At 68.3% G+C, this 48,986-nt stretch carries 42 protein-coding genes and 2 pseudogenes (1 of these 44 cut by a window edge); 25 read left to right on the top strand and 19 right to left on the bottom strand.

The features are described 5' to 3' along the window. Positions 1 to 766, top strand: the 3' portion of a protein-coding gene (locus tag AC07Y4_RS11050) for a short-chain fatty acyl-CoA regulator family protein (protein ID WP_487850332.1). It extends 662 nt beyond the left edge of the window; only the last 766 of its 1,428 coding nucleotides appear in the window; its start codon lies off the left edge, out of view; it ends in the stop codon at positions 764 to 766. A gap of 12 nt (positions 767 to 778) precedes the next feature. Here the strand turns inward: AC07Y4_RS11050 and AC07Y4_RS11055 are convergent, their stop codons facing one another. The 4 genes from AC07Y4_RS11055 to AC07Y4_RS11070 form a co-directional block, all read right to left on the bottom strand. Continuing rightward, on the bottom strand, positions 779 to 2,236 hold the full coding sequence (locus AC07Y4_RS11055; protein ID WP_487850333.1) for an efflux transporter outer membrane subunit: 1,458 nt from the start codon (positions 2,234 to 2,236) through the stop codon (positions 779 to 781). Then, positions 2,236 to 5,400, bottom strand: coding sequence for an efflux RND transporter permease subunit (locus AC07Y4_RS11060; protein WP_487850334.1), 3,165 nt, complete (start codon positions 5,398 to 5,400; stop codon positions 2,236 to 2,238). Before AC07Y4_RS11060 ends, AC07Y4_RS11055 begins: the two co-directional genes overlap by 1 nt. A 9-nt stretch (positions 5,401 to 5,409) precedes the next feature. Beyond that, positions 5,410 to 6,645, bottom strand: a complete 1,236-nt coding sequence (locus AC07Y4_RS11065; RefSeq protein ID WP_487850335.1) for an efflux RND transporter periplasmic adaptor subunit — start codon at positions 6,643 to 6,645, stop codon at positions 5,410 to 5,412. Positions 6,646 to 6,851: 206 nt separating this feature from the next. Beyond that, a complete protein-coding gene (locus AC07Y4_RS11070) occupies positions 6,852 to 7,802 on the bottom strand; it encodes a LysR substrate-binding domain-containing protein (RefSeq protein ID WP_487850336.1) in 951 nt (316 codons plus the stop codon). Positions 7,803 to 7,984: 182 nt separating this feature from the next. Here AC07Y4_RS11070 and AC07Y4_RS11075 point away from each other — a divergent pair, with 182 nt between their 5' ends. Then, a complete protein-coding gene (locus tag AC07Y4_RS11075; protein WP_495274523.1) occupies positions 7,985 to 9,349 on the top strand; it encodes an amidohydrolase in 1,365 nt (454 codons plus the stop codon). Here AC07Y4_RS11075 and AC07Y4_RS11080 read toward each other — a convergent pair. Beyond that, on the bottom strand, positions 9,325 to 10,266 hold the full coding sequence (locus tag AC07Y4_RS11080) for a LysR family transcriptional regulator (RefSeq protein WP_487850338.1): 942 nt from the start codon (positions 10,264 to 10,266) through the stop codon (positions 9,325 to 9,327). The genes AC07Y4_RS11075 and AC07Y4_RS11080 overlap by 25 nt on opposite strands. A gap of 144 nt (positions 10,267 to 10,410) precedes the next feature. Between AC07Y4_RS11080 and AC07Y4_RS11085 the strand changes: the two genes are divergently transcribed. Then, positions 10,411 to 11,613 carry an MFS transporter gene (locus AC07Y4_RS11085; RefSeq protein WP_495274524.1) on the top strand — a complete coding sequence of 401 codons (1,203 nt, stop codon included), beginning with the start codon at positions 10,411 to 10,413 and terminating at the stop codon, positions 11,611 to 11,613. Positions 11,614 to 11,714: 101 nt separating this feature from the next. On the opposite strand, the gene AC07Y4_RS11090 is transcribed toward AC07Y4_RS11085, so the two are convergent. Further along, entirely contained in the window at positions 11,715 to 12,116 is a 402-nt protein-coding gene (locus tag AC07Y4_RS11090; protein ID WP_062482043.1) for a phage holin family protein, read from the bottom strand. 192 nt (positions 12,117 to 12,308) lie between these two features. Between AC07Y4_RS11090 and AC07Y4_RS11095 the strand changes: the two are divergent. From AC07Y4_RS11095 to shkS, 3 genes and pseudogenes are all read left to right on the top strand, one after another. Further along, positions 12,309 to 13,283: pseudogene (locus AC07Y4_RS11095) on the top strand (sensor histidine kinase); the annotation flags it as partial. 37 nt (positions 13,284 to 13,320) lie between these two features. After that, positions 13,321 to 14,498 (top strand): IS3 family transposase gene (locus tag AC07Y4_RS11100; protein ID WP_495274525.1). Its coding sequence is split into 2 segments (ribosomal slippage): positions 13,321 to 13,606 and positions 13,606 to 14,498, totalling 1,179 coding nucleotides; the frame shifts between segments, so codons are not numbered across the junction. A gap of 14 nt (positions 14,499 to 14,512) precedes the next feature. Continuing rightward, a pseudogene (shkS, locus tag AC07Y4_RS11105) lies at positions 14,513 to 14,998 on the top strand (surface-behavior sensor histidine kinase ShkS); the annotation flags it as partial. A 148-nt stretch (positions 14,999 to 15,146) separates the two neighbouring features. Here the strand turns inward: shkS and AC07Y4_RS11110 are convergent. From AC07Y4_RS11110 to AC07Y4_RS11145, 8 genes are all read right to left on the bottom strand, one after another. After that, a complete protein-coding gene (locus AC07Y4_RS11110) occupies positions 15,147 to 15,749 on the bottom strand; it encodes a LuxR C-terminal-related transcriptional regulator (protein WP_056578680.1) in 603 nt (200 codons plus the stop codon). Between the two features lie 76 nt (positions 15,750 to 15,825). Next, positions 15,826 to 17,157, bottom strand: a complete 1,332-nt coding sequence (locus tag AC07Y4_RS11115) for a tryptophan--tRNA ligase (protein ID WP_487850340.1) — start codon at positions 17,155 to 17,157, stop codon at positions 15,826 to 15,828. 10 nt (positions 17,158 to 17,167) lie between these two features. Next, on the bottom strand, positions 17,168 to 17,839 hold the full coding sequence (locus AC07Y4_RS11120; protein WP_487850341.1) for a site-2 protease family protein: 672 nt from the start codon (positions 17,837 to 17,839) through the stop codon (positions 17,168 to 17,170). 43 nt (positions 17,840 to 17,882) lie between these two features. Then, on the bottom strand, positions 17,883 to 18,518 hold the full coding sequence (locus tag AC07Y4_RS11125) for an L-threonylcarbamoyladenylate synthase (protein ID WP_095744107.1): 636 nt from the start codon (positions 18,516 to 18,518) through the stop codon (positions 17,883 to 17,885). A 16-nt stretch (positions 18,519 to 18,534) separates the two neighbouring features. Further along, positions 18,535 to 19,512, bottom strand: a complete 978-nt coding sequence (locus tag AC07Y4_RS11130) for a DMT family transporter (RefSeq protein WP_307694629.1) — start codon at positions 19,510 to 19,512, stop codon at positions 18,535 to 18,537. Continuing rightward, positions 19,509 to 20,366, bottom strand: a complete 858-nt coding sequence (locus AC07Y4_RS11135; RefSeq protein ID WP_159278052.1) for a 3',5'-nucleoside bisphosphate phosphatase — start codon at positions 20,364 to 20,366, stop codon at positions 19,509 to 19,511. Before AC07Y4_RS11135 ends, AC07Y4_RS11130 begins: the two co-directional genes overlap by 4 nt. Positions 20,367 to 20,486: 120 nt before the next feature. Beyond that, positions 20,487 to 22,061: a GMC family oxidoreductase gene (locus AC07Y4_RS11140; protein ID WP_487850342.1), complete on the bottom strand. Its 1,575-nt coding sequence runs from the start codon at positions 22,059 to 22,061 to the stop codon at positions 20,487 to 20,489. Positions 22,062 to 22,068: 7 nt separating this feature from the next. Continuing rightward, complete coding sequence (locus AC07Y4_RS11145) at positions 22,069 to 23,055, bottom strand: Bug family tripartite tricarboxylate transporter substrate binding protein (protein ID WP_487850343.1); 987 nt, start codon at positions 23,053 to 23,055, stop codon at positions 22,069 to 22,071. Positions 23,056 to 23,162: 107 nt separating this feature from the next. Between AC07Y4_RS11145 and AC07Y4_RS11150 the strand changes: the two genes are divergently transcribed. Continuing rightward, positions 23,163 to 24,104: a LysR family transcriptional regulator gene (locus tag AC07Y4_RS11150; RefSeq protein ID WP_487850344.1), complete on the top strand. Its 942-nt coding sequence runs from the start codon at positions 23,163 to 23,165 to the stop codon at positions 24,102 to 24,104. A 13-nt stretch (positions 24,105 to 24,117) separates the two neighbouring features. On the opposite strand, the gene AC07Y4_RS11155 is transcribed toward AC07Y4_RS11150, so the two are convergent. Then, positions 24,118 to 25,152, bottom strand: coding sequence for a transporter (locus tag AC07Y4_RS11155; protein ID WP_487850345.1), 1,035 nt, complete (start codon positions 25,150 to 25,152; stop codon positions 24,118 to 24,120). A gap of 194 nt (positions 25,153 to 25,346) precedes the next feature. Between AC07Y4_RS11155 and ppk2 the strand changes: the two genes are divergently transcribed. The 14 genes from ppk2 (at position 25,347) to AC07Y4_RS11225 (ending at position 41,241) form a co-directional block, all read left to right on the top strand. Then, the gene (gene ppk2 / locus AC07Y4_RS11160) at positions 25,347 to 26,273 is read left to right on the top strand and encodes a polyphosphate kinase 2 (RefSeq protein ID WP_390345904.1); all 927 of its coding nucleotides are present in this window, start codon (positions 25,347 to 25,349) and stop codon (positions 26,271 to 26,273) included. A gap of 49 nt (positions 26,274 to 26,322) precedes the next feature. Continuing rightward, a complete protein-coding gene (locus tag AC07Y4_RS11165; RefSeq protein ID WP_070061595.1) occupies positions 26,323 to 27,357 on the top strand; it encodes an extracellular catalytic domain type 1 short-chain-length polyhydroxyalkanoate depolymerase in 1,035 nt (344 codons plus the stop codon). 72 nt (positions 27,358 to 27,429) lie between these two features. Beyond that, positions 27,430 to 28,866: an MFS transporter gene (locus AC07Y4_RS11170; RefSeq protein WP_487850346.1), complete on the top strand. Its 1,437-nt coding sequence runs from the start codon at positions 27,430 to 27,432 to the stop codon at positions 28,864 to 28,866. Positions 28,867 to 28,910: 44 nt separating this feature from the next. Beyond that, positions 28,911 to 29,234: a nucleotide pyrophosphohydrolase gene (locus AC07Y4_RS11175; RefSeq protein ID WP_487850347.1), complete on the top strand. Its 324-nt coding sequence runs from the start codon at positions 28,911 to 28,913 to the stop codon at positions 29,232 to 29,234. Positions 29,235 to 29,351: 117 nt separating this feature from the next. Then, complete coding sequence (gene urtA / locus AC07Y4_RS11180; RefSeq protein ID WP_013543023.1) at positions 29,352 to 30,620, top strand: urea ABC transporter substrate-binding protein; 1,269 nt, start codon at positions 29,352 to 29,354, stop codon at positions 30,618 to 30,620. Positions 30,621 to 30,782: 162 nt separating this feature from the next. Continuing rightward, positions 30,783 to 32,330, top strand: a complete 1,548-nt coding sequence (urtB, locus tag AC07Y4_RS11185; protein ID WP_487850383.1) for an urea ABC transporter permease subunit UrtB — start codon at positions 30,783 to 30,785, stop codon at positions 32,328 to 32,330. Further along, positions 32,327 to 33,559 (top strand): urea ABC transporter permease subunit UrtC, encoded by a 1,233-nt coding sequence (urtC, locus tag AC07Y4_RS11190; protein WP_487850348.1) that lies wholly within the window; start codon positions 32,327 to 32,329, stop codon positions 33,557 to 33,559. Before urtB ends, urtC begins: the two co-directional genes overlap by 4 nt. Continuing rightward, positions 33,556 to 34,434 carry an urea ABC transporter ATP-binding protein UrtD gene (gene urtD, locus AC07Y4_RS11195; RefSeq protein ID WP_139702780.1) on the top strand — a complete coding sequence of 293 codons (879 nt, stop codon included), beginning with the start codon at positions 33,556 to 33,558 and terminating at the stop codon, positions 34,432 to 34,434. The genes urtC and urtD overlap by 4 nt, the downstream gene beginning before the upstream one ends. Before the next feature lie 263 nt (positions 34,435 to 34,697). After that, positions 34,698 to 35,390 carry an urea ABC transporter ATP-binding subunit UrtE gene (gene urtE / locus AC07Y4_RS11200; RefSeq protein WP_062472198.1) on the top strand — a complete coding sequence of 231 codons (693 nt, stop codon included), beginning with the start codon at positions 34,698 to 34,700 and terminating at the stop codon, positions 35,388 to 35,390. Positions 35,391 to 35,499: 109 nt separating this feature from the next. Next, a complete protein-coding gene (locus AC07Y4_RS11205) occupies positions 35,500 to 36,756 on the top strand; it encodes an MFS transporter (protein ID WP_390345893.1) in 1,257 nt (418 codons plus the stop codon). A 73-nt stretch (positions 36,757 to 36,829) separates the two neighbouring features. Beyond that, complete coding sequence (locus AC07Y4_RS11210) at positions 36,830 to 37,507, top strand: hypothetical protein (RefSeq protein ID WP_487850349.1); 678 nt, start codon at positions 36,830 to 36,832, stop codon at positions 37,505 to 37,507. Further along, positions 37,504 to 39,054, top strand: a complete 1,551-nt coding sequence (locus AC07Y4_RS11215; RefSeq protein ID WP_487850350.1) for an alkaline phosphatase D family protein — start codon at positions 37,504 to 37,506, stop codon at positions 39,052 to 39,054. The genes AC07Y4_RS11210 and AC07Y4_RS11215 overlap by 4 nt, the downstream gene beginning before the upstream one ends. An 89-nt stretch (positions 39,055 to 39,143) precedes the next feature. Further along, positions 39,144 to 40,154: an aldo/keto reductase gene (locus AC07Y4_RS11220; RefSeq protein ID WP_369631804.1), complete on the top strand. Its 1,011-nt coding sequence runs from the start codon at positions 39,144 to 39,146 to the stop codon at positions 40,152 to 40,154. Between the two features lie 148 nt (positions 40,155 to 40,302). Continuing rightward, the gene (locus AC07Y4_RS11225; protein WP_139702769.1) at positions 40,303 to 41,241 is read left to right on the top strand and encodes a VTT domain-containing protein; all 939 of its coding nucleotides are present in this window, start codon (positions 40,303 to 40,305) and stop codon (positions 41,239 to 41,241) included. 10 nt (positions 41,242 to 41,251) lie between these two features. Here AC07Y4_RS11225 and AC07Y4_RS11230 read toward each other — a convergent pair whose 3' ends face one another. Then, positions 41,252 to 41,671: a hypothetical protein gene (locus tag AC07Y4_RS11230; protein ID WP_487850351.1), complete on the bottom strand. Its 420-nt coding sequence runs from the start codon at positions 41,669 to 41,671 to the stop codon at positions 41,252 to 41,254. Further along, positions 41,668 to 42,441 carry a LysM peptidoglycan-binding domain-containing protein gene (locus tag AC07Y4_RS11235; RefSeq protein WP_487850352.1) on the bottom strand — a complete coding sequence of 258 codons (774 nt, stop codon included), beginning with the start codon at positions 42,439 to 42,441 and terminating at the stop codon, positions 41,668 to 41,670. Before AC07Y4_RS11235 ends, AC07Y4_RS11230 begins: the two co-directional genes overlap by 4 nt. A 147-nt stretch (positions 42,442 to 42,588) precedes the next feature. On the opposite strand from AC07Y4_RS11235, the gene AC07Y4_RS11240 reads away from it, so the two are divergent. The 3 genes from AC07Y4_RS11240 to AC07Y4_RS11250 all read left to right on the top strand — a co-directional run bounded on the left by AC07Y4_RS11240 (position 42,589) and on the right by AC07Y4_RS11250 (position 46,290). Further along, positions 42,589 to 43,953: a cache domain-containing protein gene (locus AC07Y4_RS11240; protein ID WP_095744124.1), complete on the top strand. Its 1,365-nt coding sequence runs from the start codon at positions 42,589 to 42,591 to the stop codon at positions 43,951 to 43,953. A 5-nt stretch (positions 43,954 to 43,958) separates the two neighbouring features. Then, positions 43,959 to 44,636 (top strand): response regulator transcription factor, encoded by a 678-nt coding sequence (locus AC07Y4_RS11245; protein ID WP_487850353.1) that lies wholly within the window; start codon positions 43,959 to 43,961, stop codon positions 44,634 to 44,636. A gap of 1,393 nt (positions 44,637 to 46,029) precedes the next feature. Beyond that, positions 46,030 to 46,290 carry a DUF1488 family protein gene (locus tag AC07Y4_RS11250; RefSeq protein ID WP_095745915.1) on the top strand — a complete coding sequence of 87 codons (261 nt, stop codon included), beginning with the start codon at positions 46,030 to 46,032 and terminating at the stop codon, positions 46,288 to 46,290. A 19-nt stretch (positions 46,291 to 46,309) separates the two neighbouring features. Here AC07Y4_RS11250 and AC07Y4_RS11255 read toward each other — a convergent pair whose 3' ends face one another. Both AC07Y4_RS11255 and AC07Y4_RS11260 read right to left on the bottom strand, forming a co-directional pair. After that, positions 46,310 to 47,119 (bottom strand): Crp/Fnr family transcriptional regulator, encoded by an 810-nt coding sequence (locus tag AC07Y4_RS11255; protein WP_487850354.1) that lies wholly within the window; start codon positions 47,117 to 47,119, stop codon positions 46,310 to 46,312. 12 nt (positions 47,120 to 47,131) lie between these two features. Further along, positions 47,132 to 47,872 (bottom strand): Crp/Fnr family transcriptional regulator, encoded by a 741-nt coding sequence (locus AC07Y4_RS11260; protein ID WP_369632749.1) that lies wholly within the window; start codon positions 47,870 to 47,872, stop codon positions 47,132 to 47,134. Positions 47,873 to 48,458: 586 nt separating this feature from the next. Between AC07Y4_RS11260 and AC07Y4_RS11265 the strand changes: the two genes are divergently transcribed. Next, positions 48,459 to 48,671 carry a hypothetical protein gene (locus tag AC07Y4_RS11265; protein ID WP_062472154.1) on the top strand — a complete coding sequence of 71 codons (213 nt, stop codon included), beginning with the start codon at positions 48,459 to 48,461 and terminating at the stop codon, positions 48,669 to 48,671. Positions 48,672 to 48,986 lie beyond the last annotated feature (315 nt).

Raw genomic sequence — 48,986 nt, forward strand, 5'->3', positions numbered from 1 at the left:
GGCCGGCCTGGAGCCGGGCCAGCAGGCCTTCCAGCTGGCCACGCAGCTCGCGCTGCTGGAGCAGGCCGCGCTCATCGAGTCGCTGGTCGTGCAGGCCGATTTCGGCGACGCCCCGGCCCACGCGCTCGCGCGCATCGGGCTGGCCAACTACTTCGCGGCCGCCGTGCTGCTGCCCTACGGTCCGTTCCTGCAGGCGGCCGAGGCGCTGCGCTACGACATCGACCTGCTCGCGCGCCAGTTCGGCGTGGGCTTCGAAACCGTGTGCCACCGCCTGAGCAGCATGCAGCGCCCGGGCGCGTCGGGCGTGCCCTTCTTCTTCATCCGCGTGGACCGGGCCGGCAACATCTCCAAGCGGCAGTCGGCCACGCACTTCCACTTCTCGAAGACCGGCGGCACCTGTCCGCTGTGGAACGTGTACGAGGCCTTCGCGCAGCCCGGGCGCGTGCTGCCGCAGCTGGCGCGCATGCCCGACGGCCGCGCCTACCTGTGGATCGCGCGCACCGTGTCGCACGGCCAGCGCGGCTTCGGCTCGCCGAGCAAGACCTTCTCGATCGGCCTGGGCTGCGACATCCGCCACGCCCCGCGCCTGGTCTACGCCAAGGGCCTCGACCTGAAGGACCCCGACGTGCCCACGCCCATCGGCATGGGCTGCAAGGTGTGCGAGCGGGTGGCCTGCCCGCAGCGGGCGTTTCCGTTCATCGGGCGGCCGCTGGATGTGAACGAGAACGAAAGCAGGTTCACGCCGTATGCGGTGGCCGGTGCGTAGGGCGGTGGTGCGTCAGTCGCCTTGCGCAGGCTGCTGCGTGCCGGACGCCTCGCTCCACCCACCCCCCAGCGCCTTGTAGATCGCCAGCCGGTTCGTCTGCTCCGTGAGCTGCAAACCGATCAGCGTCTGCTGCGCCGCATAGTCGCTGCGCTGCGCGTCCAGCACGTCGAGGTAGTTGGCGGCGCCGCTCTTGAAGAGCGACTGCGAGAGTTCGAAGCTGCGCGAGGTCGCGGCGCGCAGCGAGCGCTGCGCGTCCAGGCGTTCGGCCAGCGTGCGGCGCTCGGCCAGCGCGTCGGCCACTTCGCGGAAAGCGGTCTGCACGGCCTTCTCGTAGGTGGCGATCTGGATCTTCTGCTGCGCCTGCGCCACCTGCAGGTTGGCGCGGTTGGCGCCGCCGTCGAAGATCGGCACGCTGATCGACGGCGCGAAGCTCCAGGCCTTGCTGCCGCTCGCGAACAGGCCCGAGAGCGTGCTGCTCGCGGTGCCGGCCGAGGCGGTGAGCGCGATGCGCGGGAAGAAAGCCGCGCGCGCCGCGCCGATGTCGGCATTGCTCGCGCGCAGTGCGTGCTCGGCGGCGCGCACGTCGGGCCGCTGCTGCAGCACGCTCGACGACAGGCCGGCCGGCGGCACGAGCAGTTGCGCGACGTCGGCGGTCGTGGCGGCGGTCGGCAGCAGCTCGGGCGGCGGCGTGGCGCCGACCAGCAGCGCGAGCGCGTTGCGGTCCTGCTCGACCTGGCTGTCGAAGGCCGCGGCGTCGGCGCGCGCGGCATCGACGGTGCTCTGCGCCTGCGCCAGCGCCAGGCCCGACTGCGCGCCGAGCGCATGGCTGCGCTGCACCAGCTCGAAGGACTTGCGCTGGCTCTCGAGCGTGCCGCGCGCCAGCTGCAGGCGCTGCTCGTCGGCGGCCAGTTGCAGCCACGCCGTGGCGACGGAGGCCACGAGGCTGATCTGCGTGCTGCGCTGCGTCTCCTCGGTCTGGAAGTAGCCCTGCAGCGCCGATTCGCCGAGGTTGCGCACGCGCCCGAACAGGTCGAGCTCGTAGGCCGTCATGCCGAGGTTGGCGCTGTACTGCGAGGCGATGCGCGACTCGCCGCTGGTCGACAGGCTGCCCGGCGTGCGCGAGCGCGTGCCGGCTGCGCCGGCGTTGACGGTGGGGAACAGGTCGGCCCGCGCGATGCCGTACTGGGCACGCGCACGCTCGATGTTGAGCGCCGCCACGCGCAGGTCGCGGTTGTTGGCGAGCGCGAGTTCGATCACGCCTTGCAGCTGCTTGTCGACGAAGAAGTCGCGCCAGCCGATGTCCAGGGGTGTGGTCGTCGTGACGCCGGCCGAGGGCAGGTTCGATGGCACGGGCGAGGCGGGCTTTTCGTACGCGGGCGCGAGGTTGACGCAGCCGGCGAGCACGGTCGAGGCCAGGGCGGCGCAGGCCAGTGCGCGCAGGGGAAGGCGGGGCAGGAGAGTGCGCGTCATCATTGCGCTCCCTGTTCCGCGGGCAAGGCATCCGGCGGTGTGTCGGCCGGCTTGCGGCGGGCTTCCAGCCAGCCGCGGATCATCGCGAAGAACAGCGGCACGAAGAAGATGCCCAGCGCCGTGCCGACCACCATGCCGCCCAGCACCGCGGTGCCGATCGACTGGCGGCCGCCCGCACCTGCACCCGTGCCGATGGCCAGCGGCAGCACGCCGAAGCCGAAGGCCAGCGAGGTCATGAGGATGGGGCGCAGCCGCAGCCGCACGGCCTCCAGCGTGGCCTCGATCACGCCCTTGCCCTGCTCCTGCAGCTGCTTGGCGAACTCGACGATCAGGATCGCATTCTTCGACGACAGCCCCACCGTGGTCAGCAGGCCGACCTGGAAGTACACGTCGTTGCTCAGGCCGCGCAGGCTGGTGAACAGCAGCGCGCCCACGATGCCCAGCGGCACCACCAGGATCACCGAGAACGGCACCGACCAGCTTTCGTACAGGGCCGCAAGGCACAGGAACACGAACAGGATCGAGATGGCATACAGCACCGGCGCCTGCGCGCCCGACAGGCGCTCCTGGAACGAGGCGCCGGTCCATTCGTAGCCGATGCCGGCGGGCATCTGCTTCATGACTTCGTCGACGGCGGCCATGGCGTCCCCCGAGCTCACGCCGGGCGCGGCATCGCCGACGAACTCGTAGCTGGGGCTGCCGTTGTAGCGCTGCAGCTGCGGCGAGCCGTACGTCCAGCGCGAGCTGGAGAAGGCCGGGAACGGCACCATCTGGCCCAGGCTGTTGCGCACGCTCCAGCGGTCGATGTCGGTGGGCAGCATGCGGAAGGCCGTGTCGCCCTGCATGTACACGCGCTTGACGCGGCCGTTGTCCAGGAAGTCGTTGATGTAGGTGCCGCCCATCGCGCTCGACAAGGTGCTGTCGATGTCGGACGTGGCCAGGCTGGCCGCGCCGGCGCGCGCGTCGTCGATGTCCACCGCGAACTGCGGCGTGTCGTCCAGGTTGTTGCTGCGCACGTTCGCCACCTCGGGGCGCTTGGAGAGCAGGTCGATGAGCTGGTCGCGCGCCTTCACCAGCGCGTCGTGGCCCAGCCCGTTGATGTCCTTCAGGTGGAAGTTGAAGCCCGCGTTGGCGCCGAGCCCGCGCACCGCCGGCGGCAGCAGCACGAAGATGCGCGCGTCGCGGATGGTCGAGAGCTCCTTGTTGGCGCGCCGCGCGAGTTCGGCGGCCGACTGGCCGGCGCCTTCGCGCTCGGCCCAGTCTTTCAGCTTCACGAAGGCGCGCGCCGAACTCTGGTCGCCGTTCTGCCCGGTGATGACGTTCACGCTCACCACCTCGGGTTGCTTCGTGAAGTAGTCCTGCATCTGCGTGACCACCGGCTGCAGGCGCGCGTCGGACGCGCCCGGCGGCAGCGTCACCTGCACCTGCAGGAAGGCCTGGTCTTCATCGGGCAGGAAGGAGGTGGGCAGGCGCATGAACAGCAGCGCCATCACGGCCGCGATCAGCAGGTACACCACGAGGCTGCGCTTGCCGCGCCGCACGATGCCGCCGACGATGCCCTGGTAGCGGTCGGCGCCCTGATCGAAGCGGCGGTTGAAGCCCGCGAAGAAGCGGTCGACCGCGCCCAGCACGCCCTTGCGCGGGGCCGCGTGGCCGCCCTTGGCGACAGGCTTGAGCAGCGTGGCGCACAGCGCCGGCGTGAGCGTGAGCGCCACGAACACCGACAGCGCCATGGCCGAGACGATGGTGATCGAGAACTGGCGGTAGATCACGCCGGTCGAGCCGCCGAAGAAGGCCATGGGGATGAACACGGCCGACAGCACCAGCGCGATGCCCACGAGCGCGGGCGTGATCTCGGCCATCGACTTGCGCGTGGCCTCCTTGGGCGAGAGCCCTTCCTCGTGCATCACGCGCTCGACGTTCTCCACCACCACGATGGCGTCGTCCACCAAGAGGCCGATGGCCAGCACCATGCCGAACATGGTGAGCGTGTTGATCGAGTAGCCCGCCACGGAGAGCACACCGAAGGTGCCCAGCAGCACCACCGGCACGGCAATGGCCGGGATCAGCGTGGCGCGGAAGTTCTGCAGAAAGATGTACATCACCAGCACGACCAGCACCATGGCCTCGGCCAGTGCCTTCACCACCTCGTCGATCGACGCGCTCACGAAGGGCGTGGTGTCGTAGCTCACGAAGGTCTGCATCTGGTTCGGAAAGAGCGGCTGCAGCTCGGCCACCTTGGCCTTCACGGCTTCGGCCACCTGCACCGCGTTGGCGCCGTCGGCCAGCACGATGCCCATGCCGGCGCCCGGACGCCCGCCCAGCACCGAGCGCACCGTGAGGTTCTCGGCGCCCAGCTCGACACGCGCCACGTCGCGCAGGCGCACCACGGCGCCGTCGGGCGTGGCGCGCAGTACCACGTTCTCGAACTCCTCGACCGTCTTCAGCTTGCTGCGCGCCGTGATGGTGGCGTTGAGCTGCTGCTGCGCACCGGCCGGCAGCGCGCCGAGCTGGCCGGCCGAGACCTGCGCGTTCTGCGCGGTGATGGCGTTGCCCACGTCGGAGGGCATGAGCGCGTACTTGCGCAGCTTGTCGGGGTCCAGCCACAGGCGCATGGCGTAGCCGGTGCCCAGCGTCTGCACCTCGCCCACGCCGTCGACGCGGCTGATGACGTCGACCAGGTTGCTGCTGATGTAGTCGCCCACGTCCACCGCCGAGGCGCTGCCGTCGCCGGAGAACATCGAGACGATCAGCAGGAAGTCGTTGCCGCCCTTGGTGACGGTGACGCCGCGGCTTTGCACCTGCTGCGGCAGGCGCGACATGGCCTGCTGCAGCTTGTTCTGCACCTGCATCTGGGCCACGTCGATGTTGGTGCCCGCGTTGAAGGTGAGCGACAGGCGCGCCACGCCCGACGAGTTGCTGGTCGACTGCATGTACAGCAGGTTGTCCAGCCCCTTCATCTGCTGCTCGATGACCTGGGTGACGGAGTCTTCGACCGTCTTGGCCGAGGCGCCGGTGTAGGTGGCGTTGATGGACACGCGCGGCGGCGCGATGTCGGGGTACTGCTCCAGCGGCAGCGTGCGGATGGCCATCAGGCCGGCGAGCATGACGACGATGGAAAGCACCCACGCGAAGATGGGGCGGTCGATGAAGAACTGGGCCATGGCGGGGCCTCAGCGCGCGACGGTGGCGGACGCGGCCGACGTGGTGTCAGGCGTGGCGCTCGCGACGGAGGTGCCGGCCGGCTTCGCGCCCAGGTCGACCGTGCGCACCTTGTCGCCCACCTTCACGCGCTGCGAGCCTTCCATGAGCACGCGGTCGCCCGCGGCCAGGCCGTCGATGACTTGCCAGCGCGTGCCGATGGCACGGCCGATGCGGATGGGCCGCTTCTGGACCTTGTCCTCGGCATCGATCACCAGCGTGGAAGCGCTGCCGTCGGGCGCGCGTGTGACGGCCTGCTGCGGCACCAGCAGCGCGGCGTCGTTCACGCCTTCCTGCAGCACGGCGCGCACGTACATGCCGGGCATCAGCAGCTTGTCGGGGTTGGGCACCACGGCGCGCAGCGTGACGCTGCCGGTGCCGGCATCGACCGTCACGCCGCTGAAGGTGAGGCGGCCCGCGTGCGGGTAGGGGCTGCCGTCTTCCAGCAGCAGCTGGATGCGCGCCTCGGCGTCGCTGGCGCGCTGCAGCCGGCCGCTGGCCAGCTCGCGCTTCAGGCGCAGCAGCTCGCTGCTCGACTGCGTGACGTGCACGTGGATCGGGTCGAGCTGCTGCACGGTGGTCATGGCCGCCGCCTGGTTGGCTGTGACCAGCGCGCCCGGCGTGACGGTGGACAGCTCGGCCCAGCCGGTGATCGGCGAGGTGATGCGCGTGTAGCCCAGCTGGATGCGCGCGGTCTGCTCGGCGGCGCGGGCCACGCCGAGGTCGGCCTCGGCCTGCTGCTCGGCGGCCTGGGTCTCGTCGAACACCTGGCGGCTGATGGCGTCGATCTTCACCAGCTCGGCATTGCGCTTGGCCACGGTGCGGGCCGTGGCCAAGGCCGACTCGGCCTTGCGCACGCTGGCCTGCGCGCTGGCGTGGGCCGCCTGCAGCGAGGCGGGGTCGAGCTGGTAGAGCACCTGGCCGGCCTTGACCTGCGAGCCTTCGGTGAAGAGGCGCTCCTTGAGGATGCCGCCGACCTGCGGGCGGATCTCGGCGATCACCGGGGCCGCGGTGCGACCGGGCAGTTCGGTGCTCAGGGCCAGCACCTCGGACTTGAGCGTGACGATGCCGACTTCTTTCGCGGGGGCGTTGGCCGCCTTGGCTGCGCCGGGAGCCTCCACATTGGTGCGCGAGCACCCCGCGAGGGCGGCGGCGATGCACAGGGCCGTGAGGAGCGGGGCGGAGCGGGAGGCAAAGTGGACGGGCATGGACAGGCAGAAGTAACGAAAGCCAAAGATGGAGCGGGCTCGCGCCGTCGAGTTCAATGCCGCGGCACGGGGGCGGCGAACTTTACAGAGCGGAAACCGTGCCATGTCCCGAGGGGACGGGCGGGTGGCGTCGAGTGTGCGGCCCCACAGTTAAGCGGGTGTGAAGAGGGGCATTGCCCGCATGAAAAAACCGCCTGAAGCGCTCTCTATGGCTTCTTCTTCGCCTGCGCGACCAGGAAATCGACCAGCAGCGGCAGCGGGCCGACCTCGTTGTCGGTGCGGTAGAGGATGCCCAGCGGCGCGATGGGCGCGTTCATGCGCAGCGGCAGCTCGGCCACGGCCGAGCGGTCGAGCTGGTCGAGCACGGTGCGCGGCACCGGCACCACCACGTCGGGCTGCGAGAGCAGGGCGCGCACCAGCTGCGGCGTGAGCACCTGGATGGCATGCGGCCGCGGCACGATCCGCTCGGCGGCCCAGGCCGCTTCCATCACCTGGCGCACCGCGAAGTGCGCGGGCGGCAGCACCCAGCGCGAATCGGCGAGGTCGCGCAGCCGCAGGCGCTTGCGCTGCACAGCCGGGTGGCCGATGCCGGCGATGACCACCACCTCGTCGCTGCGCAGCGGCACGAAGCGGTGGGCATCGGGCACGCGCGCCGGCTGGCGCAGCAGCACGGCGTCGAAGGCGCCCGCGCGCAGGCCGATCGTGAGCCGCTCGATGTTGCCTTCCTCGATGAACAGGCGCAGCTTGGGGTGCTTCGCATGCAGCAGGTTCAGCGCGGGCTGCAGCACGCTGGCGATGGCTGCCTCGATGGCGCCGATGCGCAGCGCGCGCGTCTCCTGCGCGGCCAGCGCCGCGAGGCCGTCGCTGGCCACCTGCATGGCGTCGATCACCATGCGCGCGTGCAGTGCCAGCAGGCGCCCGGCCTCGGTGATGCGCATGCCGCGCGCGTGGCGCTCGAACAGCGGCGTGTCGAGCAGGCCCTCGACCTCCTGCAGCATCTGCGTGGCCGCCGGCTGGCTGATGTGGATCGCCTCGGCCGCGCGGCGCAGGTGCGAGTGCGCGGCCAGCGCGTCGATGAGCTTCAGGTGGCGCAGGCGCAGGCGCGCGAGCAGCCGCTCGTGCAGCACGGAGGAGGGCGTAGGTGTGTCGGCGGCCATCGATAGGCAATCATTATCAGTCGATGCAAAAGCGATTGGACGCCAATCGGTGGCCTTCCTACGCTCACGGGGTCGGGCGGCAGACAAGGGCGCATCGGCTGCCGGCCCGACGGGGCCGTGCAGACGAAGGGCTCCCGCCCGGCGGGTCCTTCCCTTCCTTGCTTTTCTCACAACACCTCACCATGTCCCACCGATTCCGTCCGGCCACGCGCCTGTGCCTGCCCATCGTCCTTGCCGTCTCGTCCCTGTGCGCCTCGGCGCAAGAGGCGCCTGCTGCGGCCACGCCGCCCGCACCGGCCGCCGCCGTGCCGCTGTACCCGCTGATCGCCGAGCGCTCCAAGGCCATCGAGCAGAAGGTGATCGACTGGCGTCGCGACATCCACCAGCACCCCGAGCTGGGCAACCAGGAAAAGCGCACCGCCGCGCTGGTCGCGGCCCACCTGAAGGCGCTGGGCTACGAGGTGCGTGAAGGCGTGGCCGTCACCGGCGTGGTCGCCACGCTGCGCGGCGGCAAGCCCGGCCCGGTGGTGGCGCTGCGCGCCGACATGGACGCGCTGCCCGTGAAGGAACAGGTCGACGTGCCCTTCGCCTCCAAGGCGCGTGCCCAGTGGGGCTTCGCCACGGTCGACGTGATGCATGCCTGCGGGCACGACGGCCACGTGGCGATCCTCATGGGCGTGGCCGAGGTGCTGGCCTCGATGAAGGCGCAGCTGCCCGGCACCGTGAAGCTGATCTTCCAGCCGGCCGAAGAAAAACTGCCCAATGCCGAGATCGGCGGCGCGCGCCGCATGCTGGCCGAAGGCGCCTTCGACGCGCCCAAGCCCGACGCGGTGTTCGGCCTGCACCTGGTCTCGGCCCTGAACACCGGGCAGATCGGCTACAAGCCCGGCCCCATCACCGCGAGCTCGGACACCTTCAAGGTCAGCGTGAAGGGCCGCCAGACGCACGGCTCGCAGCCCTGGAGCGGGGTCGACCCGATCGTACTGGGCTCGCAGATCGTGCTGGGCTTCCAGACCATCGCGAGCCGCCAGGTCAACGTGACCAAGGAGCCCTCAGTGTTGAGCGTGGGCACCTTCAACGCAGGCACGCGCTACAACATCATTCCCGACTCGGTGGAGATGAGCGGCACGCTGCGCACCTACGACGACGAGATGCGCCAGTTCATCATCAAGCGCATGGGCGAGACCGCCTCGCACATCGCGCAAAGCGGCGGCGGCACGGCCGAGGTCCGCGTCGAAGCCGACGGCTACGCCCCGACCGTGAACGACCCGGCCCTGACCGCGAAGATGGTGCCCAGCCTGCAGCGCGTGCCCGGCGCCACGCCGATCGTGATCCCGAAGGGCACGGGCGGCGAAGACTTCTCGTTCTTCGCGCAGAAGGCGCCCGGCCTGTTCGTGATGATCGGCGCCACGCCGCCCGGCCGCGACGCGAACAAGGCCGAGCCCAACCACTCGCCGCGCTTCTTCGTCGACGAGGCCAGCCTGCTGGTGGGCGTGCGCACGCTGACGCAGCTCACGGTGGACTACATGGCAGGCGCGCAGCGCTGACCTGAGCGAATCGGCTGCTCCAGCGCACCCGAAAGCGGAAACAGGTGCTGCGCGATGAAGTCCACGAACACACGGATCCTGGGCGACAGCTGCCGGCTCGACGGCCACAGCACGTGGAAGATCATGTGTTCGCGGTTGTGGTCGTCCAGCACCGTGACCAGGCGGCCCTGTTCCAGTTGCTGGCGCACGGCGATCTCCGGCACGCAGGCAATGCCCAGTCCCTGCTCGGCAAAGCAGACCTGCGGATCGAGCGTGTTGGTCACCATGCTGGCCGGCAGGTCGATGGCGGGCGCGCCGGCCGCAAGGCCCAGCGGCCACACGTCCAGCTTGCCGGTGCTGGGAAAGCGATAGAGCAGGCAGGCGTGGCTTGCCAGGTCTTGCGGTTCGCGCGGCACGCCGGCCCGGCGAAAGTAGGCCGGCGCACCGACGATCACCTTACGGCACGAGCCGATGCGGCGCGCCATCAACCGTGAATCGCTGGGCTCGCCGGTGCGGATGACCGCGTCGAAGCCTTCCTCGATGACGTCCACCAGCCGGTCGGCGTAGTCGATGTCCAGTTCGATGTCGGGGTAGAGCCGCTTGAACGCCGCCAGCTTGGGCATGAACAGCGTGCCCACCGACGGCAGGCTGATGCGCAGCTTGCCGCGGGGTGCGCTCTGTGTCTGCAGCAGTTCCGCTTCGGCCGATTCCACCTCGCAAAGGATGCGCCGGCAGCGCTCCAGGAACAGCGCGCCTTCCGGCGTCAGGTGGACGGTGCGCGTGGAGCGATGGAACAGCCGCACGCCCAGCCGTTCTTCGAGCCGCACGATGGCCTTGCTGACGGCCGAGGCCGAGATGCCCAACTGCTGCCCCGCGGCCGTGAAGCTGCGCGTTTCGCCGGCGCGAACGAAGACGTTCAGCGAACCCAAGTTTTCCATGGAGCGACTTTGATTGATGACTGGAGAGTCATATGTATTTGAAACTTTAGCCCATTTTTCATTGATGCATTCCCGCCCACACTGCGGTGAACGCCAACGCGGGCCACCCGGCCAACGCGGGCACAGACGATGGAAAACAACTGAATGACCACCACAACCGCCACCGGGGGCGAGCGCGCTGAACGACTGCCCGTGGCCGCCTTGCTGGCCTTGTCGATGACCGGCTTCCTGGCACTGCTGACGGAGACGATGCCGGCCGGCATGCTCTTGCGCATCAGCCAGGACCTGGGCGTGTCGGAAGCGCTCGCGGGCCAGTTCGTGACCCTCTATGCCATCGGCTCGCTGGTTGCGGCCATTCCGCTGACGGCGGCCACGCTGGGCTGGCGGCGCCGGCCGTTGCTGATCGCGGCGCTGGTCGCCGTGCTGGCCTTCAACACGCTCACGGCGCTGACGTCGAGCTATGCAGTCGCGCTGGTTGCGCGTTTCATGGCCGGCATGGCGGGCGGCCTGATCTGGGGAATGCTGGCGGGCTATGCGCGGCGCATGGTGCCCGAGCACCTCAAGGGGCGCGCGCTGGCAGTGGCCGGGCTGGGGGCACCGCTGGCGTTGTCGCTGGGCGTCCCGCTGGGGACGTTGATGGGCGCCACGCTGGGCTGGCGCACTGCGTTCGGCGGCATGTCGCTGCTCACGCTGGCGGTGATGGCCTGGGTCTTCCTGCAGGTGCCCGACTATCCGGGGCAGACGGCCGAAAAGCGCGCGCCGGTGCGCCGGATCTTCGTCACGCCCGGCGTGCGACCGGTGTTGGCCGTGCTTGCGCTGTGGGTGCTGGCGCACAGCATTCTCTACACCTACGTGATGCCGTTCCTGGCGCCGGCGGGCCTGTCCGATCGGGTCGATGCGGTGCTGCTGGTCTTCGGCGTGGCATCGCTGGCCGGCATCTGGATCAGCGGGCTGCTCATCGACCGCATGCTGCGCTCGCTGGTGCTGCTCGCCCTCGCGGGCTTTGCGCTGGCGTCGCTGGCCCTGGGCGTCGCCGGCACGCAGCCAGTGGTGGTCTATGTCGCGGTGGCCGCGTGGGGGCTGACCTTCGGCGGCTCCGGGGCCTTGCTGCAGACCGCGTCGGCCGAAGCAACCGGCCCCGGCGCGGACGTGGCGCAATCCATCCTCGTCACGGTGTGGAACATCGCCATTGCGGGCGGCGGCATCGTCGGTGGCGTGTTGCTGGAGACATCGGGCGTCGGCGCTTTCCCATGGGCATTGCTGGCGCTGTTGCTTCCCGGCCTTCTGATTGCCTGGGCATCGCGTGCGCACGGTTTTCCCGCGAAGCCGCACCGGTCGTCCCACTGATTCCGAAGAGCGCGCGGCATTTCGCGCGCAACCGCCTCAGGCGCTTTCGCGCTGCTCGATGTGGAACGGGATCATCACCGTCTCCGCCGGCGGGGGCTCGCTCAGAGCCAGTTGCCGCCCTGCGGCATCTGGATCTGCTCGGCCGGGTCGCCGCCCGTCACGAACGAGCCGATGACGATGCTCAGCAGCGAGACGAAGATGCTCGCGAACAGCGCGGTCCAGAAGCCCGACACCTTGAAGCCCTTCACCAGCGCCGCCACCAGCAGGATCATCAGCGCGTTGATGACCAGCAGGAACAGGCCGAAGGTCAGCAGCGTCAGCGGCAGGGTCAGGAAGATCAGCAGCGGCTTGACGATGGCGTTGGCCAGCCCGAGCAGCAGCGCCGACACGATCAGCGCCGAGGTGCTGTCGAACTTGAGTCCCTTGAAGAGATGGCTGGCGACCCACAGCGAGATGCCGGTGATGGCCCAGTGGACGAGGAAAGGGGTGATGTTGTTCAGCATGGCGTGCGGTATGTGTCGGCAGCCCGCATGGTAAACGGGGCGTCGCGGCGGACCGCTGCGCGGGGCGGGCGGATTTTCTGCGGTTACTTCCCGAAACCATGGCCGACAGGCCGTTAAGATCGCGAACTTCCGGCGCCGGCGCCTGTCTCCATCTTTCTCTGGTTTGGCCGAATCCACCACGGTCATGCATCCATGGCGAATGCGTCGATCGCAAGCGTGACACCCGCTCCGGCGTCGGCCGACGAGGCCGAGTCGTGGGTGCGCGGAGAACTCATCCGCAGCCTGATGCGCTCGGCGCGCGGCTCCTACCTCGTCTCGGCGGCGCTCATGCCCGCCATGGTCGGCCTGAGCTGGGGCCACGTGCCCCGCTGGGAGCTGCTGACCTGGCTGGCCGCCGGCATCATCGCCACCGCCTGCCGGGCCTGGGGCGCGCGCGTGTACGCCGTGCGCTATGCGGGGCGCAGCGCGGTCGCGCAGCAGCAGTTCACCGACCGCTACGGCTTCGTGTGGAGCACCAGCGCGGTGGTCTGGGGCTGCTCGGTGCTGCTGTTCTTCGAGCGCACGCCGCAGGTCAACCAGTTCATGAGCTGGCTCATCGTGGCCGGCGTGGGCACCTTCCCGCTCAACGGGCTGGCGCTGCACCCGCCGCTGCTCAAGCGCTACGTCAACACGCTGTTCATCACCATGCTGGGCGCGGTGCTGGTGCGCCTCGTGGCCGTCACCATGCAGCACCCGCATTTCCAGTACGGCTACCTCATGCCGCTGCTGCCGGCGCTGCACTGGTTCCTGCTGCTGCGCGCCGGCCGCAACATCCACGAGACCGCGCGCAACAGCCTGGAGCTGCTGTTCCACAACCACATCCTGATCAAGTCGCTCACGCAGCAGCGGCAGGCGGCCGTGTCGGCCGTGGCCATGAAGAACCGCTTCCTGGCCAGCGCCGCGCACGACATGCGCCAGCCCGTGCTGGCGCTGTCGCTGTACGCCGACTGGCTGCGCAACGAGCCCGAGCTGGTGCTCGAACTGGCCCCGAAGATCGTGCGCGCCACCCACGCGGTGAATGCGCTGTTCGACTCCATGTTCGACCTCGCGCGCATCGACGCGGGCCAGGTGCGCCTGCACATCGAGCGCGTCGACGTGGCCGTGACCCTGCCTCGATTTCACGTACAGCAAGAAGTTGATACCTTCTGGAGTACGGAGAAACGAAATGAGAGATGGCAAGGTGCCCAAGCGGCAATACACGGACGAGTTCAAGATCGAAGCGATCAGGCTGTCCGATTCGGTGGGTGGCCATGAGGCCGCACGAAGGCTGGGAATCCCCTCGGCGACGTTGAGCAACTGGTCACGCAAGCGCAGGCCAGTGGACTTGGTGCCTTCGCCTGAGACCCCTGCGCAGCCGTTGCGTCGGCCGGTGAGCGAACTGGAAGCCGAGAACAGCCGCCTTCGCAAGGAGCTCGCCGATGCGAAGCTGGATGTGGAAATACTTCGAAAAGCGACGGCGTACTTTGCCAAGGTGTCGCGATGAAGTACGCCTGGATCGAGCATCATCGCGACGAGTACACGGTCAGCCGGCTGTGCCGGGTGTTGTTGGTGTCCCGCACGGGGTACTGTCAGTGGCGCGTGCGGCCGCCCAGCGCACGGGCGCTGGCGAACGAGGCCTTGGATGCGCAGGTGGCGACAATCCATCGTGACAGCCGAAGAAGCTACGGACGGCCTCGTATCACGCAGCAGCTTCGCCAGCAGGGCCAGTGCGTGAGCGCCGAGCGTGTTCGTCGAAGTCTCAGGCGCCAGGGCCTGCGGCCGGTCTATAGGCGCGCCTATGTGGTGACCACCGATTCCGTGCATCGGTTGCCGGTGGTCGCCAACATTCTGGATCGGCGCTTCGACGGCTGGCAGCCCAATCGTGCATGGGTGGCCGACATAACCTATGTCGCCACGGGCGAAGGTTGGCTGTATCTGGCCGCGGTGATGGATCTGGCGAGCCGCCGCATCGTGGGTTGGTCGATGTCCGAGACGATCGATGCGAAGCTGGTGTGCGCGGCCTTGAGATCGGCCTACTGGCAACGCAAGCCCGGTGTCGGGCTGCTCGTTCACACGGACAGGGGCAGTCAATACGCCAGCCACGAGTACCGCCGGCTGGCGGCGGACTTCGGGATCACGATGTCGATGAGCAGGAAGGGCAACGCCTGGGACAACGCGGCGATGGAAAGCTTCTTCAAAACCTTGAAGGTCGAGCGCATCTACCAGGTACGCTATGACACTCGGGACCAGGCTCGCCTGGACATCGTGGACTGGATCGAGGGCTTCTATAACCGCGTGCGAATTCATTCGGCAAACGGATACCTCGCCCCGGTCACAAGAGAGCGCAGCCTCTTGGCTGCATGACTTGATGTACGTGGAAACGAGGCAGGGTCACCGAGCTGCTGCACGACCTGGAGCTGCAGTACCGCCCCGTGGCCGAGAGCCGGGGCCTGGACTTCCGGGTGCACGTGACCGAGGGCTCGTTCCTCACCGACCCGATCCGCGTGCGCCGCATGATCGGCAACCTGCTCGCCAATGCCATCAAGTACACGACCGAAGGCGGCGTGCTGCTGGCCGCGCGCCAGACCCGCGAGGGCATGCGCGTGGAGGTGTGGGACACCGGCATCGGCATCGCGCCCGAGCACCTGCGCGACGTGTTCCTGGAGTTCTACAAGGTCGCCGACCACGCCGGCACCTCCGACGGCTTCGGCCTCGGCCTGGCCATCGTGGCGCGGCTGTCGCACGTGCTCGGCCACCCAGTCAGCGTGCGCTCGCGCCTGGGCAGCGGCAGCGTGTTCCGCGTGGCGCTGCACGACGCCGACGAGGCGGTGGCGCAGGCGCGGGTGAGTGCGTCGGGCGGCTGAGCACGAGAGCGACGCGCCCATAAAAAAACCGCGCTGTTGCGCGGTTTTTTCCTTCCAGTAACACCGAGGAACCGGCTCTGCCGGGCCTCAGGTGTTGCCCCCTGCAAGGGGGTTGGCGTAGCGACACGAAGTGCGCGAAGCCTGGGGGTTAGCCAGACAACAGCCCATTCGTTCTTGCATAGTGCAGGGCCTGCGTACGGCTCTTCACGCCCAGACGGCGGAACAGGCGCCACAGGTGCACCTTCACCGTGTGTTCGCTGATCTCCAGGTCGGTGGCGATGTCGCGGTTGCTCATGCCCTTGTCGAGCATGGCGATCAGCTGGGTCTGGCGCTTGGAGAGCTTGCCGCTGTTGGCGGCCGGCATCTCCTCGGTGTCGTCTTCCGACCCGGCCATCAGCAGGCCGCGCAGGGCGGCTGCCAGCTCGTTGGAGCTGGCCGACTTCTCGATGTAGGTATCAGCGCCAGCCTCGATGCAGGCGTCTTCCATGTCGGCGGCCGGGGCTGCCGAATACACGGCGATCGGCACGTTCGGATAGACCTGCTTGACCGCGATCACGCCCGAGACGCCATTGGTGTCCGGCAGCTTCAGGTCCAGGCAGAAAAGAGTGGGCGCGCCACGCTGCTGGACCGAACTGGCGAGCTTGTCGAGCCGCTCGAGCTCGACGATGTTCTCGGCGGGGCGCAGGCGACGCAGGACCATCACGATCGCGTCGCGCATCAGGGGGTGGTCGTCGATGACATAAATGCTCATGTTTTCTTCCTTTGTGATCGCACCGTCTTCTCTCTTGTCACACCCGCCGGCGGATGGCCCGCGGGTTGTTGCCGGATCAATGTCCCTGGGTGGTGGACGTTGCCTCCGCCAGTGCCTCCAGCGCCTCGGTGGCGGCGCGAGCCTGTTGCGCGTCGACCGGTTCGAGCTGCGCGGCCAGTGCCGTGAGCGCCGCGCCGCGCCGCGCCTGCAAGTCGGCGATGGTACGGCCCGCTTCCTGCGGTGACGCGAATCCACGGCTTTGCAAAAGGGTTTCGCCGCGCGCATCGAGCAGCTTGAAATAGAACAGGCCGTCGGCCTTCTCGCGGTATTGCTTGAAGCTGGGCTTCGCCACCTTGGCAGCCTTGGCACCGGCGCCGTCGCGGCCCGCCGCGAGGTTGCGCAGGCCGACTGCATGGCGCAGCGAGGTCATGAAGGGGCGCGACAGCTTGCGCGCCTTCTCGGCGCCCAGCAGCAGGATGCGCTCGATCTCGGCCGGGTCGTTCATGAGCGCCTCGTAGCGCGCGCGCAGCGGCGCCACTTCGCGGTCGATGCGCTCGAACAGCACCTGCTTGGCGTCGCCCCAGGCAATGCCGTCGGCGTACGCCTTGCGCAGCGCTTCGGTTTCCTCGGCGCTGGCAAAGGCCTGGTAGATCTGGAACAGGGCCGAGCCTTCGGTGTCCTTGGGCTCGCCGGGCGCGCGCGAGTCGGTGACGATGCTGGCGATCTGCTTTTGCAGCTGTGCGCGCGGCGCGAACAGCGGGATCGTGTTGTTGTAGCTCTTGCTCATCTTGCGGCCATCGAGGCCGGGCAAGGTGGCGACCGCATCGTCGATCTCGGCGTCGGGTAGCGTGAAGTGCTCGCCGTACTGGTGGTTGAAGCGCTGCGCCATGTCGCGCGCCATCTCGATGTGCTGCACCTGGTCGCGGCCCACGGGCACCTTGTGGGCGTTGAACATCAGGATGTCGGCGCCCATCAGCACGGGGTACATGAACAGGCCGGCCGTGACGTCGGCATCGGGCTCTTCGCCCTTGGCGATGTTCTTGTCGAGCTGGGCCTTGTAGGCGTGGGCGCGGTTGAGCACGCCCTTGCCGGTGACGCAGGTCAGGAACCAAGTGAGCTCGGTGATCTCGGCGATGTCCGACTGGCGATAGAAGGTGACGCGTTCGGGATCGAGCCCGCAGGCCAGCCAACTGGCGGCGATCTCGAGCGTGGAGCGCTGGATGAGCGCGGGCTCCTGCACCTTGATGAGCGCGTGGTAGTCGGCCAGGAAGAAGTAGCTCTCGACGCCGGCCGCGACGCTCTGGCGCACCGAGTGGCGGATGGAGCCGACGTAGTTGCCGAGGTGAGGCGTGCCCGACGGCGTGATGCCGGTCAGGACGCGCAGGGGAGCTGGGGAAGACGAAGCCATAGATGAGAACTTAGCGCAGCAGCAGCATGAGCGGTGTGAAAAGCAAATCGAGAAGCGAAGTGCCGACGCTCACCAGTGGCCGCAGCCAGAAGGTGGTGAAGAGGCCTACAACCATCAGGCCCATCACGATGAAGAAGCCATAGGGTTCGATGCGGTATATGAAATTTTGCACTGATCCGCGCGGCAGCAGCGCCATCAGCACGTGGCCGCCATCGAACGGAGGTAGCGGGAAAAGGTTTAGCGCCCACATCACGAGATTGAACTGGATACCGCCTGCAGCCATCTTCAGGAAGAAAGGCTCTTCGATACCCGAGACGCGCAACAGGATGAGCAGGAGTAACCAGCCTGCGGCCATCGCGAAATTGGTAAGGGGCGCGGCCAACGAAACCCAGATGATGTCGCGCTTCGGATTGCGCAGGTTGCGCGGATCAAGGGGCACCGGCTTTGCGTAGCCAAACAGAAATGCACCCGAGCTCAGAACGTAGAGCACGGCTGGTATGAGTAGCGTGCCGATGGGGTCGATATGTTTGAGTGGGTTCAGCGACACCCGGCCCATGAGGGTCGCCGTAGGGTCACCGAATCGATTCGCCACGCGCCCCCTGATCGCGGCGGGCACGGTGATGCCAAAGATCACCGGCAGTGCGAGGATCAGTACGTTCTGTATCAGATTGGAAATATCCACTGCGCGATTGTGTCAGAGAGGAATGGGGCGGCCGAGCCGTTCGTCAGAGGCCAAGCACCGCGAGCGCACCGCGGCCCTGGCGCACCACGACCGGGTCGTCGCCCGTGCCCATGGGCGTGAGGTCGACCACGGTGGTCGGCTGCGACGGGCAGGCGCCGGCGTCGATGACGGCGCCGATCTGCTTCTCGAAGCGCTCGCGGATTTCCTGCGCGTCGTTCAGCGCCTCGGTCTCGCCGGGGGCGATGAGGGTGGTGGCCAGCAGCGGCGCGCCGTGCAGCTCCAGCAGCTCCAGCAGCACCTTGTGGTCGGGCACGCGCAGGCCGATGGTCTTGCGCTGCGGATGGCTCACGCGGCGCGGCACTTCCTTGGTGGCTTCGAGCAGGAAGGTGTAGGGGCCGGGCGTGGCGGCCTTGAGCAGGCGGTACTGCTTGTTGTCGACGCGCGCGTAGTTGGCCAGCTCGCTCAGGTCGCGGCACAGCAGCGTGAGGTGGTGCTTGTCGTCGACCTGGCGGATGCGGCGCAACTGGTCGACCGCGTCCTTGTCGTCCAGGTGGCAGGCCAGCGCGTAGCTGGAGTCGGTGGGCACGGCCACGACTTCGCCGCGCGCGAGCAGCGCCACGGCCTGCTTCAGCAGGCGCTGCTGGGGGTTCTCGGGGTGGACTTCGAAGTACTGGGCCATGGTGAATTGCTCCTGATCAGGATTCCGCCGGTTCGATCGGCACGCGCCGCTCGCGCACGGTGAGCCACGCGCCGGCGGCGCCGCACACGGCGATCATCGCCATGCCGATCAGCGAGAAGCGGTCGGGCACGTGGGAAAAGATGAGCCAGCCGCCCAGCATCGCGAAGGCGATCTGCGCGTACAGGTACGGGGTGAGGGTGGAGGCCGGCGCGCGCTGGTAGGCCAGGATCAGCATGAAGTGGCCCACCGTGCCCATGAAACCCATGAGGCACAGCAGCGCCCACCATTCCCACGAGGGCAGGGCGGTCCAGGCGAAAGGCACGGCCACCGAGGCCAGCAGCGTGCCGACCCAACCCGTGTAGAAGTGCATGGTCAGCGGGTTCTCGGTCTGCGCGAGCTTGCTGGTGAGCACCTGGAACCAGGCGTTGGTCAGTACCAGCCCCAGCGGCAGCAGCACGGCCCAGCTGAAGCTGCCGCCGCCCGGTCGCAGGATGACCAGCGTGCCGATGAAGCCGCCGGCCACCAGCGTCCAGCGCAGCGGCGACACCTGCTCCTTGAGCGTGGTGGCGGCCAGCAGCGTGATCACCAGCGGCGCGATCAGCACGATCGACGTGAACTCGGCCAGCGGCATGTAGCGCAGGCTCAGGAAGGCAAAGAGGCTCGAGCCCAGCAGCAGCGCCCCGCGCAGCGCCTGGTAGCGCGGGTGCTGCGTGCGCAGCAGGGCCGTGCCGCGCAGCGGCAGCAGCACCAGCGTGGTGGCCACGGCCTGGAAGGCATAGCGGAACCACACGCCCATGAGGATCGGCACGGCGAGCGTCGAGTACTTGGTGGCGGTATCGAGCGTGGCGAAGCAGGCCACCGCCAAAATGACCAGCCCGATGCCCGCGAGGATGCGTTCGGATTCGGTGCGGCGGCGGGTCTGCGCTGCGGCGCGTGCCTGGGCGAGCGCGGCGGTGGCCGCGCTGTCGATGCCGGGCCCGGGGCTCTGGCTCACTGCTGGATGCGGTGGCCGAGCAGTTCCCACACCGGCGTGAGGCTGCCGGGCAACGGTGGCAGCTTGCCGAGATCGCAGTGGCTCTCGTCGGGGCTGTGGAAATCGCTGCCGCGCGAGGCGGCGAAATCGAACTCGAGCGCCTTGTCGGCGTACTCGACGAACTCGGCCGGCGTGTGGCTGCCCGTGACGACCTCGATCGCCTGGCCGCCGTGCGCCTTGAATTCGAGGAACAGCGCGTACTCCTCGTTGGCCGTGAACTTGTAGCGGCCCGGGTGCGCGATCACGGCCATGCCCTTGGCGGCGGTGATCCAGTGCACGGCATCCTTCAGCGAGGCCCAGCGGTGCGGCACGTAGCCCGGCTTGCCTTCGGTGAGGAACTTGCGGAACACCTCGGGGGTGTCGCGGCAGTGGCCCTGCTCGACCAGGAATCGCGCGAAGTGCGTGCGCGAAATGAGTTCGGGGTTGCCGACGAACTTGAGCGCGCCTTCGTAGGCACCGTGGATGCCGACCTTGGCCAGCCCTGCGGACATTTCCTGCGCGCGCTTGCCGCGCCCGCCGCGCGTGTCGTACAGGCCCTGCGACATGGCGGCGTCGTCGGGGTCGAAACCCAGGCCGACGATGTGCACGGTTTCGTTCGCGAAGGTCACCGAGATCTCGGTGCCCGTGAGGTAGCGCATGCCGTTTTCGCGCGCGGCCGCGGCGGCGCGGTGCTGGCCGCCGACCTCGTCGTGGTCGGTGAGGGCCCAGAGCTCGACCCCGTTGGCGGCGGCGCGGGCGGCCAGCGCTTCGGGCGTCAATGTGCCGTCGGAGACCACGGAGTGGCAGTGAAGATCGGCATTGAGAGTAGAAGACACCGGCCGATTCTAGGCGCTCTCGCCCGCCGACACCGGCGTGTGGATGCTTCCGTCTGCTACTAGATAAATAGCATTAACCTCATCGCCCAAGCGGCTTGGCGCGCGCCGTCCCGTGGCCGCTCAGGCGCGCAGGTCGTGCCTGACGAGGTCGGCGGCGCGCTCGGCGATCATGATGATCGGCGCGTTCGTGTTGCCCGACACCAGCCGCGGCATCACCGAGCCGTCCACCACGCGCAGCCCCTGCAGGCCATGGACCCGCAGGCGGGCATCCACCACCGCGGCGGCGTCGTCGGCGGGGCCCATGGCGCAGGTGCCCACCGGATGGAAGATGCTGCCGCCGCGGCGGCGCACCCAGTCCAGCAGCTGCGCGTCGCTGGCCAGCGCGGGCCCGGGCTCGTGCTCCTGCGCCAGGTAGCGCGCCAGCGGCGGCGCGGCGGCGATCTCGCGCATCTTGCGCACCAGCCGCACGGCCAGTGCGCGGTCGGCTTCGTGCGACAGGTAGCGCGGCCGGATCGACGGCGCCGCCAGCGGATCGGCCGAGCGCAGCATGATCTCGCCGCGGCTGTGCGGGCGCAGCAGGCAGGCCGACAGCGTCACGCCCGGGAACGGGTGCGGCGGCTGGTGCGGCCGTTCGAAGCTCACCAGCCCGAAGTGGATCTGCGCATCGGGCCACCCCGCGGCGTCGTCGCCCGCCGCAAAGAAGGCCCCGGCGCGGTAGACGCCGCCGTTCAGCGCGCCGCCGCGCGTCAGCAGGTAGCGCATGAACTCGCGCGCGCTGCGCCAGCGGCTGTGGGCGATGTCGTTGAGCGTCTCGATGCCCTGGCAGCGGTAGCTGGGCCGCACCTGCAGGTGGTCCTGCAGGTTGCGCCCCACGCCCTCGAGCGGCGCCACCACCGGCAGGCCCAGGCGGCCCAGCAGCCCGGCCGGCCCCACGCCCGAGAGCTGCAGCAGCTGCGGCGACTGGATGGCGCCGGCGCTGAGGATCACCTCGTGCCGTGCTGAAACGCGTTCGACCTTGCCGTCGCGCACGCAGTCCACGCCGACGGCACGCCGCCCCTCGAAGCACACGCGGGTCGCTTGCGCGCCCGACAGCACGCGCAGGTTGGGCCGGCCCCGCGCCGGCGCCAGGAAGGCCCGTCCGGTGTCCATGCGCCGGCCGTGGCGCGTCGTCATCCGGAAGTAGCCGGCGCCGCTGTTGTCGCCGCCGTTGAAGTCGGCCGTGGGCGCGATGCCGGCATGCGCCGCCGCGGCGATGAAGGCATCGGACAGCGCATCGCGCGGCAGCGCGGACACCCACAGCGGCCCGTCGGCCGCGGGCTGCGACCGGTCGAAGTACGGGCGCACGCTGTCCCAGTCCCAGCCCGGGTTGCCGAGGGCAGCCCACTGGTCGTAGTCGGCGCGATGGCCGCGCAGGTACAGCATGCCGTTGATGAGGCTGGAGCCGCCGGGCCCCCGGCCGCGCGGCCAGGGCAGGCGGCGCTGCGCCATGTCCGGCTCGGGGTCGGTTTCGAAGCGCCAGTCGTGCCGGGGGTGGCCCACCGTCTTGAAGTAGCCGATGGGAATGCGCAGCCACGGGTTGCGCGAGGGCCGCCCCGCCTCGACCAGCACCACCTGCAGCGCGGGGTCTTCGCTCAGGCGGGCGGCCAGCACGCAGCCCGCCGAGCCGCCCCCGACGATCACGATGTCTGCCTGCATCGCGCGCTCAGTCGGCCTTGATGCCGGCGTTGCGGCCCAGGCGCAGCCACTTGTCCGACTCGGCCGCCAGCACGGTGCGAAAGCGCGCCGGCGTCATCGGCTCCGGCTCGAGCGCCAGCGTGGCCAGGCGCTCGCGCACCTCGGGGGCGGCCAGCGCCTTGGCGAGCGCATCGCCGAGCCGCTCGACGATCTCGCGCGGCGTGCCGCTGCGCACCGTCATGCCGTCGAAGGAGCGCAGCTCGAAGCCCGCGTAGCCCTGCTCGATCATCGTGGGCACGGCGGGCAGGGCCGGCAGGCGGTGCGCGCCGGTCACCGCGAGCGCGCGCAGCTTGCCGGCCTGGATGTGGGGCAGCGCCGCCGACGCGGTCAGGAACATGGTGTCCAGGCGGCCGGCCAGCAGGTCGCCCACCGCCATCGGGAACTGGTTGTACGGCACGTGCGTGAGCTGGCTGCCGGTCTGCTGGGCGAACAGCGCGCCGGCCAGGTGCGCCGGCGTGCCGTTGCCGCCGGAGCCGAAGCTCAGCGTGCCCGGCCGGGCCTTGGCCGCGGCCTCCAGTTCGCGCGGCGAGCCCAGCGTCGAGGCGGCGGGCGCCACCAGCACGTTGTAGCTCCAGGCCGTCATGCCGACCGGCTCCAGGCTCTTGAGCAGGTCCAGCGACTGGCCGGGGAACAGCAGCGGCGCCACCAGCGAGGCCGACGACAGCATGTAGACCGTGTAGCCGTCGGCCGGCTGGCGCAGCACCTCGCCCAGGCCCACGGTGCCGGCCGCGCCCGGCCGGTTCTCGACGAACACGGTCTGGCCCAGCCCGCCCGCCATGCGCTCGGCCACCACGCGGCCCGCCACGTCTGCCGGCGTGCCGGGCGCCCACGGCACGATCAGGCGCACGGGCCTGGACGGGTACGCCTGGGCCGCGGCGCCGGCGGGCAGCAGGCCGGCCAGCAGGGTGGCGGCCATGAGGGCGGCGCAAAGGGATCGCTTCGTCGGTTCGGTCATCGCGGGTCTCCGGGGTGCCAGGGCGGTGGGCGGATTCTGGGCAGGCCGGGGGAGGGCGACAAATGAGAAATCCGAGCGTACTCATACCGTTACCGATATAAATGGGCATGGCCTCCTTCCTGGAACGAAACCTCACGCTGCGCCAGTTGCGGCTGCTCAGCCAGCTGGGCCGCACGCTCAGCCTGAGCAAGTCGGCCGAACTGCTCAACACCACCCAGCCCGCGCTGTCCCGCACGCTGGCCCAGCTCGAGGCCACGCTGCAGGTGCGCCTGTTCGAGCGCACCACCAAGCGCATCTCGCCCACGGCGGCGGGGCTGAGCATGGTCCGGCACGCCGACCGCGTGCTGGGCGAGCTGATGCTGGCCGAGGAGTCGCTGCGCGACCTGCGCGTGGGCGTGAGCGGCGAGCTGCGCCTGGGCGTGCTGCCCGTGTTCTCGGCGCAGCGGCTCGCGGCCGCGCTGCTGCAGGCCTCGCAGATGCTGCCCCACGTGCGCCCGATGGTGCAGACGCTGGAGATCGAGGACCTGCACGGCGCGCTGCAGGACGGGCGCATCGACCTCATGCTCGCGCACGCGGAGTGGACGGTCGACCTCAACCGCGTCGAGGTCACGCCGCTGTACGAAGAGTTCAGCAGCATCGTGGCGGCGCCGCGGCACCGGCTGGCGCTCAAGCGCGCGCCGACCTGGGCCGAGGCCGCCAACGAGCGCTGGGTGCTGCCGCCGCACCGCACGCCGCTGCGGCCCAAGCTGGACCGCATGCTGTCGGTGCACCGCCGCCCGGGCGGGCCGCATCCGGCCGACATCCAGGCCGACTCGGGCCCGCTCGCGCTGCACCTCGTGCGCAGCTCGGGCCTGCTGTGGGCCACCGCCAACCACTACGCCGAAGACTTCGAGCGGCGCGGGCTCGTGCGCCGCATCGCCATGCCGGGCGAACTGCTGCGCGGCCCCATGTGCGCCTTCCGCCTGCGCAGCGAGGCGATGAACACGCCCACGCGCGTCTTCCTGCAATGCATGCAGGACGCGGCCGCCGCGCCGCTGCCGCCGGATTGAGTGCGACCGCGCCTCAGCGCTTCTTGCGAAACGCCGTCCAGGCGGCCACGGCGGTGAAGGTGGCGACGATCGCCACCACGATCCAGAACCCGTGCCTGTGCTCCGCCAGCGGAATGCCGCCCACGTTCATGCCGAACAGGCCGGCCAGGATGTTGATCGGCAGCGCCAGCACCGTGACCACCGTCAGCACGAACAGGCTGCGGTTGTTGTCCTCGTTGACGTTGGCGGCGATTTCTTCCTGCAGCAGCTTGATGCGCTCCTGCAGCGCCTGCATGTCGCGCAGCACCACCGAGAACTCCTCGGTCGAGCCGCGCAGCTCCTGCACGTCGGGCTCGGCCATCCAGGCCGGCGGGCCCTGCAGCAGGCGGAACAGCGCGGCCGGCTCGGGCGCCAGCAGCCGCTGCAGCCGCACCAGCAGCCGGCGCAGCACGCCCAGCCGTGCGCGCTTGTGGTCCAGGCGGCCGGCCAGCAGCTCGTCCTCGATGCGGTCGATGCGCGAGGTCACGCCGCGCACGATCTTCACCAGCACGTCGGCCTGCGCGCGCAGCAGGTGCTCGAGCAGCTCGGTGCTGGAGCGCGGCGCCTCGCCTGCCTTCACGGCCGTGCGCAGCGCGTCGACCGAGCGCAGCGGCTTGGTGCGCGCCGTGACCACCAGGCGCGGGCCGACGCTGATCCACAGCGTCGAAATGTCCGAGGGCTCGAAGCTGAACTCGAAGTGCACGTCGTTGATGACCGCGATCAGCGAGTCGTCGGCGCGCTCGATGCGCGTGGAGGGCAGGCCTTCGTGCAGCGTCTCGTAGAAGGTGTCCGACAGGGCGGCGTGCCGCACCAGCCAGCGTTCGGCGTGTGCATGGCTCAGGTTGAAGTGCAGCCACACGTAGGCGTTGCTGTCGCCGAGCTGGCCGGCGTCCGCCAGCCACGCGGCGGCCTGTGCCGAATCGACCGCCCGCGCGGGTTCCGGCGCCGCGGCGTCGAACAGGTAGCCGCAGATCAGCCCGGCTTCGTCGCCGCCATAGGACTGCGCGGCGAGGTCATGAAATACCGACAAGGTGCGTGGTCAGAAAAGACATGTGAACAGGCAGACGCCCGTTTGGCGGGCTGCCAGCGTGCCCCGGATGGTGTTCGTGCCATGTGACAACGGCGTGTCGGCTTACAGAAAACAGCCGCAAAACCGTCACGCCGCCGTCATGTGGCGGGTGCAGCATGCTTTTTGTCTACCCGCCACTCTTGCCCCTTTTCATCATGCTGACGAGCGCACTTCCCGACCACGAAGACCTGATGCAACGCATCGCCCGCGACCTGATCGACAGCTACGACGAAGAACTCGAGCTGGAGATCGAAGACCGCAACCTCGAGGGGCTCGACCCCGCCTCGGCGGCGTCTTCCGTGTCCGACAAGGCGGCGCGCCAGGCCTACTTCAAGGAACTCTTTCGCCTGCAGGGCGAGCTGGTCAAGCTGCAGGACTGGGTGCAGCACAGCAAGCAGAAGGTGGTCATCCTTTTCGAAGGCCGCGACGCGGCGGGCAAGGGCGGTGTCATCAAGCGCATCACCCAGCGCCTGAACCCGCGCGTGGCCCGCGTGGCCGCGCTGCCCGCGCCCAACGACCGCGAACGCACGCAGTGGTACTTCCAGCGCTACGTGGCGCACCTGCCGGCCGCCGGCGAGATGGTGCTGTTCGACCGCAGCTGGTACAACCGCGCCGGCGTCGAGCGCGTGATGGGCTTTTGCAGCGATGACGAGTACGAGGAGTTCTTCCGCACCGTCCCTGAGTTCGAGAAGATGCTCGTGCGCTCGGGCATCAAGGTCATCAAGTACTGGTTCTCCATCACCGACGACGAGCAGCACATGCGTTTCCTGGGCCGCATCCACGACCCGCTCAAGCAGTGGAAGCTCAGCCCCATGGACCTCGAAAGCCGCCGCCGCTGGGAGGAGTACACCAAGGCCAAGGAGATCATGCTGGAGCGCACCCACATCCCCGAGGCGCCGTGGTGGGTGGTGCAGGCCGTCGACAAGAAGAAGGCGCGCCTGAACTGCATCAGCCACCTGCTGGGCCAGCTGCCCTACCAGGAAGTGGCGCACGCGCCGGTCGAGTTGCCGGCGCGCGAGCGGCACGACGACTACCTTCGCCAGCCCGTCCCTGCCAGCATGATCGTCCCGGAAATCTACTGAGGCCTTCGCGGCCGTTTGGCCGCCCGGCGCTTTGCCTGCACACTGCGCCATGGCCCGTCGCTCCACCGCTTCTTTCTTCGCCCGCGCCTACGAGCGCAACCTGAAGGCGCTCACCAAGCTCACGCTGAGCAACGGCAAGCGCGTGGCCGGCCAGGTGCAACGCGCGACCGCCAAGCGGCTCAAGCCGCCGCCCGGCAAGGGCGACTGGATCAGTGGCATGGCGATGGGCGCGGGCGGGGCGCGCGGCTATCACCTGTTCCGTCCGGCCGACCTGGTGCTGCAGCCCGGCGAGAAACTCCCGCTCATGGTCATGCTGCACGGCTGCGGCCAGACCGGTCGCGACTTCGCGGCCAGCACGCGCATGAACGCGCTCGCCGTGCGCCAGCGCTTTCTCGTGCTCTACCCCGAGCAGGACCGCATCGCCCATCCGCAGGGCTGCTGGAACTGGTACGAGCGCCGCTCCGGCAAGGCCGACGCCGAGGCCGCCACGCTGATGGCCGCTGTCGACCAGGCCTGCATGCTGTACCCCGTCGACCGCGATCGCGTGGCCGTGGCCGGCCTGTCGGCGGGCGCGAGCATGGCGGCGCTGCTGGCCACGCGCTACCCGAACCGTTTTCGCGCGGTGGTCATGCACTCGGGCGTGGCGCCCGGCGCCGCGAAGTCGTCGGCCACCGCGCTCGGCGCCATGCGCGGACAGCACGTGCCGCCGATGCCCGTCACCGCGGTCGGCAAGGCCATGGGCGCGGCGGCCGTCTTCACGACGCTGCCGCCGATGCTGGTGCTGCACGGCGACGCCGACGCCGTGGTGGCGCCCAGCAACGCCATGAGCAGCGCGGCCGTCTGGGCCACCGCCGTGGGCGCGCACGCCGGCATGGCGCGCGACCTGCAACGCGGCCAGCGCCGCGCCATGCGCGTGACCGACTTCAAGCGCCAGGGCCGCACGCTGGTCACGCTGTGCGAGATCGCAGGGCTCGGCCACTCGTGGAGCGGCGGGTCGCGCGGGCAGTTGTTCAGCGACCCGCTCGGGCCCGACGCCACGCGCATGACGTGGGCCTTTGCGTCCGCGCAGTTCGACAAGCGCTGAACGCGCGGCGCCCTGCGCGCATGACCTCGCAGGTCATTGCCGTGACGCCGCCCGGTGCCGACAGTGGGGGCCATGACCTCGTCGAACCCCGCCGTTTCTTCTGCCTCATCGATCGCGTCCGCCACACCGGGCCGGCTGGGCCTGTGGGTCATGCTCAGCGGCACCTTCCTGGTGGTGCTCGATTTCTTCATCGTCAACGTCGCGCTGCCGTCCATGCAGCACGACCTGCAGGCCAGCGCGGGCACGCTGCAGCTGGTGGTGGCGGGCTACGGCCTGGCCACCGCCGCGGGCCTGGTCACGGGCGGGCGGCTGGGCGACCTGTTCGGCCGGCGCCGCATGTTCATGCTCGGCTTGCTGCTGTTCACGCTCGCCTCGGCCGCCTGCGGCGTGGCGCCGAACGCCGGGCTGCTCGTGGCCGCGCGCCTGCTGCAGGGCCTGGCCGGCGCGCTGCTGCAGCCGCAGGTGCTCGCGATGATCGGTCTCGCCTACACGGGCGAAGACCGGGCGCGCGCCTTCGCGGCCTACGGGCTCACGCTGGGCCTGGGCGCCACGCTGGGGCAGCTGGTGGGCGGCGTGCTGATCCATGCCGACCTCGCGGGGCTCGGCTGGCGCAGCTGCTTTCTCATCAACGTGCCCATCGGCCTGCTGGCACTCGTGCTCGCGCCGCGCGTGGTGCCGCCGCTGGCGCAGGGCCGCGGCGACAGCCGGCTCGACCTTGCCGGCATGGCGCTGGTCGCGGCCGGATCGGTGGCCGTGGTGCTGCCGCTGGTCGAAGGGCGCCAGCAGGGCTGGCCGCTGTGGAGCTGGCTGTGCCTGGCCGCCGCGGTGCCGCTGTGGGGCCTCTTCGCGGGGCAGCAGCGCCGCCTTGCGGCACGCGGCGGTGCGCCGCTGGTGGCGCCGGCGCTGCTCGCCAACCGCCGCTTCGTGACCGAGCTGCTCACCACGCTGGCCTTCTATGCGGGCAACGCCTCGTTCTACTTCGTGCTCGCGCTCTACCTGCAGCAGGGGATGGGGCTGGGCGCGCTCCACTCGGGCATCGTCTTCACGGCGCTGGCCGTCGGCTTCTTCGCGACCTCGATGGCCGGCGCCCGCATCGCTCACCGCTTCGGCGGCACGCCCCCGATCGCGCTCGGCGCCCTCGTGCTCGCGGCGGGGCATGCGTTGCAGTGCGCCAACGTGGCCGGCTGGCCGGGGCATGCGCATGTCGTGGCGTGGATGGTGCCGCTGCTGTTCGTGCAGGGCGCGGGGCTCGGCATGGTGATGGCGCCCCTGGTGTCCACCGTGCTGGCCGGCCTGCCGCCGCAGCACGCGGGTGTGGCCTCGGGCGTGCTGTCGATGGTGCAGCAGGCGGGCAATGCGCTGGGGGTGGCGTTGGTGGGGATCCTGTTTTATGGGCAGCTGGGAGGCGAGGGGGACTACACAGCCGCGTTCGGTGTGGCGCTGGTTTATCTGATGGTGTCGGCGCTGCTGGTGGCGGTGCTGCATGGGCGGGGAGGTCGCATGGCGTAGCCGGGTAGCCATGCCAAACTCGCGGCAGACCCCGCAGGATTGACATGGCCACCGAACTTCAAGCACTGACCCAGGCCTTGCGCGACTTCGCGCAAGCCCGCGACTGGGAGCAATTCCACTCCCCCAAGAACCTCGCCGCCGCGCTGTCGGTCGAAGCCGCCGAGCTGCTCGAGCATTTCCAGTGGCTCACCGAAGCGCAGAGCTGGGCGCTCCCTGAAGACAAGCGCGCCGAGATCGGCACCGAGATCGCGGACGTCCTGCTCTACCTGCTGCAGCTGGCCGACAAGCTCGGCATCGATCCGGTCGAGGCGGCCAAGCGCAAGATGCTCGCCAACGCCGTGAAGTACCCGGTGCCGCCACCCGCCTGAGTACCTCCGTGTACGCCACCCGGCGTATTTCCCCTTTGTGGTGCGTTCCGCAGACTCCTCTCCATCGCCAGCCCCGCGCTGTCGACAAGGTTCAACCCACCCGGAGCAGGAGTCCACATGCAACGTCGTTTCACCCTCAAGGCGCTCACCGCCGCCGTCGCGCTGGCCAGCATTTCTGCTGCACCCGCATTCGCTGCCGACACCATCAAGGTCGGCGTGCTGCACTCGCTGTCGGGCACGATGGCCATCTCGGAAACCGTGTTGAAGGACACGGTGCTGATGGCCATCGACGACATCAACAAGAAGGGCGGCGTGCTGGGCAAGCAGCTCGAGCCAGTGGTGGTCGACCCGGCCTCCAACTGGCCGCTGTTCGCTGAAAAGACCAAGCAGCTGCTCGGCCAGGACAAGGTCTCGGTGATCTTCGGCTGCTGGACCTCGGTGTCGCGCAAGTCGGTGCTGCCGGTGGTCGAGGAAATGAACGGCCTCCTGTTCTACCCCGTGCAGTACGAGGGTGAAGAGCTCTCCAAGAACGTGTTCTACACGGGCGCCGCGCCCAACCAGCAAGCCATTCCGGCCGTCGACTACCTCATGAGCAAGGAAGGCGGCGGCGCCAAGCGCTGGGTGCTGCTGGGCACCGACTACGTGTACCCCCGCACCACCAACAAGATCCTGCGCGCCTACCTCAAGAGCAAGGGCGTGGCCGACAAGGACATCGACGAGAAGTACACCCCCTTCGGCCACAGCGACTACCAGACCATCGTCGCCGACATCAAGAAGTTCTCGGCCGGCGGAAAGACGGCGGTGGTGTCGACCATCAACGGCGACTCCAACGTGCCCTTCTACAAGGAACTGGGCAACGCGGGCCTGAAGGCCAAGGATGTGCCGGTGGTCGCCTTCTCGGTGGGCGAGGAAGAACTGCGCGGCGTGGACACCAAGCCGCTCGTGGGCCACCTCGCGGCATGGAACTACTTCATGTCGATCAAGAACCCGACCAACACGGCGTTCATCAAGCAGTGGAGCGACTACGCCAAGGCCAAGAACATCGCCGGCCACAAGGACAAGCCGCTCACGAACGATCCGATGGAAGCCACATGGATCGGCATCCATATGTGGAAGCAGGCGGTCGAGAAGGCCAAGTCGACCGACACCGACAAGGTGATCGCGGCGATGGCCGGCCAGACCTTCACGGCCCCCTCGGGCATCGTCTCGAAGATGGACGAGAAGAACCACCACCTGCACAAGAGCGTGTTCATCGGCGAGATCAAGGCCGACGGCCAGTTCAGCGTGGTGTGGAAGACGCCGGGCCCGGTCAAGGCCAAGCCGTGGAGCCCGTACATCGAAGGCAACGACAAGAAGCCTGATTACCCCGCTGGCAAGTCGATGTAACTGGGGCTCGCCCCCAGGCTGCGCGCACTTCGTGTCGCTTCGCCAACCCCCTACCGGGGGCAACACCTGAGGCCCGGCAAAGCCGGTTCCTCGGTGTTCCCGAATGAGAGAAACGCTGTGCATTCATTACTGCGCTCAATTTGTTCCTGCACGACGGCGCTGCTGTTGCTGGCAGCAGCGCCCGCCCACGCGCTGACCGCCGACGAAGCCCGGGCCATCGCCTCCGGCGAATCCGAAGCCCGCATCGCCGCGCTCAATAAGGCCGTCCTCACCGCCGACGACAAGACCGCCGCGTTCATCCAGGCGATGTCCGACGACGCCGTGAAGTACACCGAAGACAAGGTTTTCGTGATGAAGGACGACAAAGGCTACGACCCCGTCACCGGCACTGAACTGAAGGTGCCCGACACCGCCGAGGACGTCGTCAACAACAACCTCATGCGCGGCGCGCTCGATGCCGCGCAGGCCGCGCTCAAGCTCACGAGCACCGACGACGCGGTGCGCGCCGAAGCCGCACAGGCGCTCTTCAAGGAGCCCGACGAGTCGCGCATTCCGATGGTCGAGAAGGCGCTGGCCGCCGAGACCAATCCCAAGATCAAGGCGCAGCTCGAACTCGTGCGCGCCGCCAGCATGCTCACCAGCGCCGACAAGGCCAAGCGCCTGGCCGCCGCCAAGGAGCTGGGCAACAACCGCAGCCCCGACACCAAGCTGCTGCTCAACCAGCGCCTGGCCGACGAGACCGAAGCCGACGTGAAGGCGGCCATCACCGCATCGATCGCGAACATCGACGGCGCGCTGGTCTGGGGCGACCGCATCAACGCCGTGTTCAGCGGCATCAGCCTGGGGTCGGTGCTGCTGCTCGCTGCGCTCGGCCTGGCCATCACCTACGGGCTCATGGGCGTCATCAACATGGCGCACGGCGAGCTGATGATGATCGGCGCCTACGCCACCTACGTGATGCAGGGCATCTTCCAGAAGTACATGCCCGAGGCGGCGTTCGGCTGGTACCTGGTGGCCGCCATTCCCGTGTCGTTCATTGCATCGGCGCTCGTGGGCGCAGTGCTCGAGCGTGGCGTGATCCGCTTCCTCTACGGCCGTCCGCTCGAGACGCTGCTGGCCACCTGGGGCATCAGCCTGATGCTGCAGCAGCTCGTGCGCTCGCTCTTCGGTGCGCAGAACGTCGGCGTGGAAAACCCCGGCTGGATGAGCGGCGGCTTCACCATGCTCAGCAACGTGACGCTGCCGTGGAACCGCATCTGCATCATCGTCTTCGCGGCGCTGGTGCTGCTCGCGATGGGCTGGCTCATCGGCAAGACGCGCCTGGGCCTGTTCGTGCGCGGTGTCACGCAGAACCGCCCGATTGCTTCGTGTATGGGCGTGAACACGGCGCGCATCGACACCTACGCCTTCGCGCTCGGCTCCGGTATCGCCGGCCTGGCGGGCTGCGCGCTGAGCCAGATCGGCAACGTCGGCCCCGACTTGGGCCAGAGCTACATCGTCGACAGCTTCATGGTGGTCGTGATGGGCGGCGTCGGCCAGCTCGCGGGCACCGTGTATGCGGCGCTGGGGCTGGGCATTCTCAACAAGTTCATCGAGGGCTGGGCGGGCGCGGTGCTCGCAAAGATCGCGGTGCTTGTCTTCATCATCATCTTCATCCAGAAGCGGCCACAAGGCATCTTCGCGATGAAGGGCCGGAGCGCTGAGGCATGAGCAAGGTCGTACTTCCCACCAAGGGGCCGCTCTTGAGCGGCAAGGGCTGGACGGCCTTCTTCGTCGCGCTCATCGTGGTGTGCGCCGTGGCGCCCGTGCTCAACATGTGGGTGCCGGCCGACAGCCCGCTGCACATGAGCGACTACGCCGTGGCGCTGGTCGGCAAGATCATGTGCTACGCCATCTGCGCGCTGGCGATGGACTTGATCTGGGGCTACACCGGCATCCTGTCGCTCGGCCACGGCCTGTTCTTCGCGCTGGGCGGCTACATGATGGGCATGTACCTCATGCGCCAGATCGGCCGCGACGGCAACTACAAGAGCGACCTGCCCGACTTCATGGTGTTCCTCGACTGGAAGGAACTGCCCTGGCACTGGACCTTCAGCGGCAGCTTCGGCATGACGCTGCTGCTCATCGTGGCGGTGCCCGGCCTCATCGCCTTCGTGTTCGGCTTCTTCGCCTTCCGCTCGCGCATCAAGGGCGTGTACTTCTCGATCATCACGCAGGCCATGACCTTCGCCGCGATGCTGCTGTTCTTCCGCAACGAGACGGGCTTCGGCGGCAACAACGGCTTCACCGACTTCAAGCGCATCCTGAACATCCCGATCGCCACGCAGGAGATGCGCATGACGCTGTTCGCGCTCACCGGCCTCACGCTGCTGGGCTTCTTCCTCTTTGCCAAGTGGCTCATCGGCAGCAAGTTCGGCCGCGTGCTGCAGGCCATTCGCGACGCCGAGACGCGCGTGATGTTCTCGGGCTACAACCCGTTGCCGTACAAGCTCACGATCTGGGTCATCTCCGCCGTGATGTGCGGCGTGGCCGGCGCGCTGTACGTGCCGCAGGTCGGCATCATCAACCCGGGCGAGATGAGCGCGGCCAACTCCATCGAGATCGCCGTGTGGGCCGCAGTCGGTGGGCGCGCCACGCTGATCGGGCCGATCCTCGGCGCCTTCATCGTCAACGGCGCCAAGAGCTGGCTCACCGTGGCCTACCCCGAGTACTGGCTGTACTTCCTGGGCGCCTTGTTCATTGCTGTCACGCTGTTCCTGCCGAACGGCATCGTGGGGTTGGTGCGCAAGTGGCTCTCGCGCGAGAAGACGGAGAAGGCTGCGGCGCCGGCCGCGAAGGAAGCGCGGCGCGAGCCCGCCGCCGCGCACCCCGCGCATGCCGAGCCCGAAGCGACGGTGCAGGCGCCCCTGGTTGCCGACGTGAAGGGAGCCCGCGCATGACGCCCGACCTGATGGAAGCCGGCGCCGAGCGCGCCGCACGCGCAGCCGGCCTGCACGCGGCCACGGGCCAGACCGAATCGGGCGGCCGCACCGCAGGCTTCAGCCGCATCGCCACGCCGGGCGAGGTCGACGTCACCCACGGCCGCATCCTGTACCTGGAAGACGTGAGCGTGAGCTTCGACGGCTTCAAGGCCATCAACAAGCTCTCGCTCGACATCGCACCGGGCGAGCTGCGCTGCATCATCGGCCCCAATGGCGCGGGCAAGACCACGATGATGGACATCATCACCGGCAAGACGCGCCCCGATTCGGGCACCGTGTTCTTCGGCAGCACCATCGACCTGCTGCGCCACCGCGAAGCCGACATTGCCCAGCTGGGCATCGGCCGCAAGTTCCAGAAGCCGACGGTGTTCGAGCACCTGACCGTGTTCGAGAACCTCGAACTCGCGCTCAAGACCGACAAGGGCGTGCGCGCCTCGATGCTGTTCAGGCTCGACTCGGCGCAGAGCGACCGCCTGGCCGAAGTGCTGGAGACGATTCACCTGGCCGACAGCGTCTCGCGCCTGGCCGGCAACCTGAGCCACGGCCAGAAGCAGTGGCTCGAGATCGGCATGCTGCTCATGCAGGACCCGAAGCTGCTGCTGCTCGACGAGCCCGTGGCCGGCATGACCGACGAGGAAACCGCGCGCACGGCCGAGCTGTTCCTCACGCTCAAGGGCAAGCATTCGCTGATGGTGGTGGAGCACGACATGAGCTTCATCCGCACCATCTCCGAGATCGTGACCGTGCTGTGCGATGGCTCGGTGCTCGCGCAGGGCACGCTCGACGAAGTGCAGGCCGACGAGCGCGTGATCGAGGTCTACCTTGGCCGGTGAACTTGTCGCCGCGGCCAGAGCCGCCGGCATCAACGCCACGACCAGCGCCCGGTGTGCGGTGCGGCGTGGGCGGCCCCTCTGTGCCGCCGAGGAGCGCAGCGTTTCGCGGATCAGGGCTCGCAGCTGTCTGAGCGCAGCGAGTTCTGCGAGACCCCGCGAAACGCGAGCACCGCAGGGCAGCCCGAAGGGCCGGCACAGTGGGGCCGACCGCGCCGTGCCGCACACCGGGTGCCCCCGATAAAGACCAAGGAAAGCATCCCACCATGCTGACAGTCAAGAACATCCACCAGTATTACGGCGGCTCCCACATCCTCAGAGACGTGAGCTTCGAAGCCACGCTCGGCAAGGTCACGGTCCTGCTCGGCCGCAACGGCGTAGGCAAGACCACGCTGCTGAAGTCGCTCATGGGCCTCGTGCCCATCAAGAGCGGCAGCATCGAGCTCGAAGGCAAGCCGATCCACAAGGCCACGCCGTACGACAGGGCCAGGGCCGGCATCGGCTTCGTGCCGCAGGGCCGCGAGATCTTCGCGCGGCTCACGGTCGAGGAGAACCTGCGCATGGGCTTGGCCTACAAGAGCGGCGGCACGCCCATTCCTGCGGAGCTGTTCGAACTGTTCCCTGTGCTCAAGCAGATGATCAACAGAAGAGGCGGCGACCTTTCGGGCGGGCAGCAGCAGCAACTGGCGATCGCCCGCGCCCTCGCGCCCAAGCCCAAGCTGCTGATCCTCGACGAGCCCACCGAGGGCATCCAGCCCAGCATCATCAAGGACATCGGCCGCGTCATCCGCATGCTGGCCGACCGCGGCGACATGGCCATCGTGCTGTGCGAGCAGTACTACGACTTCGCGCAGGAGCTGGCCGACGACTACCTCGTGATGGAGCGCGGAGAAGTCATTGCGCGCGGCCTGGGCAAGGACATGGAAGCGCAGGGCGTGCGCCAGCTGGTTGCCATCTGAATTGCAAGACGGTACCGACGCGCCGCACGAGAGCATCTTCATAATTTAAGGGTTTACCCTAGAATCGGGCCTTGCCCGCGTCCGCCGGGCACCCCCCAGGAGCCCGGCCTTGAACGCCTCACCGTCCGCCCGCGAAGGCGCGGAAACCACCGCCATTGCACCGTCCGTCTCGTCCGCCCAGTTCCTGCGCGCGGTGCTCGCGCTCGGCGTCGGCGGCTTTGCCATCGGCACCGGCGAGTTCGTCATCATGGGCCTGCTGCCCGAGGTCGCGAAAGACATTGCCGTCACCATCCCGCAGGCCGGCCACGTCATCAGCGCCTATGCGCTGGGCGTGGTCATCGGCGCGCCCGTGCTCGCGGTGCTGGCCGCCGGCTGGGGCCGACGCGCACTGCTGATCGCGCTGATGGCCGTGTTCGCGGCCGGCAACTTCGCCAGCGCGATGGCGCCCGGCTACCTGTCGCTCAACCTGCTGCGTTTTGCCACCGGCCTGCCGCACGGCACCTACTTCGGCGTGGCCGCGCTCGTGGCCGCCACGCTCGCGCCACCGGGGCGGCGCGCACGCGCCGTCGGCCTCGTGATGCTGGGGCTCACGGGTGCCACGCTGGTCGGCGTGCCCATCGCGGCGTGGCTGGGCCAGCTGTTCGGCTGGCGCGCGGCCTTCGTGTTCGTGGGCGTCATCGCACTCGTCGCCGTGGTGCTGCTGCGCCGCGACGTGCCCGACATCGCACCCGCTGCCGGCGCCAGCCCCTGGCGCGAACTCGGTGCGCTCAAGCGCAAGCAGGTGTGGTTCACGCTGGGCATCGGCGCCATCGGCTTCGGCGGCATGTTCGCCGTGTTCAGCTACATCAAGCCCACGCTGATCGAAGTGGCCGGCCTGCCACTGGGAGGCGTGCCCTTCGTGCTCGCGCTGTTCGGCCTGGGCATGGTCACCGGCAACCTCGTGGGCTCGCGGCTGGCCGACAAGTCGCTCATGCGCACCATCGGTGGCGTGCTCGTCTATGCGGCGCTGGTGCTCGCCAGCTTCACCTTCGCGGCGCACCACGTCGTGACGGCGGCCTTCACCGTGTTCCTCATCGGCACCACCGTCGCCATCGGCCCGGCCCTGCAGATCCGCCTGATGGACGTGGCCGGCGACGCGCAAACGCTTGCCGCCGCGCTCAACCACTCGGCCTTCAACATGGCCAACGCCCTCGGCGCCTGGCTCGGCGGCGTCGCCATTGCGGCCGGCCTGGGCTGGACCTCGACCGGCTGGGTCGGCGCGCTGCTGGCGCTGGCGGGCGTGGGCATCTTCGCCTGGGCGCTCGCGAGCGCGCGTGCGGATGCGCGGCGGCCAGTGGCCGTGGCTTGCGAAGGGTCGGCGGGCTGAGACGCCGTCCTGCAGTGGCGGTGCTGTAAGAGAAGGGCGCCAGAATCAGGCAAGTTCCTGACGGCTGGAGTCCATGCAGATCCTTCGAGTGTTTGTGGCGGTGTGCCTCGCGGTGATGGGCGTCGCCATGCTGTGTGTCGCGCTGCTGTCGGCGCTTGATGCCGTGGTCATTCTTTCTTCTTACGACAAGGTCGAGGGTGTCGTCACCGGCGCCGGCAACACAGAGGTCCGGGTCGACTACGTCCGGCCCGACGGCCGACGGGCTGTCTTGTACGCACGCAGCGGCGGCAAGTTCGATCCACGCCCCGTGGGCAAGAAGGTCGCGGTCCTGCTGCCTCCGCAAGATCGGTTGGACGGCTCGCTCAAGCCGATCCTCAAGGACGACCTGAACCCCGTCGCTATGGAATTCATGTTCGCGGTGCTCTTTCTTGTAGGCGCATTGGTGATCTGGGAGGGACGCTCCGGCGGTGCTTCTTCGCAGTCGAGCGAAGACCTGCGCACAAGGGGCGTCGACACCCATCCGAAAAATCCCGAGCGGCCAGTGCGCCCGCAGGCGTCGATCGACTTCGAGCACGCGAGCGCCAACACCCGCGAGATGGATCTCACGCAGCTGGCGCGCCTGCAGGCGTTGATCGACCGCGAGTACACGAGCGTCGACACCCGGCAGAGGGAGCTCGACCGGCAAGCGCGCCTGCAGGCATCGATCGACCTCGAGATCGCCGAGCGACGCGCCAAGAAAGACGCCCGATGACCCCTCCGTTTTTCACCCGCCGGAGCCTGCTGCACACCGGCCTCGCCGCCGCCGCGCTCGGCCATCCCTTCCTGCACCTGCGCGCCCAGCCCGCGGCCGCGCGTGACCCGTTCACGCTCGGCGTCGCCTCGGGCGCGCCGCGGCCTGACGGCATGGTGCTGTGGACGCGGCTCGCGCCCGAGCCGCTGCAGGGCGGCGGCATGGGCGACGCGCCCGTGGCGGTGCAGTGGGAAGTGGCCGAGGACGAGCGCTTTCGCCGCATCGTGACCAAGGGCATCGCCAGCGCCGAGGCCGACCTCGCGCACTCGGTGCACGTCGACGTGCAGGGCCTGCGCCCGGGCCGCCCCTACTGGTACCGCTTCACCGCCGCCGGCGTGCGCAGCCCCGTCGGCCGCATGCGCACCGCGCCGGCCGACGATGACGCCGCCGTGCAGCCGCTGCGCTTCGCCTTCGCCTCGTGCCAGCAGTACGAGGAGGGCTACTACGCCGCCTACCGCGACATGGCAGCGCAGCCGCTCGACTTCGTCGTGCACCTGGGCGACTACATCTACGAAAGCTCGCGCGGCTCGCACAACGTGCGCCGGCACGAGGGCGGCATTCCCACCGACCTGGCCGGCTTTCGCAACCGCTACGCGCTGTACAAGACCGACCCGCACCTGCAGGCCGCGCACGCCGCCTTTCCCTGGCTCGTGACCTGGGACGACCACGAGGTCGCCAACGACTACACCGACGACGTCTCGCCGCGCACGCCCGACCCGGCGCAGTTCCTCGCCATCCGCGCCGCCGCCTACCAGGCCTGGTACGAGCACATGCCCGTGCCGGCCTCCATGCGCCCGCGCGGCGCGGGCGCGACCATCTACGGGCGTCATCGCTTCGGCCGAATGCTCGACGTGATGCTGCTCGACGGCCGCCAGTACCGCTCGCACCACGCCTGCCTCCCGGGCCGCAGCACCAAGCCGCTGGTCGATTGCGCCGACCGGCTGGCCCCGGAGCGCAGCCTGCTCGGCATGCAGCAGGAAGCCTGGCTCGCCAACGAACTCGCCACGCCGCCGGCGCGCTGGACCGTCATCGCCCAACCGACCTTGCTCGCCGAAGCCGACCGCCAGCGCGGCCCCGGCCATGGCTACTGGATGGACGGCTGGGACGGCTACGCCGCCGCGCGCACGCGCCTGCTCGACGCGCTGGCCGCCAACCCGTCGCGCGGCGGCGATGCGCTGGTGCTCGGCGGCGACGTGCACGCCTTCTGGGCCGCCGACCTGCGCCGCGCGCCGCAGGGCCCTGTGGTCGCGACCGAGTTCGTCGGCGGCGCTATCACTTCCGAAGGGCCGAGCGCCGCCAGCGTGGCCCACATGCGCGCGAAGAACGAACACCTGCGCTACGGCCGCGCCGACAAGCGCGGCTACGGCCTCATGACGCTCGACGCGCGCGGCTGCGCCGTCGAGTTCCGCGCGGTGGACGACGAGAAGAACGCCGACTCCGCCGTCGCGGCCATGGCCCGCTTCTCGGTCGAACGTGGCGCGCCCGGCGTGCACCTCGAATCCACCTGAATCTCCAGCGCCTGCAGGAATGCGCGGCCGTGCCTATGATGGCCGCCGCCTCTTTCCCTCCCTCTCCCACCTTCTCGGAGCGAGCCTGCATGAGCATCCCCACCACCCGCCTGGGCCGTACCGGCCTCACCGTGTCCCGCCTGGCCCTGGGCACCATGACCTTCGGCCTGCAGACCGACGAGGCCGTGTCGCACCAGATCCTGGACAAGGCCGCCGACGCCGGCATCAACTTCCTCGACACCGCCGACGTGTACCCGCTGGGCGGCACCATCGAGACCACCGGCCGCACCGAAGAGATCATCGGCAACTGGCTCGACAAGCAGGGCCCCGCGGGCCGCCGCCGCTTCGTGGTCGCCACCAAGGCCGTCAACAAGGTCGGCCCCAACCCCTGGGACCAGGGCGCCTCGCGCAAGCACCTGCTCGACGCCATCGACCTCTCGCTCAAACGGCTGAAGACCGACCACGTCGACCTGTACCAGCTGCACATGGACGACCGCGAGACCCCGCTCGAGGAAAGCCTCGAGGCGCTCGACGTCATCGTCAGGTCGGGCCGCGCGCGCTACATCGGCGTGTCGAACTTCCTGGCCTACCGCCTGGCCCGTGCGCTGGGCAAGGCCGAGCTGCACCGGTTCACGCGCTTCGTGTCGGTGCAGCCGCGCTACAGCCTGCTGTTCCGCGAGATCGAGCGCGAGCTGCTGCCGCTCGCGGCCGAAGAGGGCCTGGGCGTGATTCCCTACAACCCGCTGGCCGGCGGCCTGCTCACCGGCAAGTACAAGCCCGGCGCCAAGCCCGAGGAGAACACCCGCTTCACCCTCGGCACCGCCGGCGGCATGTACCAGGACCGCTACTGGAACGACCGCAGCTTCGACACCGTCACCCAACTGCACGCATTGGCCGACGAAGCCGGCGTGCCGCTGGCCACGCTGGCCGTGGCGTGGGTCATGGCCAACCCGCTGATCACCGCGCCGCTGCTGGGCGCCAGCCGCCCCGAACAGCTCGACGCCACCGTGGCCGCCGCCAGCTACGTGCTCGACCCGGCGCTCAAGCAGAAGCTCGACGCGCTCACCGCCGAGTACCGCAAGGGCGACGCACCCCGCTGAGCGAAAGGATGCGTGCCGGCCCCCGGATGGCCTGCGCGCAGTACGTGCTTGGGCCATGCGGGAGAATCGCGCCCGGCATGACCACATCCCACACCTCCTCCCGGCGCGCCGCCCTGCGGCACGCGGCAACGACCGAACGGCGGCCCGCATGGCGCAGCTGATGTCGCTGCTGGTGCAGAACGCGATCCTGGTGGTGTTTGCCGCCAGCTTTGCCGCGCGCCTGGGCCTGCCCGTGCCGGCCGCGGCCGTGCTGGTCGTCACCGGCGCGCTGCTGGCGGCGGGCGACGTGTCGGTGGTCGGCGTGGTGCTGGCCGCCGTGGTCGCCAACCTGCTGGGCGACGGCGCGTGGTTCTATGCCGGGCGCCGCTTCGGCTACCGCTTCATGCGGCTGCTGTGCCGCATCTCGCTGTCGCAGGACTCCTGCGTGCGGCGCGGCGAATCGCTCATTTCCGACTGGGGCGGCATGTCGCTGGTGGCCGCCAAGTTCGTGCCTGGCGTCTCCGTGGTGGCGCCGCCCATGGCCGGCGCGCTGGGTATGTCGGTGCGGCGCTTTGTCGGCTTCGACATCGTCGCCGCGCTGGTCTGGACGGGCCTGTTCCTCGGCCTGGGCTGGCTCTTTCGCGACCAGATCCAGCAGGTGCTCGCCGTGCTGGCCCAGGCCGGCGGCATCGCCACCGCTGCGCTGGGCGTGGTGCTGCTCGTGATGCTCGCCGTGCGCTACTGGCGCCGCCGCGCCTTCGCGCGGCTCACCGGCATGCCGCGCATCAGCGTCGACGAGCTGTTCGACCTGATGAGCGGCGACGTGCCGCCGCTGGTGATCGACGTGCGCGGCGAGGCTGGCGTGCAGGTCGACCCGCGCCGCATTCCGGGCGCGCTGTCGTACACCCTCAAGGCGCTGCAGCAGCGCAACCTGGACCTCACGATCGACCCCGACCGCGACGTGGTGCTGTACTGCAACTGCCCCAACGAAGTCTCGGCCGCGCAGGCCGCGCGCGTGCTGCTGGCGCGCGGGGCGCGGCGGGCGTTGCCGCTGACGGGGGGGCTGGATGCGTGGGTGGCTGCGGGGCGGCCTACGAGCCTGCACTAAAGGCGGACGCTCAATCCAGGCGTGTCATGGGACACGACAGGATCAGCCGCTCCTCCAGCGGAGAGTTGGCCCAGTCGGGCAGGGCGCGGTTGCGGTACGACTCCATCGACTGATAGCCCTGCACGCCCCAGCTGTACGTGCTGAGCCGTTGCACCTCGATTACGGGGTACAGGCATTGGCGGCTGGGAGACTGGAGGCGAAAGGCGATCCGCTCACCTTCTTTCTTGTCCAACTCGTTGTCAAGAACCTCATAGCGTGAGGGCTTGCAGATGCTGAAGCTCGAGTTCCATTCGATGGCCTTGGTTCGCACATACAGGCCGCCCGAGCATGCGCGGCCTGTTCCGCTGAACTTGCCTGTGAACGGTGCGTCCGCAAGGGCGGTGCATGGCCCGGCCAGGAAAAGCGCGATCAGCGCGAATGTTCGAGTCATTTGCATACCGCCTCCTGCGCCTTCCGTACCGCGGGCAGTGCGTGGTCCATTTTCCGGGCGTAGTTGGCATCGCCGACGTTGTAGCGCGCGGCGATGCGCGATGAGGTGAGAGGCATCCATCCCGTGATGACTTTCCTGACTTCCGCCTTCTGGTACTTCAGCACCTGACCCGCCTTGAGCAGGTGCGCAGACGGGTTGAGCTTCTTCATGACCTCCGGCGTGCTCCCTTGCTCCTTGGCGATTCTTTCAAGACTGTCGCCGTCCTTCACCGTGACCTCATGGATCTTGCCGTCCGTGCTCAAGATGCTCCTGAACTCGAACGTTGCCATGCGCATCAAGAGATAGCCGATGCCTGCGCGAATGTTCGATGCGGGCTCGGCCCTGACCGAGCTGGCAGACAGGCTGACTCGAAGAGAGGGCGGAACGACCAGGTCGCCGCCTTCGCGGTCCCCGAGCAGCGCCATCAGTCCGGCATCCGAGGCATTGCCGATCTGCATGGGCCTGGTCTTCCAGGAAGGCGCCTTGGCGCCGGTTTCCACCCACAGCATGGCCTTGACCACCTGCCAGTCCAGCGGGACATAGCCCGGTGTGCGCGAGAGGTGCATGTTGTATTCGTTGACCGCCGAGCGGATCTCGCAGTCATAGGCGTTCCATTGGTCGTCGGCCTTGTCGATGCCATCGGCCCAGCTGTCAAAGCCTGTCCTCGGCCGGGGCGTCGGGTGCTTCTTGTTCGCAGGCCCCGAAGCCAGACGATGTGCGGTGTTTTCCATGCAGTCCTCCCTTTGTATGTATTGCAGGTCCGGCTTTGTAAGCCGCCCCGCCAAGACACACTCGTATCGATCGTTACCCGAAGGAGATTCCCCCACGGTCGGCCAGCCGGAAGCCCTGCACCGCCCCAGTGGTAGTCTCCCTCCCCGATGAACCTCCGCACCAAGATCGTCGCGCTGGCCGTTGCGCCCCTGCTGGTCGCGCTGGTGCTCGTGGCCCTGGCCGTGCGTCACCAGGAGCACGACCTGGCCCAGCGCGAGCGGGCGCTCATCGAGCGCAGCTACATGGCCCAGCGCCGCAGCGAGCTGCGCAGCTACGTCGACCTGGCCGTGAGCAACCTGCTGCCGCTGTACGAGTCGGGCCTGGACGACGAGGCCACGCGCACCGAGGCCCTGCGCCGCCTGGCCACGCTCAACTACGGCGACGACGGCTACTTCTTCGTCTACGACATGGACGGCAACTCGCTCATGCATTCGCGCCAGCCCGAGCTGGTGGGGCAGAACCTGTGGAACCTGCGCGATTCGCACGGCCGCTTCACCATCCAGGAGCTGATCAAGGGCGCGCGCGACAAGGGCGGCGCCTACGTCGAGTACGAATGGCGCAAGCCCTCCAGCGCGCAGATGGCGCCCAAGCTCGGCTACGTCACCGCGCTGCCGCGCTGGAACTGGATGGTCGGCACCGGCCTGTACCTGGACGATATCCAGTCGACCATGGACACCCTCGACCGGCAGATGAACGCGAACGTCACCGCCACGTTGCTGTGGATCGCCGGCATCGCCGCGCTGTGCCTGGGCGTGGTCAGCGCGGCCGGGCTGCTGCTCAACCTCAGCGAGCACCGCACCGCCGAAGCCAAGCTGCGCCTGCTCGCGCGCCGCGTGGTGCAGTCGCAGGAAGAAGAGCGCGGCCACCTCGCGCGCGAGCTGCACGACGGCACCAGCCAGACGCTGGTGTCGGCCAAGCTGCTGATCGAATCGGCCGTGGAGCAGCTCGACCGCGCGCACCAGTCGCCGCCGCCCGCGCTCGGCAAGGCACTGCAGCGACTGAACGATTCACTCACCGAGGTGCGCCGCATCTCGCACCGGCTGCGCCCCGCGCTGCTCGACACCCTGGGGCTGCCCGCCGCGCTGGAGCGCCTGGGCGCCGAGTTCGGTGAAGAAGGCGGCGTGGACGCATCGATCATGGTCGAGGGCGAACCCTTCGAGCTGTCGCAGGAAGCCAAGACCGCGCTCTTTCGCGTCACGCAGGAAGCGTTGACCAATGTGCGCAAACACGCGCGTGCGCAGCAGGTGCACATTGCATTGGGCTTCGACGAAGAGGCCGTGCGCCTGGAGATCAGCGACGACGGCGTCGGCTTCAACGTCGAGGCCATGCAGCTCGACCCGCAGCGCGGCATCGGCCTGCGCAACATGCGCGAGCGCATGGAGTCCATCGAAGGCCGGCTGCGCATGCGCTCGGGCCGGGGCCACACCTCCATCGTGGCCGAAGTGCCGGTGCGGCGCGCAAAGCCAGAATAGCGGCCATGAAAGAAGACTCCGCCGCTGCTGCCGCTCCCGTTGTCGTGCGCCTGTTCCTGGTCGACGACCACCCGCTGGTGCGCGACGGCCTGCGCGCGCGCCTGGGCGCCATGCCCGGCCTGGAGATCGTGGGCGAGGCCGGCAGCGCGGCCGAGGCGCTGGCACTCATCGGTCCCGCGCAGCCGCACCTCGTGCTCATGGACGTGGGCATGAAGGACATGAACGGCATCGAGCTGGCGGCGCTGCTGCTGCAACAACAGCCGCAGCACCAGCAGCCCGCACCGCACATCGTCATGCTCAGCATGTACGACAACCCCGAGTACGTGCAGAAGGCCCTGCAGGTCGGCGCGCGCGGCTACGTGCTGAAAGACGCGCCGGCGGCGGAGATCGTGGCCGCCATCGAGGCCGTGTCGGCGGGCGGCACCTTCCTGAGCCCGGCCGTGTCGAAGAAACTCTTTCGCAACCAGACCCCGCGCCCGCTGCTCACGCCGCGTGAGAGCGAGATATTGAGCGCGCTCGGCCGCGGCGAATCGAGCAAGCAGATCGCACGCGACCTCGGCCTGAGCGTGCGCACCGTGGAGGCGCACCGCCAGAGCATCAAGCGGCGCCTGGGCATCGAAGGGCAGGCGGAGCTCATCAAGTACGCGGTGGAGCACGCGCGGGAGTTCGGCGGGCAGGGCTGAGGCGCTGCTGTCGATGCGGGGCTCGGGCCCTGCTTTCAGGGCCCGACTGTCAGGGCTTTGTGAATCGCCGCTGCCGCAGCGCGATTACTTGCGCGAACCGCGCATTCCTCGGCGAAATTTCTCTCTGTGCCGGGCAGGACTTCTCTACAGTGAATGCCCCTGTGATGAAACGACCCGCCATGTGGGCGAGGAGGGCAGCACACACCACACCACGGACCACTGACTGATTGAGTGAATGAATGAACCGCTTCGCCTCACGGCGGGCCATCGATGCAGATCGATCGATGCGAACGTGAGGCACAAAAGGCGACGGCCACGGTGCGCGAACACCATGACCGTCTAACCAAGTGACGTGCATAACCTTGAAAGAGAGCACAACAAATGGCTAAACGAATTATGGCCCGGGCTACCGGGTCGACCTCTCCCCGCGCGACCCCCCCCAGCGCAGCAGACCTGCTGGAATGCAAACTGGAACAACTGAACTCACTGCTGTGGTGCTGCCACGGCGCCGGCGATGGATGGTTCGAAGAGGCGGGGGCTGGGCATCGGGACAACCTGCTTTGGATCGCTTCGGATCTGGCGCGGGATGCGGCGGCATTGTTTCAGGAGAGTGGGGGAGGATGAGAGTTTGGCGCCGGTATTGGATACCGGGGCGGCTGCTTCAGACTGATTGCTGCCGCTCGGGGCGATATGCATCGAGGGAGGCTTTGCGACCCGGCGCGGACTTCCACCTCGCAAATCTGCCCGGGCCGTCTGACTGAAGTAGACACGAACCAGCCGGTGCACTCGTGTCAATAAACGGAGGTTCCAAACGCTCTGTGGCTTGGGCGACTGCTCGCATGCGTTGTGTCTTCAGTCTCGCCAAAGCGACGCAACAAGGCACATACGGTCGGTTGCCCAGGAGGCTCTACAGCATGGTTGTCGATGTCAGTTCGCAGCGTCTCGTCGAGCGTTGGCGTGTCGCCCCTGGCCAGTCGAACTTCGATCGACCACACAATGGCGTCACGAAGGATTTTCGGCATGCTGCGCCCACTGAGGTAAGTCCGAAGCAGCGACTCGGCGGTGAACTGGGAAGGTGTCATGGGCCCCTCCGTGAAAGAAGTTGAAGCCGCCACACTACCGCGCAGGAGATTTTTCGACCGTGCGCTGGCGCACAGACCGAAAACAAAAGGCGCGCCATGATCTGGTTGACGGCCATCCGGCGCTGGTAGAGGAAGCTTAAGCACCCGCCCATCAAGAGCGGCGCCTCGATGCCGGCGGGCCGTCACCTCGCTGGATTTCATGGCTAAGGCCAAGCACTTGGGCCTGCGGAGCGATCAACTCCCGTTGTCTTACGGACATGAAGCGCCAGACCTGTGATAGTGCACAGCCGCCCCCAAGAAAGATTCTCGCAATGTCCGATGCTCCCTACTTTCATGATGCCTCTGGCTCCGTCCGCTTCTGGGTGGACCTGGAGGGCAACCGGTTCGTGAGTGCCAGCGTCGGGAGCCAAGCGCTGCGCTATCACTTTCACACACCCGAGAGCGCCGATCCGCTTGAAACCTTCGGCCACCATGTCGAAGAGATTGAAGCTGCGGTGCGGCGGCGTCTCTCGCAGGGGGCCATGGAGCCGGTGATGCTGCGGGAGAACGATCTTCATGTTCCTGCCGTGTGAATGGCGGGAAGGCCGCCTGTCATGAGATCAACCGTGCGTAGTTGCGCTGGTTGGCCCGATAGCAATCGCACGCCGCATTTTCCAGTCCCTGGCGATCCGTGATCGTGATGGCGCCACGGCGGTATTCGATCAGCCGACGCTCGTGCAGTGCCGTCGCTGCATTGGTGATGCCGACCCTGCGCACCCCCAGCATGCGACCCAGTACTTCATGAGTCAGTGCCAGGTGTGCGGAGTGCGCGCAATCCTGCGTGGTCAGTAGCCAGCGCGCCAGGCGCTCCTCGATCAGATGGAAGCGGTTGCACAGGCCCGAGCGACCCAGTTCCATCAGCAGCACACAGACGTAGCGGTTGAGAACACGCCTGAGCATCGTGTTGTGCTCCAGTTCCTGAGCAAAGGACTGCGCTGTCAGGCGCCAGGCCAGACCGCTGCCCTGAACGAATGCTCGCAACGGTGCGCTCTGAACACCCAGCGACAGTTCGTAGCCCAAGGCGCCCTCGTTGCCCACCAAGCCTGTTTGCAGGCCGTCGTGGCCGTCCGCCGTGGAAACCAGCGAAACAAAGGCGCTCGTGGGGAAGTGGATGTGGTGGATGGCATCGCCCGGCTCATAGAGCGTCTGGGCCGCGGCCAATGGCACGCTCTCGCATTTTTCGAGCAGACGCGCCCTGACCATCGGCGGCAGCACTTCGAGCAGACGGTTGTGAATGGGGCGGGTCGGATGGGATGTCACAGAGCCCCTGTTGAGAGGGGCCAGCGCGAAGATGCGTGACCCGCCGCATTGTTGCCGATGCGATGGCTCACGTCTGTGCGGCGGCGCACCGAGCGTGACCATCGGCGCGGCGAATCAGCTTGCCACTTGGCGAGGCAGCAGCCGATCCGTTTCGCGCTTCACGACCTCATAGCATTCACACACCTGCTGTTCCAGGCCCGGGCGGTCGAGTACCGTGATGTGACCTCGGGCGTACTTGATCAGGTTCAGGCGCTGCAACTTGCCTGCCGCCTCCGTGACGCCTTCGCGTCGCACGCCGAGCATGTTGGCGATCAGCTCCTGCGTCATGACCAGTTCATTGCCCGGCAATCTGTCCAGGCTCAACAACAGCCAGCGGCACAGCTGCTGCTCGAGCGAATGATGCCGGTTGCACACCGCCGTTTGCGACATTTGGGTGATGAGCGACTGGGTGTAGCGCAGCAAGAGGTGAAGCAACGGCCCCCCCTTGTCCGTCAGCTCCTGAACGTGGGTGGCACTCAGCCTGAAGGCCTTGCCTGCACTTTGCACCACGGCACGATTGGGGGTGCTACCTCCGCCCATCAGGAGCGACACGCCCACCATGCCTTCGAAGCCGACGACCGCGATCTCCGCCGACTGCCCGTTCTCCAGCACGTACAGCAGGGAGACGATGCAATCGACGGGGAAGAAAACGTGTCGCTGCACCACCCCCGACTCGTAGAGCACCTCCCCGAGACGCAGCGGCACCAATTCCAGGAACGGCTCCATTCGGGCCATCACCTCGACAGGGATGGCATCCAGCAGTTCGTTGTGTGCAGCGGCCCGACGCAACGAAGAAGAACGAGGAGGCAATGCCATGGGCGAGATCTGCTTCCAAATTTTCATGATTCTGCGACTGAAATCCGGCGTCTGTGCGCTGGCGTACCAATCGCCGGGACATTTTTTTGGGGGGCTTGGTGCGCCAGCGAACAGTCAGGGACTCACTTTCTGGCTAGCGTGGGCCCCCCAGAACCTCGCTTTGGAGAGCAACCCCATGTACGCCATGAGCCCCGCGGAAATCGACACCGAGAACCTGGCGCGCACTTGCTTGTACGGCCGTCAATTGCCCCGAATCCTGCACCGACCGGTGCGTGGGTTTCGAGCACATGGTTGGGCGGCCGCAAGTTCTCAGCAGTCAACGCTGCCGCCCAACACAGACCCGGGAAATCCAATGCCTATACATCTGCTCCGCCGCTTTTGCCGCGCGCGACCGCCTGTGCCGACCGATGATCTGGAGGAGACTCGAATGCGCGGAGTGCTGCGCAGCGCGGGGTTGATCGAGGCTGAATCTCTGCTCCCCCGGTTGTACCCACGTGGGCGAGTCGTCTGTTCAGGCCGGGCCACCGTGATGCGCGTGACGCCCAAAAGGCATGCTGCATCGGAACAAGCGCATTGAGCCCGTAGCATGGCCAAGCTTCTCGTGCACACAGCGACGGTGACTCTCAGCTTGCCCTTCGACATTGACGCGGACGCCGAAGTCGCAGCCCTTCGCGGCGCAGGAATCCCCGTTGATGCGCTCGGCAACGCAGAGTCTGGCTACCTGTTCGTGAGGCTCGCCAACAACCGCTGCGACAACATCTTCCGGTGGTTTCCCAACAAGAAGTTCTCAAAACCCTGAGAGGCTGCATTGATCTCTACGTCGGCGGCGAATGGCAGCAGGGATTTTCGGGGGTAGATTCTTCTGACGCGGGAGGCTACCCCTTGCTTACGGCCGGCGATCTTGATTGGGGGGGCCACATGGGCTCATGCGAGTGCGATGCGCCATTGAACTCAAAGCAGACGTCCGTCGCTTCGCAGTCGATTTCTACAATCGCTGCGAAGCGGACTTTCTCGACTGCTGGTTGTAGGACGGTATAGGTTAAGGGTTGTCCGACATCTGCCCGCACGACACGACTGCGCCAGGCATGCCAACGGCCTGAGGGCAGGTGTTGGA

The organism is Variovorax sp. GW460-12-1-14-LB1, from assembly GCF_059423605.1.

What these genes read in the sequence shown, in the direction of transcription:
- AC07Y4_RS11055 (WP_487850333.1), bottom strand. Translation starts at nt 2,236, where the DNA reads ATGACGCGCACTCTCCTGCCCCGCCTTCCCCTGCGCGCACTGGCCTGC.
- AC07Y4_RS11060 (WP_487850334.1), bottom strand. Translation starts at nt 5,400, where the DNA reads ATGGCCCAGTTCTTCATCGACCGCCCCATCTTCGCGTGGGTGCTTTCC.
- AC07Y4_RS11065 (WP_487850335.1), bottom strand. Translation starts at nt 6,645, where the DNA reads ATGCCCGTCCACTTTGCCTCCCGCTCCGCCCCGCTCCTCACGGCCCTG.
- AC07Y4_RS11070 (WP_487850336.1), bottom strand. Translation starts at nt 7,802, where the DNA reads ATGGCCGCCGACACACCTACGCCCTCCTCCGTGCTGCACGAGCGGCTG.
- AC07Y4_RS11075 (WP_495274523.1), top strand. Translation starts at nt 7,985, where the DNA reads ATGTCCCACCGATTCCGTCCGGCCACGCGCCTGTGCCTGCCCATCGTC.
- AC07Y4_RS11080 (WP_487850338.1), bottom strand. Translation starts at nt 10,266, where the DNA reads ATGGAAAACTTGGGTTCGCTGAACGTCTTCGTTCGCGCCGGCGAAACG.
- AC07Y4_RS11085 (WP_495274524.1), top strand. Translation starts at nt 10,411, where the DNA reads ATGACCACCACAACCGCCACCGGGGGCGAGCGCGCTGAACGACTGCCC.
- AC07Y4_RS11090 (WP_062482043.1), bottom strand. Translation starts at nt 12,116, where the DNA reads ATGCTGAACAACATCACCCCTTTCCTCGTCCACTGGGCCATCACCGGC.
- AC07Y4_RS11110 (WP_056578680.1), bottom strand. Translation starts at nt 15,749, where the DNA reads ATGAGCATTTATGTCATCGACGACCACCCCCTGATGCGCGACGCGATC.
- AC07Y4_RS11115 (WP_487850340.1), bottom strand. Translation starts at nt 17,157, where the DNA reads ATGGCTTCGTCTTCCCCAGCTCCCCTGCGCGTCCTGACCGGCATCACG.
- AC07Y4_RS11125 (WP_095744107.1), bottom strand. Translation starts at nt 18,518, where the DNA reads ATGGCCCAGTACTTCGAAGTCCACCCCGAGAACCCCCAGCAGCGCCTG.
- AC07Y4_RS11140 (WP_487850342.1), bottom strand. Translation starts at nt 22,061, where the DNA reads ATGCAGGCAGACATCGTGATCGTCGGGGGCGGCTCGGCGGGCTGCGTG.
- AC07Y4_RS11145 (WP_487850343.1), bottom strand. Translation starts at nt 23,055, where the DNA reads ATGACCGAACCGACGAAGCGATCCCTTTGCGCCGCCCTCATGGCCGCC.
- AC07Y4_RS11150 (WP_487850344.1), top strand. Translation starts at nt 23,163, where the DNA reads ATGGCCTCCTTCCTGGAACGAAACCTCACGCTGCGCCAGTTGCGGCTG.
- ppk2 (WP_390345904.1), top strand. Translation starts at nt 25,347, where the DNA reads ATGCTGACGAGCGCACTTCCCGACCACGAAGACCTGATGCAACGCATC.
- AC07Y4_RS11165 (WP_070061595.1), top strand. Translation starts at nt 26,323, where the DNA reads ATGGCCCGTCGCTCCACCGCTTCTTTCTTCGCCCGCGCCTACGAGCGC.
- AC07Y4_RS11170 (WP_487850346.1), top strand. Translation starts at nt 27,430, where the DNA reads ATGACCTCGTCGAACCCCGCCGTTTCTTCTGCCTCATCGATCGCGTCC.
- AC07Y4_RS11175 (WP_487850347.1), top strand. Translation starts at nt 28,911, where the DNA reads ATGGCCACCGAACTTCAAGCACTGACCCAGGCCTTGCGCGACTTCGCG.
- urtA (WP_013543023.1), top strand. Translation starts at nt 29,352, where the DNA reads ATGCAACGTCGTTTCACCCTCAAGGCGCTCACCGCCGCCGTCGCGCTG.
- urtC (WP_487850348.1), top strand. Translation starts at nt 32,327, where the DNA reads ATGAGCAAGGTCGTACTTCCCACCAAGGGGCCGCTCTTGAGCGGCAAG.
- urtD (WP_139702780.1), top strand. Translation starts at nt 33,556, where the DNA reads ATGACGCCCGACCTGATGGAAGCCGGCGCCGAGCGCGCCGCACGCGCA.
- urtE (WP_062472198.1), top strand. Translation starts at nt 34,698, where the DNA reads ATGCTGACAGTCAAGAACATCCACCAGTATTACGGCGGCTCCCACATC.
- AC07Y4_RS11210 (WP_487850349.1), top strand. Translation starts at nt 36,830, where the DNA reads ATGCAGATCCTTCGAGTGTTTGTGGCGGTGTGCCTCGCGGTGATGGGC.
- AC07Y4_RS11215 (WP_487850350.1), top strand. Translation starts at nt 37,504, where the DNA reads ATGACCCCTCCGTTTTTCACCCGCCGGAGCCTGCTGCACACCGGCCTC.
- AC07Y4_RS11220 (WP_369631804.1), top strand. Translation starts at nt 39,144, where the DNA reads ATGAGCATCCCCACCACCCGCCTGGGCCGTACCGGCCTCACCGTGTCC.
- AC07Y4_RS11225 (WP_139702769.1), top strand. Translation starts at nt 40,303, where the DNA reads ATGGCGCAGCTGATGTCGCTGCTGGTGCAGAACGCGATCCTGGTGGTG.
- AC07Y4_RS11230 (WP_487850351.1), bottom strand. Translation starts at nt 41,671, where the DNA reads ATGACTCGAACATTCGCGCTGATCGCGCTTTTCCTGGCCGGGCCATGC.
- AC07Y4_RS11235 (WP_487850352.1), bottom strand. Translation starts at nt 42,441, where the DNA reads ATGGAAAACACCGCACATCGTCTGGCTTCGGGGCCTGCGAACAAGAAG.
- AC07Y4_RS11240 (WP_095744124.1), top strand. Translation starts at nt 42,589, where the DNA reads ATGAACCTCCGCACCAAGATCGTCGCGCTGGCCGTTGCGCCCCTGCTG.
- AC07Y4_RS11245 (WP_487850353.1), top strand. Translation starts at nt 43,959, where the DNA reads ATGAAAGAAGACTCCGCCGCTGCTGCCGCTCCCGTTGTCGTGCGCCTG.
- AC07Y4_RS11250 (WP_095745915.1), top strand. Translation starts at nt 46,030, where the DNA reads ATGTCCGATGCTCCCTACTTTCATGATGCCTCTGGCTCCGTCCGCTTC.
- AC07Y4_RS11255 (WP_487850354.1), bottom strand. Translation starts at nt 47,119, where the DNA reads ATGGTCACGCTCGGTGCGCCGCCGCACAGACGTGAGCCATCGCATCGG.
- AC07Y4_RS11260 (WP_369632749.1), bottom strand. Translation starts at nt 47,872, where the DNA reads ATGGCATTGCCTCCTCGTTCTTCTTCGTTGCGTCGGGCCGCTGCACAC.
- AC07Y4_RS11265 (WP_062472154.1), top strand. Translation starts at nt 48,459, where the DNA reads ATGGCCAAGCTTCTCGTGCACACAGCGACGGTGACTCTCAGCTTGCCC.